General features: G+C 61.3%; 51 protein-coding genes and 4 pseudogenes (1 of these 55 running past the window's edge). 20 read left to right on the forward strand and 35 right to left on the reverse strand.

Annotated elements, in window-relative coordinates; genetic code table 11:
• From FFR93_RS35375 to FFR93_RS35395, 5 genes and pseudogenes are all read right to left on the reverse strand, one after another.
• A pseudogene (locus FFR93_RS35375) lies at positions 1 to 155 on the reverse strand (trehalose utilization protein ThuA); the annotation flags it as partial.
• 61 nt (positions 156 to 216) lie between these two features.
• Entirely contained in the window at positions 217 to 1,242 is a 1,026-nt protein-coding gene (locus tag FFR93_RS35380; protein WP_138396602.1) for an ABC transporter ATP-binding protein, read from the reverse strand.
• Between the two features lie 11 nt (positions 1,243 to 1,253).
• Positions 1,254 to 2,084 (reverse strand): carbohydrate ABC transporter permease, encoded by an 831-nt coding sequence (locus FFR93_RS35385; RefSeq protein ID WP_138396603.1) that lies wholly within the window; start codon positions 2,082 to 2,084, stop codon positions 1,254 to 1,256.
• Positions 2,084 to 3,070, reverse strand: coding sequence for a sugar ABC transporter permease (locus FFR93_RS35390; protein WP_138396604.1), 987 nt, complete (start codon positions 3,068 to 3,070; stop codon positions 2,084 to 2,086). The genes FFR93_RS35385 and FFR93_RS35390 overlap by 1 nt, the downstream gene beginning before the upstream one ends.
• A gap of 70 nt (positions 3,071 to 3,140) precedes the next feature.
• The gene (locus FFR93_RS35395; RefSeq protein WP_138396605.1) at positions 3,141 to 4,403 is read right to left on the reverse strand and encodes an ABC transporter substrate-binding protein; all 1,263 of its coding nucleotides are present in this window, start codon (positions 4,401 to 4,403) and stop codon (positions 3,141 to 3,143) included.
• Between the two features lie 268 nt (positions 4,404 to 4,671).
• On the opposite strand from FFR93_RS35395, the gene FFR93_RS35400 reads away from it, so the two are divergent.
• Positions 4,672 to 5,685 carry a substrate-binding domain-containing protein gene (locus FFR93_RS35400; protein ID WP_064709538.1) on the forward strand — a complete coding sequence of 338 codons (1,014 nt, stop codon included), beginning with the start codon at positions 4,672 to 4,674 and terminating at the stop codon, positions 5,683 to 5,685.
• A 116-nt stretch (positions 5,686 to 5,801) separates the two neighbouring features.
• Here the strand turns inward: FFR93_RS35400 and repC are convergent, their stop codons facing one another.
• From repC to FFR93_RS35430, 6 genes and pseudogenes are all read right to left on the reverse strand, one after another.
• Positions 5,802 to 7,106 carry a plasmid replication protein RepC gene (gene repC, locus FFR93_RS35405; RefSeq protein ID WP_138396606.1) on the reverse strand — a complete coding sequence of 435 codons (1,305 nt, stop codon included), beginning with the start codon at positions 7,104 to 7,106 and terminating at the stop codon, positions 5,802 to 5,804.
• Positions 7,107 to 7,259: 153 nt separating this feature from the next.
• Positions 7,260 to 8,261: a plasmid partitioning protein RepB gene (gene repB / locus FFR93_RS35410; RefSeq protein ID WP_138396607.1), complete on the reverse strand. Its 1,002-nt coding sequence runs from the start codon at positions 8,259 to 8,261 to the stop codon at positions 7,260 to 7,262.
• Position 8,262: 1 nt separating this feature from the next.
• Positions 8,263 to 9,456, reverse strand: coding sequence for a plasmid partitioning protein RepA (gene repA, locus FFR93_RS35415; RefSeq protein WP_064709541.1), 1,194 nt, complete (start codon positions 9,454 to 9,456; stop codon positions 8,263 to 8,265).
• 584 nt (positions 9,457 to 10,040) lie between these two features.
• Positions 10,041 to 10,424: pseudogene (locus FFR93_RS35420) on the reverse strand (type II toxin-antitoxin system VapC family toxin).
• A pseudogene (locus tag FFR93_RS35425) lies at positions 10,406 to 10,674 on the reverse strand (AbrB/MazE/SpoVT family DNA-binding domain-containing protein). Before FFR93_RS35425 ends, FFR93_RS35420 begins: the two co-directional pseudogenes overlap by 19 nt.
• A 66-nt stretch (positions 10,675 to 10,740) precedes the next feature.
• On the reverse strand, positions 10,741 to 11,493 hold the full coding sequence (locus FFR93_RS35430) for an NAD(P)H-binding protein (RefSeq protein WP_064713191.1): 753 nt from the start codon (positions 11,491 to 11,493) through the stop codon (positions 10,741 to 10,743).
• Between the two features lie 339 nt (positions 11,494 to 11,832).
• Between FFR93_RS35430 and FFR93_RS35435 the strand changes: the two genes are divergently transcribed.
• From FFR93_RS35435 to FFR93_RS35465, 7 genes are all read left to right on the forward strand, one after another.
• Positions 11,833 to 15,468 (forward strand): PAS domain-containing protein, encoded by a 3,636-nt coding sequence (locus tag FFR93_RS35435; protein WP_138396608.1) that lies wholly within the window; start codon positions 11,833 to 11,835, stop codon positions 15,466 to 15,468.
• Complete coding sequence (locus tag FFR93_RS35440) at positions 15,465 to 16,106, forward strand: response regulator (protein WP_138396609.1); 642 nt, start codon at positions 15,465 to 15,467, stop codon at positions 16,104 to 16,106. Before FFR93_RS35435 ends, FFR93_RS35440 begins: the two co-directional genes overlap by 4 nt.
• 2 nt (positions 16,107 to 16,108) lie before the next feature.
• Positions 16,109 to 16,486: a response regulator gene (locus tag FFR93_RS35445; RefSeq protein WP_064709546.1), complete on the forward strand. Its 378-nt coding sequence runs from the start codon at positions 16,109 to 16,111 to the stop codon at positions 16,484 to 16,486.
• 1 nt (position 16,487) lies between these two features.
• On the forward strand, positions 16,488 to 17,180 hold the full coding sequence (locus tag FFR93_RS35450; RefSeq protein WP_064713188.1) for a response regulator transcription factor: 693 nt from the start codon (positions 16,488 to 16,490) through the stop codon (positions 17,178 to 17,180).
• A gap of 187 nt (positions 17,181 to 17,367) precedes the next feature.
• Positions 17,368 to 17,721, forward strand: coding sequence for a metalloregulator ArsR/SmtB family transcription factor (locus tag FFR93_RS35455; protein ID WP_064713187.1), 354 nt, complete (start codon positions 17,368 to 17,370; stop codon positions 17,719 to 17,721).
• Between the two features lie 198 nt (positions 17,722 to 17,919).
• Positions 17,920 to 18,585 carry a nitroreductase gene (locus FFR93_RS35460; protein ID WP_138396669.1) on the forward strand — a complete coding sequence of 222 codons (666 nt, stop codon included), beginning with the start codon at positions 17,920 to 17,922 and terminating at the stop codon, positions 18,583 to 18,585.
• Between the two features lie 84 nt (positions 18,586 to 18,669).
• A complete protein-coding gene (locus FFR93_RS35465; protein ID WP_064685588.1) occupies positions 18,670 to 19,242 on the forward strand; it encodes an NADPH-dependent FMN reductase in 573 nt (190 codons plus the stop codon).
• A 262-nt stretch (positions 19,243 to 19,504) separates the two neighbouring features.
• Here FFR93_RS35465 and FFR93_RS35470 read toward each other — a convergent pair whose 3' ends face one another.
• The 12 genes from FFR93_RS35470 to FFR93_RS35525 form a co-directional block, all read right to left on the reverse strand.
• The gene (locus FFR93_RS35470) at positions 19,505 to 20,446 is read right to left on the reverse strand and encodes an ABC transporter ATP-binding protein (RefSeq protein WP_138396610.1); all 942 of its coding nucleotides are present in this window, start codon (positions 20,444 to 20,446) and stop codon (positions 19,505 to 19,507) included.
• A 22-nt stretch (positions 20,447 to 20,468) separates the two neighbouring features.
• Complete coding sequence (locus tag FFR93_RS35475; protein WP_064713186.1) at positions 20,469 to 21,104, reverse strand: ABC transporter permease; 636 nt, start codon at positions 21,102 to 21,104, stop codon at positions 20,469 to 20,471.
• Positions 21,101 to 21,733 carry an ABC transporter permease gene (locus FFR93_RS35480; protein ID WP_064709551.1) on the reverse strand — a complete coding sequence of 211 codons (633 nt, stop codon included), beginning with the start codon at positions 21,731 to 21,733 and terminating at the stop codon, positions 21,101 to 21,103. Before FFR93_RS35480 ends, FFR93_RS35475 begins: the two co-directional genes overlap by 4 nt.
• A 16-nt stretch (positions 21,734 to 21,749) precedes the next feature.
• Positions 21,750 to 22,568, reverse strand: coding sequence for a PhnD/SsuA/transferrin family substrate-binding protein (locus FFR93_RS35485; protein ID WP_138396611.1), 819 nt, complete (start codon positions 22,566 to 22,568; stop codon positions 21,750 to 21,752).
• A 5-nt stretch (positions 22,569 to 22,573) separates the two neighbouring features.
• Positions 22,574 to 23,578, reverse strand: a complete 1,005-nt coding sequence (locus FFR93_RS35490) for an ornithine cyclodeaminase family protein (RefSeq protein ID WP_138396612.1) — start codon at positions 23,576 to 23,578, stop codon at positions 22,574 to 22,576.
• A 120-nt stretch (positions 23,579 to 23,698) separates the two neighbouring features.
• Positions 23,699 to 24,631: a glycine betaine ABC transporter substrate-binding protein gene (locus FFR93_RS35495; protein WP_171049312.1), complete on the reverse strand. Its 933-nt coding sequence runs from the start codon at positions 24,629 to 24,631 to the stop codon at positions 23,699 to 23,701.
• A gap of 70 nt (positions 24,632 to 24,701) precedes the next feature.
• Positions 24,702 to 26,207 carry a histidine ammonia-lyase gene (gene hutH, locus FFR93_RS35500; protein ID WP_138396614.1) on the reverse strand — a complete coding sequence of 502 codons (1,506 nt, stop codon included), beginning with the start codon at positions 26,205 to 26,207 and terminating at the stop codon, positions 24,702 to 24,704.
• Positions 26,204 to 26,971, reverse strand: a complete 768-nt coding sequence (gene hutC, locus FFR93_RS35505) for a histidine utilization repressor (protein WP_064709555.1) — start codon at positions 26,969 to 26,971, stop codon at positions 26,204 to 26,206. The genes hutH and hutC overlap by 4 nt, the downstream gene beginning before the upstream one ends.
• Positions 26,968 to 27,819, reverse strand: coding sequence for a MaoC family dehydratase (locus FFR93_RS35510; protein ID WP_138396615.1), 852 nt, complete (start codon positions 27,817 to 27,819; stop codon positions 26,968 to 26,970). Before FFR93_RS35510 ends, hutC begins: the two co-directional genes overlap by 4 nt.
• Entirely contained in the window at positions 27,816 to 28,622 is an 807-nt protein-coding gene (locus tag FFR93_RS35515; RefSeq protein WP_138396616.1) for an SDR family oxidoreductase, read from the reverse strand. Before FFR93_RS35515 ends, FFR93_RS35510 begins: the two co-directional genes overlap by 4 nt.
• Positions 28,619 to 30,169: a CoA-transferase gene (locus FFR93_RS35520; protein ID WP_138396617.1), complete on the reverse strand. Its 1,551-nt coding sequence runs from the start codon at positions 30,167 to 30,169 to the stop codon at positions 28,619 to 28,621. Before FFR93_RS35520 ends, FFR93_RS35515 begins: the two co-directional genes overlap by 4 nt.
• A gap of 99 nt (positions 30,170 to 30,268) precedes the next feature.
• Positions 30,269 to 31,294: a putative sulfate exporter family transporter gene (locus FFR93_RS35525; RefSeq protein WP_138396618.1), complete on the reverse strand. Its 1,026-nt coding sequence runs from the start codon at positions 31,292 to 31,294 to the stop codon at positions 30,269 to 30,271.
• Positions 31,295 to 31,392: 98 nt separating this feature from the next.
• Here FFR93_RS35525 and FFR93_RS35530 point away from each other — a divergent pair, with 98 nt between their 5' ends.
• A complete protein-coding gene (locus tag FFR93_RS35530; RefSeq protein ID WP_138396619.1) occupies positions 31,393 to 32,316 on the forward strand; it encodes a LysR family transcriptional regulator in 924 nt (307 codons plus the stop codon).
• A 24-nt stretch (positions 32,317 to 32,340) separates the two neighbouring features.
• Here the strand turns inward: FFR93_RS35530 and FFR93_RS35535 are convergent, their stop codons facing one another.
• Both FFR93_RS35535 and FFR93_RS35540 read right to left on the reverse strand, forming a co-directional pair.
• Entirely contained in the window at positions 32,341 to 32,646 is a 306-nt protein-coding gene (locus FFR93_RS35535; RefSeq protein WP_138396620.1) for a hypothetical protein, read from the reverse strand.
• Positions 32,647 to 32,687: 41 nt separating this feature from the next.
• Complete coding sequence (locus FFR93_RS35540; RefSeq protein ID WP_138396621.1) at positions 32,688 to 33,875, reverse strand: galactarate dehydratase; 1,188 nt, start codon at positions 33,873 to 33,875, stop codon at positions 32,688 to 32,690.
• A gap of 355 nt (positions 33,876 to 34,230) precedes the next feature.
• Between FFR93_RS35540 and FFR93_RS35545 the strand changes: the two genes are divergently transcribed.
• From FFR93_RS35545 to FFR93_RS35585, 9 genes and pseudogenes are all read left to right on the forward strand, one after another.
• Positions 34,231 to 34,944 carry a FadR/GntR family transcriptional regulator gene (locus FFR93_RS35545; protein ID WP_138396622.1) on the forward strand — a complete coding sequence of 238 codons (714 nt, stop codon included), beginning with the start codon at positions 34,231 to 34,233 and terminating at the stop codon, positions 34,942 to 34,944.
• A gap of 21 nt (positions 34,945 to 34,965) precedes the next feature.
• Positions 34,966 to 35,103: pseudogene (locus FFR93_RS35550) on the forward strand (NAD(P)-dependent oxidoreductase); the annotation flags it as partial.
• A gap of 35 nt (positions 35,104 to 35,138) precedes the next feature.
• Positions 35,139 to 36,014 (forward strand): SMP-30/gluconolactonase/LRE family protein, encoded by an 876-nt coding sequence (locus tag FFR93_RS35555; RefSeq protein WP_138396623.1) that lies wholly within the window; start codon positions 35,139 to 35,141, stop codon positions 36,012 to 36,014.
• Between the two features lie 33 nt (positions 36,015 to 36,047).
• Positions 36,048 to 36,992, forward strand: a complete 945-nt coding sequence (locus tag FFR93_RS35560; RefSeq protein WP_138396624.1) for a dihydrodipicolinate synthase family protein — start codon at positions 36,048 to 36,050, stop codon at positions 36,990 to 36,992.
• 46 nt (positions 36,993 to 37,038) lie between these two features.
• Positions 37,039 to 38,625 (forward strand): ABC transporter substrate-binding protein, encoded by a 1,587-nt coding sequence (locus tag FFR93_RS35565; RefSeq protein ID WP_138396625.1) that lies wholly within the window; start codon positions 37,039 to 37,041, stop codon positions 38,623 to 38,625.
• 5 nt (positions 38,626 to 38,630) lie between these two features.
• On the forward strand, positions 38,631 to 39,728 hold the full coding sequence (locus tag FFR93_RS35570; RefSeq protein WP_138396626.1) for an ABC transporter permease: 1,098 nt from the start codon (positions 38,631 to 38,633) through the stop codon (positions 39,726 to 39,728).
• A 4-nt stretch (positions 39,729 to 39,732) separates the two neighbouring features.
• Positions 39,733 to 40,668, forward strand: coding sequence for an ABC transporter permease (locus tag FFR93_RS35575; protein WP_138396627.1), 936 nt, complete (start codon positions 39,733 to 39,735; stop codon positions 40,666 to 40,668).
• Positions 40,665 to 41,519 carry an ABC transporter ATP-binding protein gene (locus FFR93_RS35580; protein WP_138396628.1) on the forward strand — a complete coding sequence of 285 codons (855 nt, stop codon included), beginning with the start codon at positions 40,665 to 40,667 and terminating at the stop codon, positions 41,517 to 41,519. Before FFR93_RS35575 ends, FFR93_RS35580 begins: the two co-directional genes overlap by 4 nt.
• A complete protein-coding gene (locus FFR93_RS35585) occupies positions 41,516 to 42,259 on the forward strand; it encodes an ABC transporter ATP-binding protein (protein ID WP_138396629.1) in 744 nt (247 codons plus the stop codon). The genes FFR93_RS35580 and FFR93_RS35585 overlap by 4 nt, the downstream gene beginning before the upstream one ends.
• Before the next feature lie 80 nt (positions 42,260 to 42,339).
• Here the strand turns inward: FFR93_RS35585 and FFR93_RS35590 are convergent, their stop codons facing one another.
• From FFR93_RS35590 to FFR93_RS35630, 9 genes are all read right to left on the reverse strand, one after another.
• Complete coding sequence (locus tag FFR93_RS35590; protein ID WP_171049313.1) at positions 42,340 to 43,965, reverse strand: GMC family oxidoreductase; 1,626 nt, start codon at positions 43,963 to 43,965, stop codon at positions 42,340 to 42,342.
• Positions 43,962 to 45,491, reverse strand: a complete 1,530-nt coding sequence (locus tag FFR93_RS35595) for an FGGY-family carbohydrate kinase (protein ID WP_138396630.1) — start codon at positions 45,489 to 45,491, stop codon at positions 43,962 to 43,964. The genes FFR93_RS35590 and FFR93_RS35595 overlap by 4 nt, the downstream gene beginning before the upstream one ends.
• Before the next feature lie 34 nt (positions 45,492 to 45,525).
• Positions 45,526 to 46,368 carry a class I fructose-bisphosphate aldolase gene (locus tag FFR93_RS35600; protein WP_138396631.1) on the reverse strand — a complete coding sequence of 281 codons (843 nt, stop codon included), beginning with the start codon at positions 46,366 to 46,368 and terminating at the stop codon, positions 45,526 to 45,528.
• Positions 46,341 to 48,089, reverse strand: coding sequence for a glycerol-3-phosphate dehydrogenase/oxidase (locus FFR93_RS35605; RefSeq protein WP_138396632.1), 1,749 nt, complete (start codon positions 48,087 to 48,089; stop codon positions 46,341 to 46,343). The genes FFR93_RS35600 and FFR93_RS35605 overlap by 28 nt, the downstream gene beginning before the upstream one ends.
• Positions 48,090 to 48,100: 11 nt before the next feature.
• Positions 48,101 to 49,096: an aldo/keto reductase gene (locus FFR93_RS35610; protein ID WP_138396633.1), complete on the reverse strand. Its 996-nt coding sequence runs from the start codon at positions 49,094 to 49,096 to the stop codon at positions 48,101 to 48,103.
• Positions 49,093 to 50,097 carry a sugar-binding transcriptional regulator gene (locus FFR93_RS35615; RefSeq protein WP_138396634.1) on the reverse strand — a complete coding sequence of 335 codons (1,005 nt, stop codon included), beginning with the start codon at positions 50,095 to 50,097 and terminating at the stop codon, positions 49,093 to 49,095. The genes FFR93_RS35610 and FFR93_RS35615 overlap by 4 nt, the downstream gene beginning before the upstream one ends.
• Before the next feature lies 1 nt (position 50,098).
• Positions 50,099 to 51,091: an ABC transporter permease gene (locus FFR93_RS35620; RefSeq protein ID WP_138396635.1), complete on the reverse strand. Its 993-nt coding sequence runs from the start codon at positions 51,089 to 51,091 to the stop codon at positions 50,099 to 50,101.
• 28 nt (positions 51,092 to 51,119) lie between these two features.
• The gene (locus tag FFR93_RS35625; RefSeq protein WP_138396671.1) at positions 51,120 to 52,658 is read right to left on the reverse strand and encodes a sugar ABC transporter ATP-binding protein; all 1,539 of its coding nucleotides are present in this window, start codon (positions 52,656 to 52,658) and stop codon (positions 51,120 to 51,122) included.
• A gap of 68 nt (positions 52,659 to 52,726) precedes the next feature.
• A complete protein-coding gene (locus FFR93_RS35630) occupies positions 52,727 to 53,752 on the reverse strand; it encodes a substrate-binding domain-containing protein (protein ID WP_138396636.1) in 1,026 nt (341 codons plus the stop codon).
• 261 nt (positions 53,753 to 54,013) lie between these two features.
• Between FFR93_RS35630 and FFR93_RS35635 the strand changes: the two genes are divergently transcribed.
• Complete coding sequence (locus tag FFR93_RS35635) at positions 54,014 to 54,931, forward strand: DMT family transporter (protein ID WP_138396637.1); 918 nt, start codon at positions 54,014 to 54,016, stop codon at positions 54,929 to 54,931.
• Positions 54,932 to 54,934: 3 nt separating this feature from the next.
• On the opposite strand, the gene FFR93_RS35640 is transcribed toward FFR93_RS35635, so the two are convergent.
• Positions 54,935 to 56,185 carry a DUF763 domain-containing protein gene (locus FFR93_RS35640; RefSeq protein WP_138396638.1) on the reverse strand — a complete coding sequence of 417 codons (1,251 nt, stop codon included), beginning with the start codon at positions 56,183 to 56,185 and terminating at the stop codon, positions 54,935 to 54,937.
• A 102-nt stretch (positions 56,186 to 56,287) separates the two neighbouring features.
• Here FFR93_RS35640 and FFR93_RS35645 point away from each other — a divergent pair, with 102 nt between their 5' ends.
• On the forward strand, positions 56,288 to 57,671 hold the 5' portion of the coding sequence (locus FFR93_RS35645; RefSeq protein ID WP_138396639.1) for a phospholipase D-like domain-containing protein. It continues 137 nt past the right edge of the window; 1,384 of the gene's 1,521 nt are visible here — the first part of the coding sequence; it begins with the start codon at positions 56,288 to 56,290; its stop codon lies beyond the right edge, outside the window.

Genomic DNA, 57,671 nt, shown 5'->3' on the forward strand with positions numbered 1-57,671 from the left:
GGCTCCTGCAGCGTCGCCGTCGTCGCCGAGATGCCGGGATCCTTATTCAGCGCATTCGCGATCGTCGTATGCATGCCCTCGGGATAGATGCCCCGGACGATCGCATTGGTATTCTCGTGAATATTCTCTCCCCACACAACGGTGCGTATGGTCATGTCGTTTTCTCCTTATATTAGAAGCGGATCGAGCCTGGGAAAGACATCGATGCTTGGAAGATCAAGCAGCCCGCATGGATTCACGTTCGAGCGCCCGGCCGGACCGGTCGAAACGGTGGATGTGGCCGGCAAGTGGCGCCAGGCCAAGTGTCTGGCCCGGCTCATGACGGGAGACACCGGCTTCCCGCACGACAAGCGGCTCATCGGCCCCGATATCCAAGTAAACGAAGCTATCGGAGCCGAGGATTTCCGAATGGATGACCGTGCCGCTCCAAACCGGCGACTCGGCTGTGATGCAAACATGCTCCGCACGTACACCGATCGTATGGCTGTCATAGGGCTGTGCCAGCCCGCCAGACAGAAAGTTCATTTTTGGCGAACCGATGAAGCCGGCGACGAAGACCGAATTCGGGCTTTCGTAAAGCTCCAGCGGGGTGCCGATCTGTTCGACGACGCCGTCCCTCAACACGCAGATCCGGTCGGCCAGCGTCATTGCCTCGACCTGATCATGCGTCACATAGATCATCGTCGTGCCGTGCATGCTGCGATGAAGCTTGGCGATCTCAAGCCGCGTCGCGACGCGAAGCGCCGCATCGAGATTGGACAGCGGCTCGTCGAAAAGAAAGACCTTGGGATCGCGTACGATCGCCCGGCCGATGGCGACGCGCTGACGCTGTCCGCCGGAAAGCTGTCGCGGCAGGCGGTCCAGGTAGGATGAGAGCTGCAGCATGCCGGCGGCCTGTTCGACGCGTTGGCGGCATTCGTCTCTGTTGCTCCCGGAAAGTTTCATGCCGAAAGCCATGTTGTCGAACACCGTCATATGCGGGTAGAGCGCGTAGGACTGGAACACCATGGCGATCCCTCGCTTAGAGGGCGCGTGCCGGTTCACGGTCTCGTTGTCGAAGGAAAGGGTTCCCGAGCTAATGTCCTCGAGGCCGGAGATCAGCCGCAGCAGCGTGGACTTGCCGCATCCCGAAGGCCCGACGAACACCATGAACTCGCCTCGGCGGATGTCCATCGTTACGCCCTTGATCACCTCGAAGGCGCCGAAGCTCTTGCGGATATTTTCCAATCGGATTTCTGCCATGTCCTACTCCTTCAACCCTTCACGCCGCCGGCGGTCAGCCCCGAGATGATCCGGCGCTGGAATATCAAAACAAGCACGACAACCGGCACGGTGACGATCACCGAAGCCGCCATGATGTTGCCCCAGGGGATTTCGAATTCGCTGTTGCCCGAAAGCAGGGCGATGGCGACCGGCACAGTTCGCTGCGTATCGGAGGATGTGAACGTCAGCGCAAAAAGAAACTCGTTCCAGGCGGTGATGAAGGCGAGCAGTCCGGTCGTCACCAGCGCCGGCCACATCAACGGCATGAACACCTGGGTGACAATTACCCATGGCGATGCACCATCGACGATCGCCGCCTCCTCGATTTCGATCGGCAACTCCCGCATGAAGGTCGTCAACACCCAGACCGTGAACGGCAGCGTGAAGATCATGTAGGAAAAGATCAGCGCGAAGGGCGTGTTGAAGATGCCGATCCAGCGAATGAGTTCGAACAGTCCCGCAAGCACGGCAATCTGGGGAAACATCGAGACCGAGAGGATGGTCAGCATCAACAACGCCCGTCCGCGGAAGTGCACCCGGGCCAAAGCGAACGAAGCGGTAATCGAAAGCAACAGCGAAGCTGAGACCACGACGCAGGCGATCATCGCGGAATTCGCAAGACTGCGGACGAAGCCGCCCTGGCCCATCACGGAAGCATAGTTGCGGAAAGAGATCGAGGTCGGCCAGTAATCGACTTTGAAAAGGGCCGTCCCAGTCTTCAGGCTCGTGAGGATCGCGTAATAGAACGGAAATACCGCAATGATGACGATGATCGTGACGAGCAGGTAGAAGAGCGTATTCCTGGTGAGCGAAAGCAGCATCAGCGTTCCTCCCCGCCGAGCCTGACGCGGCCGAGCCAGATATAAAGGATGGTGACGGAAGCGATGATGAGGAAAAGCACCGTCGACGCGGTAGCGCCATAGGCGAACTTGTCGAAGTCGAACAGGTTCTCGCGCGCCATGACCGACATGGTCTTCGTCTGCGCATTGTTGGGCGTCAGTACATAGATCAGGTCGAAGATGCGCATCGCATCCAGCATCCGGAAGATCACGGCAACCATGATGGCAGGCCGGATCAGCGGCAGCGTCAGACGCCAGAAGACCTTGATCGGATTGACGCCATCAATTTTGGCCGCTTCGTAGATGTCTCCTGGAACCATCTGCAGCCCGGCAAGGATCAGAAGCGCCATGAAGGGTGTCGTTTTCCAGACGTCAACGATCAGCACGGCGATCATCGCCGTTTCCGGATTGGCGGTCCAGGCGATCTTCTCGCTGATCAGGCCCAAGCCGAGCAGAACATCGTTGAGAATGCCGAACTGGTCGTTGAGCATCCAGGCCCACATCTTGGCCGATACGATGGTCGGGATCGCCCAAGGGATAAGGATTGCGGCCCGAACGATTCCCCGCCCGACGAACTGCGCGTTCAGCACCAGCGCGACGATCAAGCCGAGCATGGTTTCGATCGCGACCGAAAGGAGAGTGAATTTAGCCGTGTTCCAGACGGCATTCCACCAGACAGGGTCGGCGAGCAGCCCGCGATAGACGGTCTTTCCGCTCTTCAGTGTCACCCACGACAGATAATTGGCGAAGCCGACGAATTGCGCATTGCCAAGGTCGTTGAGTGACGCATTGGTAAAGCTGAAATAAATCGTTCTGAAGAGCGGCCAGCCGGCGACGATTGCCAGGATCAACAGTGTCGGCGCGAGGAACACCCAGGCCGATCGGATGCGCTCAGATCGCAGTTCCGTAGAGGCTCTGAGGTTGGAAACCCTGGGTTCAACTGCTTGTGGAACTACGATTTCAGTCATGAAAAGCCTATCCCCTGTTCAGCCGCGCGGAGACTGGACCGACGACCTGAAGGGCCGCCGGTCCCGATACTCACCAGGCGTCACCCTTGAGGGTCGTCAGGTCGGCTTCGAGAAGCTCGAGGTTTTCGGCGGCTGAGCCGCTGCCGGACAGTGTGTTATGCACTGCCGTCCAGAACTTCGAGGATACTTCGTTGTACTTTACCTTGGCTGTCGCCGAAGGACGCGGCACCGCGTCCTGGAAGATGGGCTTCCAGTTGGGCATGAAGGGTTGTGCGGCGGCAACATCCTTGTCGTCATAAAGGTCGGTCAGTGTCGGCAGATTGGACAGCTCAATGGCACGGGCCTTTTGAACGTCCTTCGACGTCAGGAATTTTACGAGGGCGATCGCTGCTTCCTGCTTTTCGGAATATTTCGAAACCGCCAGGTTCCAGCCGCCGAGTGTCGAGGACGGCTTGTCGCCGGCGGCCGCAACCGGCAGCGTCATCACGTCGAACCTGCCCTTCACGGCGCTGTCGGCGCCATTGCCGAGGGAATAGGCATAGGGCCAGTTGCGCATGAAGACAGCGTTGCCGGTCTGCCAGACACCACGCGATTCTTCTTCCTGATAGGCGAGCACGCCGGGCGGCGAGATCGTGCCGATCCATCCCTTGGCGCGTTCAAGCGCTGCCGCTGCCTTCTCGTTGTTGATCGAGATCATTCCGTCGGGCTCGACGATCTGGCCGCCGCCCGACGACTTCACCCATTCCAGCGCGTTGCAGGTAAGCCCTTCGTAGGAATTGCCCTGGAAGACGTAGCCCCAGACATCCTTCTGTCCGGTCTGCCGTTCCTTATCCTGGATCTCCTTGGCGGTTGCGGCCATCTCGTCCCAGGTCTTCGGCGGCTGCTTGCCATATTTCTCAAGCAGGTCCTTTCGGTAAAACAGCGCCGGCGCATCGGTAAACAACGGCAGCGCCACGAGGCGGCCACCGACAGTCTGCGAGGCTATGATGGACGGGAAAAACTGGTCGACCACGTCCTTGGTGGACTCCTTGAGATCGATGAACTGGTCGGCGAGCTGTGGCGCCCAGATGACGTCGGTCTGATAGACGTCGATGTCCTTGTTTCCGGCCGCAAGCCACAAGCGATATTGGGAGAACTGCTCGCTGCTTGACGATGGCATGGTGACGAGCTTGACCTGATTGCCGGTGTTCTTCTCAAAAATTGCGAGCTGCTTGTTCAGGAATTCGACGTTTTTCCCCGTGGTATTGGCGGCAAACGAAATTTCAGCGGCATGGACCTGGCCGGCGGCGATAGCGACGCCGAGCGCGGATATAGCCAGAGCAAACTTATTCATAATCTCCTCCCAGAAATTGAAATCGATTTGGCAAACGGACCATTACAGAAGCCATTTGCGGCGTCAAGACACCAAATCAGCTCTTTAGAGTTGCAGGTGATTGACGGGAAATGATCCTGGCACCACGCTTAAGGCGTGATTTTCAGCTCTGTAGCTCAAATTTAAAAGTAAAAAATTTAAAACGTTTTCAATTTGCATCGAATTGGCACTTGCCCGTTGCGTATCGCCAACGCATCGTCCATTGATTTCCCGGACAAAGAAGACACCGATGAAACTTCGTGAATTTGCAAAGCAGCTAGGGCTTTCTCCGACAACGGTCAGCCGTGCACTCAGCGGCTATCCGGAGGTGAGCGAAGCCACGCGCGCACGGGTTGCTAGCGAAGCAATGCGGCTCGGCTATCGTCCCGATATCAATGCCGTGCGCCTAAAGACCGGACGAGCCGGAGCGATAGGCGTTATGATGGGACGTTCGGGAGAAATTCATTTCGCTGAATTCGTGTCTGGGATGGCGCAGCGCCTGGAAACGGCCGATACGGATATTCTCATCACACCTATTACCGCACACAATGATGACGACGAGATCCAGGCCTATCGACGCCTGGTCGAAAGCCGCCGGGTGGATGCAGTGATCATTCATTCGCCACGCCCCAGGGACCCACGGATCGAGATGCTGAACAGCCTCGGCGTGCCTTTCCTGGTCCACGGCCGCTCCGAGACCGAGCACGTTCATGCCTGGCTCGACATCGACAATGAAGGTGCCGTGCGCCGAGCCACCGAACACCTGCTCGATCTCGGGCACCGCCGCGTTGCCATGATCAATGGCCTGCGGGGCAAGACCTATTCGATCCATCGCGAGCAGGGATTTCGCATAGCCCATCAGGAGCGTGGGCTCACCGCCGATCCCAACCTGATGGTCTGCGATAAATTCTCCGACGAGAGCGGCTTTCGCCATGCCCGCTCTTTTCTCGAGAGTACGAATGCACCAACCGCCATCGTTGCCGGTTCCACCATGACAGCGCTTGGTGTCTACCGCGCCGTTCGTTCGCTTGGGATGACGGTGGGACAGGACGTTTCCGTTATCGCCCACGACGACGTCTTCCCTTATCTGACGGCCGAAAATATGGTGCCGTCGCTCTCGACCACGCGATCCTCCATGCGTGCGGCGGGAACGCGCTGCGCTGAGCTAACGCTCCAGCTTATCGCTGGGCGGGCCGCAGACGAGATCCACGAATTGTGGCCGGTCGAGCTGATCCTGCGGGAAAGCACCACAGCGCCGCGCTGACCAAGTAGCCATTGACGCCTGTCGTAGCGACCACTTCCTGAGCCGAAGCCATTCGCCAAGCCGCCAGTTGGAACAAAATTTCCGGCTGCTGCAGCCACACCACTGCCGTCGACCCATCAGCCGGCATAGCGTCTTGGCCCACCATTGGCCCGCACAAGCGCCATCAGCATCGGGCCGATCGCGAACTCGCCCTTTTCGGTCCTGCGAGTCAAATCGCGGAGATAACCACCGGGCGAATTGATATGCCCTCCCCTTTCCAGAATGCAGGCGATGACTGTCGCAGCGTTCTCCGGTCCCATGCCCACACAAGCTTCCTCGTAGGCCGAAGGACTGATGCCGAGCATCGAGCGCACAATGACGGCGGCCGACATCAGGTCTCGCCAGCTGCCGATCGTTCCGCCCGGCCCATAGTCTACGATTCCAGGGCAAGCCTGGAGGACGAGGCCGAGCGGGAAGGATTTCAGGCTATTGCCGGCCGGCGAAGCGGTCCTGCCCGCAGCCTTGCTGCCCATTCCTGTAGACGTCCTCGCCTGCTCACGTCTTGCCTCGCCAAGCGGCCCGGCATTCGGGTCTTTGTCGAGCACTGCCTTCTCGCCCTGCTTCGTTTCGAAGCTTGGTTCAAGTTCAGATATGGAGTCGGGATTTGAATTCTGTTTGTGACGCTCAACTTGAGACTCATTGCCGTCGATTTTTTCTGTTTTAATATGTCTTTCCAGCAGGTTGACAGCTTCGTCGCGCAACAGCCCCATCTCATCGAGCAGTGCCGTCAGTTCCTCGACGCTTGCCACTCGCGGAATCCTGGCGACAAGTGCGCGAAACATCATCGTCATCTGCTCCCAGTCGCCGGGAACCGCTTCGTCGATGGCTGCCGAAATCAGCTTGGAGATATCCCGCCGGCAGATCGTCAGGCGCTCCCTGGTCGCCCTCAGTAGCTCTCGGTCGGCGACGGCTTGGGCTGCCAGGCTTTCGATTTCAACCGCACGTGCGAGCAGTGGAGAGACGCTGAAGCCGAAGGCTTCGCCAATCGCTCCTTCCCTGTCGCGGCGCGCATAGCGCTTTCCGTTCGGGCTGTCCTTGCGCAGGATCAGGCCGGCCTCGACCAGCACGGCAAGATGCCGCCTCAGCGTCGCCGGCGTCATTCCCCGGGCGCGAAGCGAAAGCTGCGCGTTCGAGGGAAAGACAATGAGGCCGTTTTCCTCGGAAATTTCGTCATTGGGGTAGAAGGTCAGAAGCGCATCGAGCACCGTCAGCGCTCGATCGGTTACGCCGAGTGCCGGCCGCGCCTCGCAAATTGCCCTGAACAATTTCCACTTGCTGCGTTTCATCCCCGGCTCGATTGTCTCGGCCCGTTGCTGGTTCGCCAGCATGCCGAGCGTCATCGGCCGCCGCCCAAAGGGCGTCGTCACATATCCACTCTCCATTGCCTTCACCTTCGTTCAGGCAAAAGAAAACCATCCACCAATTTGGTGCCTAAGACGCTTGACTGTGATTCGTGGAAATGCGATTCTCGATGTGCTTAAGATCTGAGAAGGGCTTCCACGACGGCGTCGTTGGGGGCCTTTTTCTTTTGCGCGCTACGCTCCTCTGTGCTTGTTGAACTCCTGAAACAGCCCCTGCAGCCGTTCCTGGACGAATTGATCGAAGCCGGGTGCGCTCTTGCTGTCGAAGACGAAGGTGGCACCAGAGGCCGTTTTCTTGACTGTCACCGGCACGCCGTCGACCTCGGATTTGACGATTGTCGGCTTCTGTGCCGCGGCCTTCTTCGTTGCCAGGACAAACGCCCGGTGAAACCGCTCATCGCTCGAAATTTTGCGCGTGTCGTCCGCGGACAACTCCGCAATGATCTTGTCGACATCCGCATTTTCCAGCTGCTCGCCAAATTCCAGCCATCGCCGCCTGCCGATCTCAGGTGCCGCGCCGATGGCGTTGATGAGCGTCAAGGGAACCTGCCGTATGACGATCAGCATCCTCGACAGCGCCGCCTTGTCGACGCTTAGCGCCGCCATGATGACGTCGCGGCCGAAGCCGCGTTCCCCGAGCCGCGACGCAAAGAGCGCGCGCTCGATATAGGAGAGATTGGTCCGGGCGCTGTTTTCCTGCCCCTGGCTGACGACAAGCTGGCCGTCAGTCAGATCGCGGACGACCGCGCGCACCTTGACGCCGATCTCTCTCGTCGCCGCCAGGCGGCGATGGCCATAGGCGACCTGATAGCGGCCTTTGGCTTCCGGATGCGGACGCACGAGGATCGGGACTTGCTGCCCATGCTCGCGGATCTGCTCGACCAGCTCGGCGAGTTCAGCCGCGTCGATCGCCAGGCGATCGCTGACGAAGGAAGCGTCGATCAGTCCGGGATCGAGCTCGACGATCATCTGGCCAGCAGCAAGCTGCCGTTCCAGTTCGCTGGCGCGTTCCATCTTTTCAGTGATGTTGCCGAGCGTCTTGGTGATGCCGCCAACCGGTCCGCCGCTGCGCTCCTGCGGCACGAAGCCGGCAATCGGACGAGTGTCGCGCGGCGCGACCGCTTCCACCCGTGCCGGGCTCGGTGCGGAAACTTCGATGAGGTTCTTGCGCGCCATCTTATCTCCTTCCCCAGGTGGAGCGAATATGCGCTTCGATCTCACCATTGACGAGGTTCAGCGACTCAAGCGCCCGATCATAGGTTCCACGTGTGAACTGCGACCGCTCGACTTCGTAGAGTGTCTGCTTGGTCACGCCGGCGTCGGCGACCGCCGTCGACTTCACCATCGCGTTGTGCAGCATGCGATTGCCGAAGATCGCCCGCATGAAGCCGGTCATCTGACTTTGCGGGCCGTCGTTCGGTTCGAACCGCGTTACAAGATAGCGCATCCAGTCGTAGCTGGTGCGCCCCCCGGCCTTCTCCACAACCGTCATCAATTCGCTTGTCATGGTCAGGAACTGCGACATCGACATGACATCTAGCATCTGCGGATGAACCGTGATTAGGACCGAAGTCGCCGCGCAGAGCGCCGACATCGTAAGGAAGCCAAGCTGCGGCGGGCAGTCGATGACCACTACGTCATAGAGGCTTTCGATGTCGGTCAAGACCTCGCCGATACGGGCGAAGAACATCGTCTCCGCCGTGCCCGAAGCCATCGCCTTCGGAGTCTCGTGCTCGAATTCCATCAGCTCGAGATTTCCGGGAATGAGATGCAGGTTCGGCGTGTAGGTGGCGCGCACGATGTCGGCTATGGGGCGCGGATCGTCATAGCGGATCGCGCCATAGATCGTTTCGCCTTCACCGACGTCGAACTCCGGCTGGTGGCCGAACAGCGCGGACAAGGACGCCTGGGGGTCGAGGTCGACGGCGAGCACACGATAGCCCCGGAGCGCCATGAATTGCGCGAGATGGGCCGCGGTCGTGGTCTTGCCCGAGCCGCCCTTGAAATTCATCACGGAGACGATCTGCAGCTTCTCGCCCGGCCTGCGGGCCGGCACATATTTCGGCGTGCCATTACGCTCGTCGAGGACGCGGCGGATCCGGTCCATGTCGGTTGCACTATAGAGTCGGCGTCCATTTGCCAGCGGATCCGGGCCATGGCCGTCTGCCGCCACCTGCCTGAGATAGCCTTCGCCGATGCCGATGAAAGCTGCGGCTTCCGCAGGCGAGAAGGTCCTGATCGTCTTCTGGGAAAGCGGGGGAAAGATTTTTGCCTGATGCTGCTGGAGTTGATAGGACAACTCCTTCGCATCTGTTGCCAGAAGCGACGGGAGATGCTCTTGATCGTCTTGGAGAGCAAGACTCGGCTGCATGATCGTTTTCCCAAGTAACTGCGCAATTTTGAACGAAAGCGCTTCAGTTGCGCAGTTACTATATGCCGCGATTCGTGACCGAATTACAAATGCTTAACTAAAACGCATGTCGCGGCGGGCAAAGCAGGGCCAGGAAACCGGCGGATTTGCGGATGCTTGGGCAAGTGATTCGCCGCCGCCCATGGCACTGCCGGGCAAGGCCTGCGGCATTGTTATGCACATGAAATTTATCGAATTTTTGCGATGCCACCAGCCGGACGGAACTGCTCGATCCGACTATTGTCCGTCGTCTTTCAGGTAGTTGTTGCCGTTGATCACCAGAAGCCCGTCGGAACCCCTCTCGGGTTGGAAAATGCTCAGGCTCTTCGTCTTGCGGTTTGCGTCAGCTGGGTCGAGGCGATAGCCGGAGAGCCTATAACGTCCGCTGCAGCAGGCCGCTCACCGGATGTCGTCGATACCTGCTACCCATGCGCTTTCCCCCCATCGCATAAACCGCCGAAGGGTTTGGAGCCATACAAGAGCTTTTCAGCCGGAGGTCCCATGAATGAGGCTCTGGCGCTCACATATCACCCGCTGCGTTACGACTAGAAGGCAGGCGCTATCAGCTTTAACGAGGGGAAATAGCTGCGATAGCGGTTGAGGTCTCGTGTCATGAGTGTTAGCTGTTGCACGGCAGCGTGAGCACCGATGAAGAAATCAGGAAGCACGCCGGTGCGGATGCCGCCTGCCTTGCGATACTGCGTGAAGACCTTGCCCGCAAGAAACAAAGCGGGTTTGGGCATCGCGACCATCTGGAGGCCAGCCTCTTCCACAGAAGCCTCCAGCGCCTCGATCCTTTCGTATCGAACCGAAAGTTCGGCTTAAATTACATCGTTGATTAGAAGGGGGCCCTCGATACTTGCCGTCTCGAGCTGGGCTATAGACCAGTCCGCCGATTCCGGGTGGTCGGTCACGAGGTCCAGGAGCACATTGGTATCGACGAGTGTCCCGTTTCTCCGCGCGCCAAAGCCATGATGGCGTCCGTATCGAGGCCCTTGCCGGCATGACCGCGCAGCTTCTCGAAACGGCTCGCCGGTCGTTTCTTGTCGGCGCGCGTCAGAACCACACGCCGTCGGCAGCACGATGAAAATCGACCTTGCTGCCAGGGACGATGCCGAGCATGTCCCGTACCGGCTTCGGAATCGTCACCTGCCCTTTCGCAGTAACGGTCGTGGTCATAGCGGACGCCTCGGTAATACCTTCCTGAAAGAAAGTATTACTGCATTCGGCAAAACTCAGTGGCAGCTAAGCCGCTATCGACTGGTAGAGCCAATCGGAGAGCTTCTGGCTCGCCAAGCGCGCTCCGGCACCCGGAAGCAACACGTCTCCGGTCAATTCGACGCCGAAATACGAAACGGAGGGATCGGTTATCACCTGCCGCTGGTCTTGGTTCGCGGCGAGATAGATCCGGGCGATTTCGTCGATGCCGAGCTGGTCGGGGCCGCCGATCTCGATGATCTCGCCTAGGGGATTTCCACCTGCCAGTTCAGTCAGGAATGCGGCCGCGTCGCGAGCTGCAACCGGCCTCATCAAAGCCGGAGGCAAACGAACGACGTTGCCTTCGGCACCGATGTCGATCACCCCATTTATGAATTCGTAGAACTGGGTCGAGCGCAGGATCGTGTAGGGCCGGCTTGAGGCCCGGATGAGATTTTCCTGCACCGCCTTCGCGCGGAAATAGTCGCTTTCGACGAGGCGCGGCGTGCCAACGACGGAGAGGGCGAGATAATGCCGGACGCAAGCATGGGCCGCGGCTGCAAGCAGGTTCTTGGTCGAGGCCTTGAAGAAGTCGAGCGCTGAATTGTCGCCGAACGAGGCGGCATTGGTCACATCGATGACGACATCTGCACCTGCCATTGCTGCTTCGAGGCCCCTGCCGTTAACCGTATCGACGCCGAGCGACAGAGATGCGGCCGTGACGTCGTGGCCCGAGCGCCGCAGATCCGCCACCAATTGCGATCCGACAAGGCCGCTTGCTCCCGCCACCATGATTTTCATGTCGACATCTCCGTTGCATCTCGTCTGCATGCCAGCGCGCACGTAGAATGACCAGAACGACCGGCCCCTTCCATCGTGCTTGAGGGTCGGACATCTGAGACGCAGGGGATAGCGGAGCCAATCCAAAGTCCAGGATGCCTAATCGGAAAGACAGACGACCCCGCGGGCTGCCGAAGAATCCGGCTACATTCCCGCGCAATGCATGGGTTTCCATGAGTTGCGGTTGTGGTGCGGCAGGATTACGGTTCGAATATGAGCGCGCCGGCCCCGAAATGGAAAGCAACTGCCGCAGGACATGCTGACGATGCACCGGTCTTGCCTGTCAGGCCGGAGCGATGGATGGAGCGTGCCTGGGCGCATCGCCCCCCATTCCTGCGTCTCGCACTTTTCTTCCTCGCCTATGTCATCGCCTGCGGCTTCGCTCAATCTCTGGCGATCGTACCCGGAACCGGGATTTCCATCTGGCCGGCGAGCGGGCTCTTCATCGCCACGCTTATTCTCAGTTCCGGATACGGCTGGCCGTGGTGGGTTCTTTCCGGCTGCCTGGCGGAGATGTTCAGCAACGTCCTGTGGTTTCACAGTCCACCGCTCGCCGCCTTCCTGATCTATGTCGGCAACGCTCTGGAAGCGGTGGTTGGAGCCTGGCTGGTGAACCGCGTCCTGAAACGGCCCGTGCGGCTGGAAAGCCTCCAGGAAGTGCTCTCTTTCGTCGCACTGGGGGCCGGGATTGCTCCGATGGTCAGCGCGACCATTGGAAGCGCAACGCTCGCTTGGTTCAGCATCCTGTCGCAATCCTTCGTGACGGCATGGCCTCTATGGTGGATCGGCGATGCTACCGGCGTCCTCATCGTGGCGCCCCTGGCGCTGGTCGTGCTTCACAACTGGCAGGGCAGACCGCAGCTCTCGACTACGCAATGGATGGAAGCTTGCGTCCTCGGCCTTATCTTCCTCGCCGTCGCCGCTCTTTCGCTCAGCGGCTACCTTCCTTTCGCCTATATCATCATGCCGCCGCTTCTGTGGGCCGCAGTCCGCTTCCAGTTCAAAGGCGCGGCGGTCTCACTCGTGCTGCTGGCCCTAGTTACTGCGGTCTTCACGATAGCGGGCGCCGGTCAGTTCGCCGGCGATCCGGAATCCCAGAAACACAAGCAGATCATGCTGCAGCTTTTTCTGGCCATCTCTGCGCTTTCGGCACTCATCGTCGCCGCCATATCCCGTCAGCATCAACTGGCGACGCTTTCGTTGCAGCAAAGCGTGGAAGCATTGCGCGAACGGGAGCGAGAGCTCTCGCAACTTGTTGATATGGTGCCGAGCCATGTCTGGCGGTTGACACCCGAGGGCGAGCCGACCTTCTTCAACAAGCGCATGGTCGATTTCCTCGGCCTCGACGTGGCGGATTCCGACCAACCGGAGATGAGCCGGCTGGAAGCTGTCCTCCAGGCCATCGTTCATCCCGATGACGCAGCCGAATTCAGGACAGCGCTCGGCCATTGCCTCGTCACCGGCGAGACCTTCGCGATGCGCTATCGGCTGCGCCGTGCCGACGGCGCCTATCGATGGATGTCGAGCCGCGCCGAGCCGTTGCGGGATCAAGCCGGGATCATCGTCCAATGGTACGGACTTTGCCACGATATCGACGATCAGGTCCATGCCGAAGAGGCCTTGCGCCGAAACGAACAGCAGCTGCAGCAGATGATCGACGCCGTTCCTGTCCGCATCTGGAGCGTGGAGCCGACGGGCGGGTCAATCTACTTCAACAAACGCTATCAGGATCACTTCCGCGCCGTGATCGCCGATTTCGACGCCGTTGGCGAGGCGCGTATCGACCAACTGCTGCAGCAGCTCATCCATCCCGATGAGGTGCCCGACGTGCAGCGTACGCTGCACAAATGCTTCGAAAGCGGCAGCGGCACTGCGATGCGGTTTCGCTGGCTTGAAAAGGATGGCGTGTATCGCTGGGCCGAATGCAGGGTGGAGCCGCGGCGCGACGACGACGGAAAGGTCGTACAATGGTACGGCGTTTCCCTCGACATCGATGACGAGGTGCGGGCGCTGGAGACATTACGTGATCGCGAGCGCGAACTCTCACAGCTCGTGGACATGGTCCCGGTCCAGATCAGACGCCTGACGCCGAAAGGCGAACCCGTCTTCTTCAACAAGCGCCTGATCGACTTTTTCGGTGTCGACGTCGGCGAGATGGACAGGCCGGGCATGAGCCGTCTCTCGTCGGTCATTCACACTCTCGTCCATCCCGACGATGCACCGAGGCTGCTTGATACCGTCCACCATTCCCTCGCCAGCGGCGATCCCTTCTCGATAAAATACCGTATGCGCCGGTTCGACGGAGCCTATCGCTGGGTCGACGGGCGTGCCGAGCCGCTGCGGGATCAAAACGGCGAGATCGTGCAATGGTATGTGATATCGGTCGATATCGACGATGAAATGCGCGCGCAGGAAGCACTGCGCAACCGGGAGCGGGAACTCTCCCAGCTGGTTGACATGGTTCCGAGCCTGCTCTGGCGGCTCAATCCGGAAGGCGCTCCGACCTTTTTCAACAAACGCCTGATCGACTTTCTCGGTGTCGACGTCGCTGAAATGGAGAAACCCGGCATGAGCCGGCTGGCGGCTCTCATCGAAGTCGCCGTCCATCCGGACGATGCGCAGAGCCTCGCTAAAGCGCTCAACCATTCCCTCGTCACCGGCGAACGCTTCTCGCAGCAATATCGCCTGCGGCGCGCCGATGGCGTCTACCGCTGGGTGAAAGGCAGCGCCGAGCCGCTACGTGACGAAAACGGGCGGATCGTCCAGTGGTACGGCCTCTCTCATGATATCGACGACCAACTGCGCGTCGAGGAGGCGCTGCGAGAAAGAGAACGTTCGCTCTGGCAGATCGTCGAAACCTTGCCGGTCATGATCGATTGCGCGGCTCCGGATGGAGAGCCTGTCTATCGCAATCCGCAGCTTCGCGATTTTCTCGGATACGAACTCGAGGACCTTGATGGGACCGGCAAGTCACGATTGGCCGGGACGCTCGACGCCGGCGTTCATCCGGACGACCTTGCCGACGTCAAGGAGAAATATGCCCATTCGCTCGCCACCGGCGAATCCTATGCGCGCAGGCACCGCCTGCGGCGGTTCGACGGCGACTATCGCTGGGTGGAAACGCGGGCAGCGCCGATGCGCGACGGCGAGGGCGCGATCGTGCAGTGGAACGTCATATATCTCGATATTGACGGCGAGGTTCAGGCGCAGGAAGAGCTACGCCGTACACAGGAAGGACTTTCCCGGGCGAGCCAGGCAGCAAGCCTCGCGGAGCTTTCCGCCTCCATCGCGCACGAGGTGAACCAGCCTCTTGCGGCCGTGGTGGCGAATTCCCATGCCTGCCAGCGCTGGCTGATGGCCGATCCGCCGAACATGGAGCGGGCGCAGAGAACGGTCGAGCGCATCATCCGGGACGCGAATTCGGCGGCCGAAGTCGTCAGCCGTATTCGCGCCCTGTTCAAACAATCCGCGGACAGGAGGGCTCAAACCACCCTCTCCGGCATCATCGATGAAGTGCGCAGCCTGATGGCCGACGAAGCCTGGCGGCGGCGCGTCCGCATTGACGTCGACGTTGACGACAGCTTGCCGTTCGTGGCGATCGACCGCATCCAGATCCAGCAGGTTCTGATCAATCTCATCCGCAACGGCATCGAGGCCTTGGACGCCACGACAAGCGACAGGGTGGTCGAGATACGCTCGCACCAAGTCGGCAATGCCGTCCAGACAGAGGTCCGCGATCTGGGGCGAGGCATCGAGTTCCCTGAAAAAATGTTCGAGCCTTTCTTCAGCACAAAAGAAAACGGCATGGGCATGGGGCTGGCGATCTGCCGCTCAATCGTCGAGCTGCATGGTGGACGATTGTGGACGGAGAAGAACCAACCGCGCGGAGCGACGTTGATCTTTACATTGCCCGTCGAAACGAAGGCAGCGTCATGACGACCGGTGACCATATCGTCTTCATCGTGGATGACGATGAACGCATCCGGGAGGCTCTCGGCGAGCTGCTGGATTCGCACGGCATTCGCGCCATCGCCTTCGAGTCGGCCTGCGACTATGTGAAAGCCGACAAGCCGGATGTTCCCGCCTGCCTTATCCTCGATGTCGAGCTGCCAGATATCAACGGCCTCGACCTGCAGAGACAGATCGCTGATGGCGATCATCCGCCGATCGTCTTCATCACCGGCCATGGTGACATCCCCTCCTCCGTGCGCGCCATCAAGCGGGGCGCGGTGGATTTTCTCACCAAGCCGTTCAGCGACGAGGATCTCATGGCGGCAATTCAGACGGCAATCGCCCAGGATCGCGAAAAGAGAGCCGGGCGCGCCGAACTCGGCATACTGAGGCAACACTATCTCGACTTGACACCGCGCGAACGCGAGGTGTTGCCGCTCGTCGTCAGCGGCCTCCTCAACAAGCAGGCGGCGGCAGAACTGGGGATCAGCGAAGTCACGCTGCAGATCCACAGAAGAAACGTGATGCAAAAGATGGCGGCGGCATCGCTCGCCGATCTCGTGCGCATCGCGGAGAAACTGGAAATACCGATAACCCACTCGCGCCGGGTGGGAGGGAATTGAACATGAACAAGAAAAAACATGTCGTGGCAATTGTCGATGACGATCCAAGACTCCTTGAATCAATGAGCGACCTTCTGGAATCGGCGGGCTATGTCTCCCGCAGCTTCTCGTCGGCGGGCTCGCTGCTCGTCAACGGGCTGTCGGACCTTGATCTGCTTATCACCGACATCGGAATGCCCGGCATAGACGGCTTCGAACTTCGCGATCTCGTCAGGAAATCACGTCCGGAGCTGCCGGTTTTCCTGATCACGGGCCGCCACGAGATCGCGGATCAGGGCCGTGCTCAAGGCGCCGGAGGATTCTTCCGCAAACCATTCGATGCCCAGGCCCTGATCGCGGCCATCGCCAATGCCTTACAGAAATCGAGAGATGGAGGGTGACATGAGAGTTGACCAGCCGTTCGTTCGTAGATCGGCGCCTTTATCAGTGCAGCGCGGAGGTGAAGAGGATCAGCCGCTCGTCATGATCGTGGACGACGACGCATCCATTCGCGAGGCGCTGTCCGAGCTGATCCTGTCGGCAGGTTTCCAGCCCGTCAGCTTTGCCTCGACCCGCGAATTGCTGGACGCGGATATATTGGACAGACCCGGCTGCTTGATCCTCGATGTGCGCATGCCGGGGGTAAGCGGCCTCCACTTGCAGAGCCATCTGACTGAAAACGGCATTGCCAAACCGATCATCTTCCTGACCGGCCATGGCGACATCCCCATGACCGTCCAGGCGATGAAAGCCGGCGCCGTGGATTTCCTCACCAAGCCGGCGCGGGACCAGACGCTGCTTGATGCCGTGACGGCAGCCATCGCCATCGACGGCGAACGTCGGGCGGAAGCGGCGATCGCCAATCGCAATATCGAACGGCTGGAGACGCTGACGCAGCGCGAGCGCGAGGTTCTGCATGAGGTGGCACGCGGGCGGCTCAACAAGCAGATCGCCTTCGATCTCGGCATCAGCGAAGTGACGGTCAAGCTGCATCGCAGCAATGTCATGCACAAGATGGAGGCCGCCTCGATCGGCGAACTGATCCGGGCCTGGGAAACACTGCCGGCGCAGATGCGCCAGGCGGGGGCGCGTTAGCTTCAATCATTTCAAGGAACGAAAGACGCCGGCTGTCCATTTGATGCACGGCGTATCCGATTCACGCCAAAAAAGACGATGCGGCGCCAGCAATGGCTTTCGGCCCCGCACGCTTGCGTTATCTCTAAATTAAAGTTCGGGGATATGACATCGTACCCGGCTTTGGTTCCCCAAAGGAGATCTCGCCTTGAACAATCAGTCGTCAGTCGCGCCTTCCCCTAAAACCGATGCTTTCGACAACGAAGCAAACTTCCTTTCGGCCATGGGGAATTCCAAACGGCTTCACATTCTGCATCTGTTGGCCGAAGGAGAAATGTCCGTGACCGTCCTGGCTGACGAAGTGGGGCTGAGCCAATCTTCGACTTCTCAGCATCTGGCAATTCTTCGAGACCAGGAACTCGTGCAGACACGAAGGGCTGGGCAGACAATCTACTATTCACTTCAATCTGACGCGGTCACGGCAATGCTCGATACGCTCGCGGACATCTTCGGATCACATCGTCGTAGGGCGGCAGAACGTGCCCGAGCCGTGGGCACCTAACGCAAACGGCGGAACGCTGATCGCCCGGCTCATGATTGGTCTCCAATTCTGCTGATATGCCCCCTCGGACGCGTCGATCGCTGATGTACGTTTGATGTACGCCGCCTAGACCACGGTGTGATTACGCCTCCATTGCGAATGGAGATAATGAACCACATCAGGAACGGAACGAACGGCCCCGGCGGCATGGAGGCGATCATGGACGTATATGAGGCAGTCACAAGCCGACGCTCGGTGCGCGGATTCAAAGACCAGCCTGTGGCGATGGAGGTACTTGAGCGCGTGCTGGCTGCCGCGGCATGGTCACCGTCAGGATCGAACATCCAGCCTTGGAATACTTACGTGATGACCGGCGCGCCGCTGGCCGAACTCAAGACATCAGCCGTCGAGCGCGTGGCCCATGGCGACGCCTGGGACAAGCGGCAGTATGAGATGTACCCGGCGGCGCTGAAATCCCCTTACGGGGAGCGCCGGTCAGCCTTCGGCACGGAGCGCTACAGCGCGCTCGGCATTGCGCGCGAGGACTGGGAGGCGCGCCAGCGCGCAGCGATCGCCAACTGGAACTGTTTCGGCGCGCCCGCCGCCCTGTTCTGCTACATTGACCGTGACCTGGGCCTGCCCCAATGGGCCGACGTCGGCATGTATCTGCAGACCGTCATGCTGCTGCTCCGGGCCGAAGGGCTGCACAGTTGCCCGCAGATGGCGTGGTCGCAGGTTCGCGAGACGGTCGCGGAGGTCCTGTCACCCCCGGACGGGCTGATCCTCTTCTGCGGTATGTCGATCGGCTATGAGGACCCTTCGGTAGGTTATGCCCGTACGGGCCGCGCCCCGCTCGCCGAGACGGTCACGTTCGTCGGCGAATAGTTGTTTGCGCTCAAAGGACACGAGACCCGTCCGATAATTCTGCGTATGATACGTCCTTTATCATGCGGGATACTGGAGAAAGCCATGACCACGCATAAAGTAGGCTATCTTATCGGCAGCCTCGCCAGGGACTCGATCAACCGCAAGCTCGCCAAGGCGTTGGTGCGGCTCGCCCCGCCGGAACTTGAAATGTCCGAGATATCCTTCAAGGACCTGCCGCTCTACAGTTACGACTACGACGCCGACTACCCTCCGGCCGGCAAGGCATTCAAGGCCGCAATCGCGGCCGTCGACGCTGTGCTGTTCGTCACTCCCGAATACAATCGGTCCATACCCGGCGGGCTGAAAAACGCGATCGACTGGGCGAGCCGCCCCTACGGCACCAACTCGTTCACACGCAAGCCGTCGGCGGTCATCGGCACGTCGCCGGGCGCGATAGGCACAGCCGTCGCCCAGCAGAATTTGCGCAGCGTCCTCAGTTTCTGCAACTCTCCCCAGATGAATGCTCCGGAGGCCTACATACAATTCACTCCGGGGCTGATCACCGATGACGGCGAGGTCACGAACGACAGCACTGCCGATTTCCTGCGCACGTTCATGCGGGACTTCCATGCCTTTGTCGCGAGGGTTCGCTCAGTGCTGCCGAAAGATGCCTAGAAAAGACAATGGCGCAGGTCCCTCACGTGACAGCAGTGCGCCGGGAAAGCTTCAGACGGCGCAGAGAACGAACGAGCGGAGTTGACGTCGATCCAGCCTGCCTTACACGATCCCATCGTGTCAAACCCGTCGACAGCATGAGACAGGCGATCGGCAAATCCATTCGGCACGCGTGGGTAGATTGGCGTATTAGCCCTTCGGCAAGGGCAGGTGGCCTTGTTCACGTCGAGCAAAACCGCTGCGGACTTTTGCCGGAATTGTACTATAGCCGATTGGCGCGCAACAAGGTGGCTCGCGACAGATATCCCGCAAGCGTCCCATCGGCTGACCTGACATGAAGGCCCGGCATCTCGCCGGAGAGGATAAGCGCCAAGGCATCGTGAACCGTGGCGTCAGCGGCGATCTCGGCCTCGCCGTTGAACGGTTCCGGCGCGGTCATGATCGTCGATACGGCAATCAAGCTCAGCCTCTTTATGGCTCGGTCGGGGCCGAGGAAGTTCTCGACGAATTCGTTGACGGGACGCGCAAGAATTTCCTGCGGGCTATCATATTGAAGAAGGCGGCCATCCCGCATGATCGCGATGCGATCGCCCATCTTGATGGCCTCGTCGAGGTCATGCGTGACGATGACGACGGTCTTCTTCACCTTCCTCAGAATATCGCGGAATTCGTCCTGAAGCCTAACGCGGGTGATCGGGTCGATCGCGCCGAACGGTTCGTCCATCAGCATGATTGCGGGGTCTGCTGCGAGCGCACGCGCAAAACCGACGCGCTGACGCTGCCCGCCCGACAATTCGTGCGGCAGGCGCTGCCGCATGATGGCCGGATCAAGACCGACGAGATCCAGGAGCTCGTCGACGCGGCGATCGCTGCGCGCCTTTTCCCAACCGAGAAGCCGCGGGACGGTCGCGACATTGCGTGCGATCGACATATGCGGAAACAGACCGACCTGCTGGATGACATAGCCGATGCTGCGGCGGAGCTCCTTCTGATCGACCCGGGCTATATCTCTTCCGTCGACCAGCACGCGTCCCGTTGTCGGCGTCTCCAACTGATTGATCATCCGCATGGTCGTGGTCTTGCCGCAGCCGGAAGGACCAATCAGGGCAACTGTCGTGCCGGTCTCGATCAACAAATCGAGATTGTCGACCGCATACGGGCCGCTTCCGTCGTATTTCTTGGTAACATGATCGAGATGAATCATCCTGATATCCGCTTTCGGCCGCTCAGCGCCGTTGAGTGAAGAGGCGCTCCAGGGCGCCGAAGGCCAATTCCGCAAAGATTGCGAGCAGGGCTATCGGCACCGCTCCGACGAGAAGGCGCGGCATGTTCATGATCGCAATGCCGGCATTGATGAAATCGCCAAGCCCGCCGCCGCCGATGAAGGAGGCCAGCGCCGCCCCACCGATGACCTGGATGGCGCTCGTCCTGACGCCCGACAGAATCGCCGGAACAGCCAGGGGAAGTTCGATCTCCCACAGCATCTGTCCGGCGCTCATGCCCATTCCATCCGCCGCATCGATCACCGAGGCGTCGATCTCGCGGATGCCGATGATCGTGTTCAACAATAGCGGCGGCACGGCCAGGACGATGAGGGCGATCACCGACGGCAGCAATCCGATGCCGAGAAAAGGCATCGTCGCCGACAGGATCGCAAGGCTTGGGATGGAGCGCAGGGCGCCGGCGATATTGACCACCACAAAGGAGGCGCGCGGAGACCGTGCGACGACAAATCCGAGCGGTACCGCGATGACGAAGGCGATGCCGAGCGATAGGACGCACATCAGAAGATGGCGATTGAAAGCGTTGAAGAAGGTACCGGAATTGTTGAAGATCCAGCTGAATGCATCGATGACGATCATGCTACCTTCCCTCCGCTGCGCCGACGCAGCAGCTTTTCGAAGGAGGCAAAACAATAGTCGGCAAAGAGCGCCAGAAATGACGTCAGCAGCCCGCCTGCGATGATCTTTTCAGGAAAGCGCTGGTCGATGCCTTCGAAAATGATGACGCCGAGTCCGCCGGCATTGATATAGGCGGCAACGGTCGCAATGCCGATGACCGTCACCATGGCGATGCGAAGCCCGCCGACAATATAGGGCATTGCCAGCGGCAGTTCGACTTCCCAGATCCGCCGTGCGGTGCCGTAGCCCATGCCATCGGCAGCTTCCAATATGTCACGCGGAATAGCTTGAAATCCCATGCCGATATTGCGGATCAGGATCATCAGCGAGTAGGCGGCAAGACCGGTTATGGCGGGTGCGGCACCGATGCCCATGATGGGAATGAGAAGCGCAAACAGCGCCAGGCTCGGCACCGCGAACAGGATACCGGTGAATATGACGATCGCGGCAAAGCTCCGCGGTCGCCTCGCCGCCCATATCCCGACGATCAGCGAGATCACCAGGGCAATGCCGACCGAGGAAAAAACGAGATAGAGGTGCTCCAACAGCGCTTCGAATAGCCGGTCGAGATGTTTAGGGACCCATTTCATCGTCGAGACCTCCTGTCTACCATGAGATCCCCAATCTGCGATCGGCGTCGTCGGCTCTCTGCGGCAGAATATCGTAAGCCGAGGGAACGACCGTTGAGAATCGCCTGAGGCCGAGCCGCGCCAAAACCGCCGCTCCCTCAGGCGTTTCATGCAATGTCACGAGGCTTTGCTGCAACGCTGCGGCGATGTCCGACGGCAATGTCTGCGCGGCAACCATCAGCGGCGCAGGAAGCGGATCGGTCGTCGCCAGAATACGGAGACCATCGATCGCATCGGGTTCGTGCATCCGCAGCAATTGGAAGGCGCAAGCGTCGATCGCGCCGGCATCGATCCTGCCGTCCTTGAGGGCGGCGACGATGCCTGACGGGTTGAGCAGCGGTCCGACCGTCATGCTCTGCTTCATTTTCCCGGCAAACCGGTCGGCAAGAAAGGAACGCGCCGCGTGGTAGCCCGATTGAGAATCGCGCACAGTCCAGCCCCAGCGTACCGCTGCGAGATCCTCCACAGCGTTCACCGGCCCGGTGGAGGCGACGAGAATGTGGCTGGCATAGAGCGGCTGGTCCAAAGACCATGCCTCGCTCGAGACGGGTGCGGCAAGCGCCGTCGGTCGCGCAGCCTCGGGCATGTGCGAAAACGGATAGCCGCACATGAAGACCGCTCCCATGTCCGGCCTCGCCCATAGCTCCGACAGCGGTGCCGGTGCTGCGTGAGCGATGATCTCGAGTTCAATGCCGGACTGCAGACTGACCTGCGCAAACAGCGCGTCCCACAGGCCGCGAATGCGCGGACTGAGATTATACATTCTCGAACAGGCGATTGGCTTGAACATCACCATGGCAATTATGCGAACCGCAGCCGTTGGCCGATGTTCATCTCTCTTGCCTTGTCGACCATGGTGGCGCCGAGCGCCACATCGGTGGTGCTGAGGCCGCGGTGCCAGAACAGGATCGTCTCCTCATCGCTTTCACGGCCGGGCTTTCCGCCGCAGATGATCTGGCCGATTTCGGCATGCAGGGTCTCGGCTGTCACCTTGCCCTCATCGACGTGACGGCGAAGCGCTCCAAAAGGCTTGCCGGGGCCGCATTGTCCCCAATCGTCGACGACGACCTTGTCCATGATGTCGGTGAGATCGAATTCGAGCGCGCTCATCGTGCCATAGGGCACGACGAAGGCTCCCTTCTTCACCCATTCGGTCTTGAACAGCGGCGCCGGTTCCGGCAGACGGCTGGCCTCGACCATGATGTCGGCCTCCTTGAGGCAATCCTCCCAATTGTCGGTGACGACGATCTTCTTGCCGAGATCCGCCTCAAGACGCTTGGCGAAGGCATTGCGGCTTTCCGGGCGGCGCGAATGCACGCGGATTTCCTCGAAGTCGAAGAGATGGTCGAGAAGCCGGACATTCCAGTAAGAGGTTCCGCGCGCTCCGACATGGCCGAGCACCTTGCTGTCCTTGCGAGCGAGATATTTTGCGCCAAGAGCTGTGACGGCGCCGGTGCGCATGTCGGTGATGGCGGTCGCGTCGATGATGGCCTTCGGCACGCCCGTATTCGGGTCGAACAGGTTGAGGACCGCAAGCTCCGAAGGCAGGTCCACCTTGTAGTTGTCGACGAAATCGCCGACGACTTTGACGCCAGCATAATTCAGCGCTTTGACATAGCCACGAAGCACATTGAAATGGCCTTTGTCGGAGCTCTCCGGCACAAGATGAACCCTCGGCTCGATGACGGTTTCACCCCTGCCCTGCGCATCCAGCGCCTTCGCCACCGCATCGAGAATCTCGTCATTCGTCAGCGCCAGCGCCCTGGCATCGAGGGCGTTGAGATAATCGATCCAGATTTCCTGCATTTGTCGCTTCTCCACATTCCTGCCCGCCTGCTGACCGGACGGATTTTCGAACAGAACCCTCAAAAGGATCGCCGCGCCAGAGGGCGGCCGGATTGATATCCGGCCGCGGAAGCATGACGGTTATTTCGGCAAGAGGCCGTTTTCCTTGAGGAAACCGACCGCCACGTCCTTGGCTTCCTCGTGATCGGTCTCGACCTTGGCATTGAGGACCCGCATCTTTTCGTTGTCGAGATGGGAGCCGACCGCTTCCAACAGTTCGGCAACCTTCGGGTTGGCCTTCAGCACGTCCTGGCGGACAACGGGGGCTACGTAGTAGGGCGGAAACAGACCCTTGTCGTCTGCCAGCGGCACGAGATTCTTCGAACCGATCTGCCAATCGGTCGCTGCACCATTGGCAACATCGATGTCCTTTTGTTCCAGCGCGTCGTAACGAAGACCAAGCTTCGCGAACTGCTTGAACTCCTTGAATTCGGCGTCGTAGACGCGCTTCAGGCCGGGCAGGCCATCGGCGCGATCCGGAAACTCGGCACCGCCGCCGAAGACCAGGGTCTTGGAAACCTTGGCGAGATCCGACAGGCTCTTCAGATTGTTGGCCTGCGCGGTTTCCTGCCGGACAACGATGACATAGCCGTTGTTGATGCCGCTCGGCTTCAGCCATGTGAGGTTGAACTGCTTGGCGTAGAAGTCCTTGACCTGGGTGTAGACCTTGTCGGCATCGGTCGACATCTCGCCCTTGACGACGGACGCAAGCGCCGTGCCGGTATATTCCGGATAGAGATCGATCTCGCCGGCCACCAATGCCTGGTGCGCAATCAGCGTGCCGCCGAGGTTGATCTTGCGCTCGACGGTGAAGCCAGCATTTTCCAGAACGGCTGAATACATTTCAGCGAGAATGAACTGCTCGGTGAAATTCTTGCTGCCGACCTTGATGGTCTCTGCGGATGCAGACTGGAACATGGCGGCTGCCATGATACCGGCTGCAAATAAGCCCTTTGTCCAATTTCTCATGATCATTCCCTCTTGTTGACTTTTCAATGAACGAACCGGCGGCATTCCCCAGAATAACCGTCGGCATGACCGGTCGGCGCCCTGCCCTTCTTGGTGGGGCAGTTGCGAACCGGGCTTATTGCGGGCCAAGCCCAATCAATGCGGCGATCGTCGCAAAATCCGGCCCCTGCGCGCGATCCTCTTCAAGTGCCGGGACATGGCTGCGGACGAATGCATAGGCCTCAGCCGATCCCTTGCCCAATTCGCCTGAGACACCGCGCAGCTCGACGGCCTGTGCCGAGGCAATCAGTTCGATGGCAACGAGATAACGCAGGCGCTCGACGATCGCTTGCGTCTTTGCCAAAACGCTCGGCGCCATCGAAGCTTGATCTTCGACGCCATCGGCGACCGGAAAGGGCGAGAGCGAAACCGGCATGGCGAGATGGCGGATTTCGGCTTCCATGGCCGAGACAGTCTTTTGCACGGTGGCAAAACCGGTCCGGCTCTGGCCCATCGGGGTCAGGAAGCGTGGAAGGTCGGACATGCCAGGCGACATGATCTTCATGATCCGATAGGCGGTGCCTGCCGCACAATGCGCCATCGCCTGCCCCAGCCTTTCCCAGGCGAGCACAAAAGCGGTCATGTCGAAATTGCCGTGCGCAAGAATGACGCCTTCGGAGGCGATGACGACAGGATTGTCGCTGGAGCTGACGAGATCTATCTCCGTCGCCTGCCTTGCCTCGTCGATCGCATGCCTCATCGCGCCCCAGACCTGCGGCGTGCAGCGGTAGCTCAAAGGATCCTGGAGACGTCTTGCGGCATCGGCCGCAACCAAGGAGCTTCCCGAAAGCAAGTCCATCAGCTGAGCGGCGACGCGGCGCTGCCCGAAGGCCGGTCTCGCAGCCAGAGCGCGGTCGTCGAAGACGCTGACATTGGCCCGGAACGCTTCGAAATTGACGGCAATCGCCTTTAGAGACCAATCGAAGAGCCGCCCGATATCCTCAAGCGCCAGGCAGGCGAGGCCGATGGAGAGACTGTTGGCTACGACAAGCGCATGCCCGTCCTTCGGCGCCAATTCGAGAGATTTCAGGCCGGCTCTCTCCAGGGCGACGGCGGCCGGCAGCACTTCGCCGCCAAGCTCGATCTCGCCGAAGCCGAGAAGCGCCCGGCTCATATGGGCAAGCGGAGCCAAATCCGCCGCGCCGATCGAGCCCAATGACGGGACGACAGGATGGACACCTGCATTAATGGCGGCGATCAAACCACGGAACACGTTCAGCGAAATGCCGGAACCGCCCGCCGCCATCCCGGCAGCCCTGACGGCCATCATCGCCCGCACGGATTCCTGGGCAAGCGGCTTTCCGACGCCGACTGCGCGGGCTTGCGGCACACGCATCTGAAACGCCACCAGATCTTCCGTCGCAAGTCGTGTATCGACCCCCGCTCCCAGTCCCGTCGTCAGGCCATAAACCGGCAGATCCTTTTCCGTATAGCGATCGATGACAGCGCGCGCCGCCGTAATCCGGGCCTCGACCTCGTCGGAGATTTCGATCCTGGCGTGACGACGGGCAATTGCTGCGATGTCCTCGATCGTCGGCGGCGACGCGGTGAAGGTGATCGACGGAGAATGGGTGGCGCTCACTGTTTCTCTCCGAGAATGGCGACGGGCTTCGAGGGACCCTTGGTGGACCGAGCTTCCAGCCGATACTGCGCGCCGGGATAGTATAACAGCGCACAGGTCACGACGGCCTCGCCCGACCAGGTCCTTCGAAAGACGCGCAGGCAAGGGTGATCATTCTTCAGGCCAAGATATTTGCGGATCGTCGTGTCCGGTTTGACGGCCTGGACGATATGTTCGAACGCCGTTATCGGCGCCACCTTCGTCAGATATTCATTCGGCGTCATGCTGCTGAAATCGGTCGACAGATAGTCGGGCGCGACCAGCGGATTGACGTAGCGCTCCTCGACCTGAATGGGGTGGTCGTTTTCCATGTGCACGATCAGCGAATGCATCACCTTAGCGCCGAGGGTCAGTTCGAGCGCGTCGGCAACGTTGGCATCCGCCTTCATCAAACCGGCCTTGACGACCGTAGCCTTATGCGTGTGACCCCGCTCCAGTATTTCGTCGGCTATGTTGCGGATTTGAAGCAGATCGACATCGAGGTGTTTTGGCGACACGAAGGTTCCGATGCCGGCGGATCGCTTGAGGACACCCTCGAACATCAACTCCCGCAGCGCCCGGTTCGCCGTCATGCGGCTGACGCCGAATGCCGCCACCAGCTCGCTTTCGGAGGATACCCGGTCTCCCGGCTGCAGCTTGCCCTCGGCAATCTCGGCCAGGATCTGCTCCTTGATCCTGATATATTGGCGCGCCTCGCCGGCGGCCGTCTTGACCGCTTTCGTCATGACAGCCTCGCTATGCCGTTGTCGAGGATGGTCACGCCCCGGGAAGCAACGATCCCCCGGAAGCGAATTTCGGCGTCGTTGCGCCACATCTGCAGGGTGATCGTTTCTCCGGGAAAGATCGGCGCGCTGAACCGCGCCGCGATCGCGCTCAAACCGGTAGCCATGCCTGGATCGATGGCGGCGACGATGGCGTAGCCCGCATAGCCGAAGCTGCACAGCCCATGCAGGATCGGCCGATCGAAGCCGCTGCTGCCCGCTGCCCTTGGGTCGACATGCAGCGGATTGAGATCGCCGTTCAGGCGATAAAGCAGCGCGGCGTTACCGGGTATGTCGACGTTGAATTCGAAGTCAGGCCCTCTGTCCGGGACTTTGGACAGAGGTTCAGGCGCCAATCCCGCCGAACCGCATCCACCGTCGCCGCGGCAGGCGTTCGTCTGGACGATCGTCGCGATCGGCTCATCACCGTCCACGGTTGCGATAAGGCGCTCGAAGCTGACGAACATGCCTTTCTCAATGCCGCGATCGACCACCGACAAGACGCGCGACCGGGAGATCAGCGGCACATCGAGAGGGACCGGCCGGTGGATCATCAGGCGATGTTCGGAATGCACGAGACGCGCCCAGTCGACACCCGTCTGCTGCATCCACGGGCCCGGATGTGCCACGATATTGGCAAGCGTCGGCGCAGTGACTAGATCGCGTTCGTAGACGTAGTTTAACGCGTTTTCGTCGAGCGGGTTGGTGCCATAGCCGACCGACAGGGCGTAGAGGATGGCATCGCTTGCAGTGACCACATGCGTCGCTTGTGGCACCGGGAAATCGAGAATGGATTGGGCCGACAGCGTCACGATGCGGCTCCGCCGGATGCCACGGATTTGCGAACGCCACCGGACAGCCGGATGCCGCCGTCGACGGAGAGCAATTCCCCAGTGACGAAGTCTGCCCCCTGAACAAGCCAGACAATGGCGCCGGCAACGTCCTCCGGTGTCGCGACCCGACCGAGCGGCGCGGTTTCCGAAAATCGCTTGGCAATAGCGCCATAGGCATCCGGCCCGAGCGTGTCGCGCATCCAGCGGGTATCGATGATGCCGGGGCAAACCGCATTCACCCGGATATCGGGACCGCAGGTGCGCGCTAGCGCCATTGTCAGCGAATTGAGCGCGCCCTTGGAGGCCGTGTAGGCAAGCGAACTGCCGCCGCCGGTAAAGGCAACGTTGGATGAGACATTGACGATCGCGCCGCCCCCACTGTTACGCATGGCAGGCACCGCCGCCCGGCACATCTGATAGGCGCCGATGACATTGACACCGAAAACACTCTGAAAATCCTCTGCCGACAATGTCTCCAGATCGAAAGGATCCGATTTGACCGTCATTGCGGCATTGTTCACCAGGGCGTCGAGCCGCCCCCACCGATTAACGGCCGTCGCGACCATCCGGCGGCAGGCAGCATCGTCCGCAACGTCGGCCTGGACGATCTCGACCTCCGCGCCCAGGCTGCGGCAGATATCGCCGGTCTCATCCGCCTCTTTCTTGCTGCGGCTATAGTTGACCACCACTCGGGCACCGCCCTCGGCGAACTGCTTCACGCATGCAGCCCCGACGCCTGTTGCGGAGCCCGTGACGATGATGACGGCTCCATCGATTTTCATGGGGCAAAGTCCTTCATGGCGTGGGTGGAAAACAGGCGCGCGTCCATCTGTTTCAGTTGGCCCGACACAGCGACGCCCTTCGGCAGGCGGTCGAGAACATGGGCGGCGAGATCGATGCCGGGGGCAAACTCCGTCAGCGTCAGGCATCCGTCGATCACTTGAAAGACCGCCCGCTCGGTGACGACGAGCTGTGTCTGCCCTTCCGGGGCAAAGGCCGGGCTCGAACTGATCTGGTCGACATGGTCGACGATCTTGCAAACTCTGCCGTCCCGGATGATGTCGAGCCTGCCGTCGGCAACCGCAATTTCCGCGCCGCCGGCGGAAAATGCGCCGAGATAGACAACACGCCCCGCCGTCTGCGAGATATTGGTGAAGCCACCGACCCCAACTATGGAATTGTTGAAGCGGCTGACATTGATCGCACCGTACCTATCCACCTCGGCCATGCCGAGAAAGGCGATATCAAGGCCGCCGCCGTCGTAAAAGTCGAACTGTGATGCCTGTGGGATGATCGCGGTCGGATTGACGGCAGCGCCGAAGGACAACTCCTCGGCCGGCACGCCGCCGATGACGCCAGATTCGATCGTCACCGTATAATCGCAAAATCCCTCTTCGCTGGCGATACGGCCGATCCCGGCGGCAATGCCGATGCCGAGGTTGATCGTCGGGCGATGGAGCGGCGCCAGCTCCAGGAAGGCGCGGCGCTGAATAATCTTATCGGCCGACAGCGGCGCCGGCTGCAGACGGCTCACGGCCATCCGGACGCGCCCGGTATAGGCGATATTGTCCGTCTCGGCGAAACTGACGCCGTGCTGGGCCGGATTTTCGCAAACGACAACATAGTCGACCAGCGCCGCGGGGATGCGAACATCGCCCGGCGGCAGCGAGCCGCGCTCGGCAATCCGCTTGACCTGCACGATGACGACACCGCCGGAATTTCGGCCTGCCTGGGCCATGGCAAGCACGTCGAGCGGAAAGGCTTCGTCCTCGAGGGTGATGTTGCCGTCTTCGTCGGCCGTCGTACCGCGCAAAAGCACGCAGTCGAGCGGAATCGAGGGATATAGCAGCCATTCCTTGCCGCGCAAAGACACACGCTCGACAAGCGCGCGCGGCGTCGTCGCATTCATGCGGCCGCCGCCATGCAGCGGATCCATGAAAGAACCGAGCCCGATATGGGTGATCACCCCAGGCTGACCGGCGGCAATCGCACGATAGAGCTGGGCGATGACGCCTTGCGGCCAGCAATGCGCTTCGATCTTTTCCTCGATCGCCAGCCTGCCAAGGCGCGGCGTTCCCCGCCAGCCCCCGGCGATCACGCGGGCGACGAGGCCTTCATAGCCAAAATGCCCCATGCCGCGCGTCTGACGATCGCCTGTGCTGGCAGCAAACAAGAGCGTCAGATTGCGGGGTTTTCCAGAGGCGATGAAACGCTCCTCCACCGCAGCCGTGATGGCCTCGGGATGGCAGCATCCTCCGAAACCCGAAGCAGCGACAGTCATCCCGTCTTCGAGGAGATCCGCAGCTTGCTGTGAAGAGATGACCCGCATGACGACCTTGTTTCCACCCGACCTGTATATACAGGCTACCCGCTGATCGTTTCGAAGGCAACCGGAATCTTTGCCGGTATTTTGGGCAAATCGCCTCGATCAGCCGATGTCAAGCAGTGCCATCAAGCAAAGCCCAAGAGCCGCCAGAGCCAGCAGCGACAGCGCCGCCGCTGCAAGGACCCGGCCGCCGGTATGGGCGACGGATCTCACATCGACGGAGAGGCCTAACGCGGCCATCGCGGTGACGGTAAAAGCGGCGGAGACCGCCGACATCCCGGTCAGCAGCGGTGCCGGGATCGCGTCAAAGGAGCGAAGCGTCGCCATGGCTGCAAAACCGAGGATGAACCATGGCATAACATGGCGGAGATTGAATGCGGAGCCACCGGGACGCCGGCCATGAAGTGCGCCGAGCACAAGAATGACGGGTCCGAGCATCATCACGCGGATCAGCTTGACGAGCGTGCCTACCTGGGTGCTGACGGCTCCGGCAGAGGCCGTGGCTGCCAATACCTGCGGCACGGCATAGGCTGTCAGCCCTGCGAAGACGCCATATTGTACGGTGCTGAGGCCCAGGAGCAGATGCAGAAGCGGCAGCGCCAGCACCGCACCAACGCCGAGCAGCGCGGTAAAGGCTATCGAGGCAGCGATATCGTCGGGTTTGGCGCCGATGACAGGGGCTGCAGCGGCAATCGCAGAATTGCCGCAGATTGAGTTGCCGCACGCAACCAAGGTCGCTAGGCCGGTCGACAGCCCCAATAGACGCCCGAGCAGAAAGCTGCCGGCCAGGGACAGAGCAACCAGGACGGCAATTCCGCCGACAAGCGGCAGCCCGGCCTGCCGGATGGCAGCCGTACTGAGCGAGGCGCCCAGCAACACGACGGCAATCTCAAGCAGCGTTTTGGCGGCGAAGTGAATGCCTGGAGTGAAACTCTGCGGAAGACGGACCGAGGAGCGCACGGCAATGCCGATCAGAATGGCCAGCACGAGGCTCTCGATCCAGTGCGCGCCGAAAATCACCAGTTGCAACTGCTCGACCAACCGCGCAATGAGCGTGACTGCCGCGCAAAGGAAAAGTCCCGGTGGGACAGTAGGAAGCGACGGGGAACGCGAGACGGAAACGAACATCGGCAAGACCTTGTGGAATGCTCTACTGTCCCACACCCAATTGTCGACTTCTATTGAATAGATTAATATAGTTCATTCGACAAAATCGAACGATTGCTATGACCTTCGAACAGCTCTCCATTTTCGTCGCGGTTGCGGAACGCGAGCACCTGACCAACGCGGCCTCGGCGATCGGCCTCACGCCATCAGCCGTCAGTTCCGCCATCCGCAATCTCGAGGCCTCCTATGGCGTCGAGCTTTTTCACCGTGTCGGACGCCGCATAGAGCTGACATATGAAGGGCGGGTGTTTCTGGGGGAGGCAAGAGCCACACTCGCGCGCGCAAAAGCCGCAGCACTCGTCTTGTCCGATCTCGGCGGCCTGCAAAAGGGTGAGCTCGTTGTGTTTGCCAGTCAGACGATCGCAAGCTATTGGCTGCCAGCAATGCTGATGCGTTTCAAGAACCGCTATCCGGGCATCGACCTGAAGCTGATGATCGGCAATACGACCACGGCGGCAAAAGCGGTTCTCGATGGATTGGCGGAAGTCGGATTCGTCGAAGGCAGCGTTGATGAGCCGGCGCTGAATGTTCAGCCGCTTGCCGAGGACGAACTCCTTGTCGTCGTCAGTCCGCGCCACCCCTGGGCGCGTGGCAAACCGATCGCCCCGGCGGAGCTGGCTTCGGGCACGAAATGGGTAATGCGGGAAAAGGGGTCCGGAACCCGGTCGGCTTTCGAGGCGGCGATTTCCAAACTCGGCATCGGCCCCGGAGATCTGACTGTCGCACTCGAGCTGCCATCGAACGAAGCCGTCATATCGGCTGCAAGAGAAGGCCTCTGCGCAACGGTCGTTTCCGGCGCCGTGGCCGCGCCGCTCTTGATGCAGGGGCTGTTGGTAAAGGCGCGCTTTCCTTTGCCGTCCCGCCAGTTTGCAATCCTGCGGCACAAGCAAAGACACTCCAGCCGTGCCTCGTTGGCGCTGGAAACGATTTGCCGCGAGGACAAAGCTGCCGAAGTCCAATACCGGGATGACTGGACGCTTTAGACTAGATCGAGCGCAGTTCAGATTTCAGCGGAAGCGCAGAACCGCACCATCCCTTTGTTTCTGCATCTCCTGCGGCCGGTATTTGCGAATGGCGGCGGCCTCCATCAGCCAGCGGCCATGCCTGACCGGTTTCGCCGCGACCATCCGATCGCCGACGGTCGAAACATAATCGGGCGGATTATTGCCAGGGGAAGGTTCATGGCCGCCAACGCTTTCGTCGGCGATCAGTCGTCTGCGCTCAGACAGGCCCTTCGAACGTGCGAGATGTTGGAGAATGCCATGACCACGCATAACGTCGGTGTCGCCTGACAACCAGGAAATGGCTGCCACTATGCGGCAGCAGCCAGTCCCGACTTTTTTGAGCGGCGTCTCTAAGCGAAGGCGTAAGAACCATCCGGTCGCTTCGGCACACGCCGCTGCCAGTGGATATACCCTTCCTCCTCCATTGCCTTCTCGTCCATTTCGACGCCCCAGCCGGGCCGATCAGGGCGCAGCTCGAGATAGCCGTTCTTCGGCAGATAGGGATCGACGACGTAGCGCGTTTCCCCCTGCCGCTTTTCAACATCGAGGCCGCCGTAAACATAAGCCCGGCCCTTTGGCAGCCGGTATTCGAGGATGCGGAAATTCTGAGCCGCGGCCGAAAAATGCACATTGACCGCCGTTGCCAGCGGCCCCATCGGGTTGTGCGGAGCGACGCCGACGAAATAGGCTTCGGCAAGCGTGGCGATGCGGCGCATTTCGCTGATGCCGCCGACGACGCAGATGTCGGGCTGGATCAGGTCGGCGCCCTTGACCTGCAACAGCCGCAGGAATTCGTTCCTGTTATAAAGCGACTCGCCGGTGGCCAGCACACAGTTGAGCCCCTGTTTCAGATCGCCCCAGGCCTCGATATTCTCCGGACGCAGCGGCTCTTCGAAGAACAGCGGATCATAGGGCGCCAGGGCATTGCCGAGCTGTCTTGCGGCGATTGGTTCGAAGATCTTGGCATGAGCGTCGAAGGCGATCTCGTATTCGTCATTGACCGTCTCGCGAAGCGAGCGGAAATAGTCCGCTGAGGCTTTCACAACATTCCCCCAGCGATGGGCGTGCATGTCGATGCGCCAGGGGCTTAGCTTGAAGGCGGTGAAACCACATTCCTCGTTCAGGCGGTCGAACTCCTCGCGGGCGGCCGGCGCGTCGGGCGCGGTATAGACCCCGGCGTAGACCTTGATGCGGTCGCGCACCTCGCCACCCAGCAATTTGTAGACCGGGACATTCGCCGCCTTGGCCGCCAAATCCCACAGACAGTGGTCCACCGCCGAAATGGCGGCAAGACCGAGCGCGCCCGGCGGAAACCGGCTCTGCTGGATCAGCAGGTTGACGAGATAATCGACCCGTGTCGGGTCCTGGCCGGAGAGAAAGCCGTAGAGATAATCGAGCAGCGGCGGCAACGCCTTGTCGGGGCCGTGATTGTAGCATTCGCCCCAACCCGTCAGCCCGTCATCGGTGTCGAGCGCGACGATTACGCGGGGGCGGTCCTTGTCGCGGGTCATGAACACCCGCATGCGGTCGATCTTCATCTTTCTTTCCTTGTAGCGATTGAAATAGCTGCGGCGCGCCACGCGCGTCTACACGGAGAGTCGCAATTCATGCCGGCACAGCCTTTCCGGGTGGTACCGGTGAACTCCCGACCTGCCGTTTCGCCCCTCCGCGTTAAAACTGAGCCTAAACACGCTCTCAAATAATTACAAGAGTTGACAGATCATTACAGATTATCTAGCAATGAAGCATCAAACGAGCCGTCGCGGCCCCGCGGGAAACGGAGCTGAGGCAAGAAAGACAGCTTATCTGTCAGATGTTGTCCATGCGCCACATCCTGGCCGCGTGACAGCGCGGCGCCTGAATTGCCGCGTGGCGGGAGAGAAAAGGACGATAATGACATTCGCAGCAGATGCCGTTTCCAACAGAGGCGCAACTCGCTTCAGCGACATCATCTACGAGAAGATCGTAGCGATGATAGCGGACGGCAAATTTCCGGTGAACGAACGGCTGCCATCGGAGACGAAGCTCGCCACCGACTTCGGCGCCTCCAGACCCGTGGTGCGCGAGGCCCTGGAGCGGCTCAGAACCGATGGCCTTATCGTATCGCGCAAGGGATCGGGCTCCTATGTCCGGCAGCGGCCGGATTCGTCGATGCTGAAAATGGTTCCGGTCGGCTCGCTCGCCGACGTCCAGCGTTTTTTCGAATTCCGTGCCGGGCTGGAGGCCGAGGCTGCGGAACTGGCCGCACGGAACTGGCAGCCGTCCGACAAGGAGCGGATCACGGCAGCGCTGCTTGCGATTGAGCAATGTCTGAAGAACGGGGAGCTCGGCGCCGAGGAAGACCAGGCTTTGCATGATGCGATCGCGATGGCGACCGGCAACCAGTTCCATATCACGGTGCGCGAATGGTTCCGGCCGCATTTTGCCATCGGCCATTCGGTGACGCGAAGCCTCAGCCTGAAGCGCACGCCGGAGCAGATTCGCAGCGTCCAGGATGAACATGCGGTGATCGTGGAGGCCATCTTCGCGCGGCGGGAAACCGAAGCCCACGATGCGATGAAGAGACACATACTGAATGCGCGCGCCCGGATGTTCCAAGGCGTCTGAGCGATGGCGGGAGGAAGCACGATGAGACAGGTTGCTGTGATGGGTGCTGCCGGACGCGTCGGGACGCTGCTGCGCCCGTTCTTTCGCCAGCATATCGAGCATCTCCGTCTGATCGATATTCATGAGCCTGCGGATCTGGCCGAGAATGAAAGCTTCGTTGGCGAAGGGCTCGTCAAAAAGCCGGAGATCGTTTCGTGACGGCGCCCCGCATCCTTGAACCGAAGGTCCGCTCGGTGCTGCAGCAACCGCTGACGGTCGGCGAATCGCCTGTGTGGGACGAGCAGACCGGTGCTCTGTGGCACGTCGACATACTGGCGCCGGCGATCGTCCGGATCTCGGCAGGAGGCAAGATCGACCGCTTCGGCATGCCGGCGGCGGTCGGCTGCCTCGGGCTTTGCCGCGACGGCAGGATCGTCGTAGGCCTCCAGACCGGCGTCCATCTCTTCGATCCCGTTTCCGGTGATCTCGAATTTCTCTGCGATCCTGTCGGGCGCGACATCAATGGCCGGCTCAACGACGGCAAGGTGGGCCCGGACGGGCATTTCTGGGTCGGCTCGATCAGCGAGGCCAAGCCGCAGGTGAACGACGCGGCGCTCTATCGTGTCGGCGCCGATGGCAGCACGCGGACCGTTGCAACGGGACTGACGAGTTCCAACGGCCTTGCCTGGTCGCCGGACGGCCGGCGGATGTATCACTCAGACAGCCGGCAGTGCTTTCTGCGAGCCTTCGATTTCGATCCGAAGAAAAGCGAGATCGGCAAGGGACGTCGACTTCGCGGCTTCACCGAGGAACAAGGGCGGCCGGACGGAGCGACGACCGATCGCGACGGGTTCTACTGGAGCGCCGGCGTCTCCGCAGGCCGCCTCAATAGAATATCGCCCGACGGCGAAATCGTCGAAATCTACATTCTGCCGGTCGCAGCACCGACCATGCCGTGTTTCGGAGGGCCTGAATTCAGCACCCTTTACGTCACGAGCCTGTCAACCGACCGCACCGGACGTTTCGAGGCAGGCACGGTCATCGCCTTCGATGTCGATGCGGAGGGGCTGCCGCCCTTCCGTTTCGGCTGAATCAACTGGAAGAAAAGCGAACGGGGGAGAAAAATGAGCATCGCGATCATGCGCAAGGCGCTTAAGGGCGTGTCAGGCGTTCCCGTCACAGCCTATGACGCTGGGGGCGAAGTCGAGCCCCGGATTACCGGGAAGGTCTACGAGCGGGTGGCCGTGGCCGGCATTCACAACATCGTCGCAGCCGGAAATACCGGCGAATTTTATGCGCTGACGCCGCAGGAGATCCGGATCGTCCACGAGGCGGCGGTTTCAGGCGTCGACGGCCGCGCGCCGGTAACGGCGGCGATCGGCCGGTCGCTGCGCGAGGCGATCGAAATGGCCAGGAATGCGGCCGCGATTGGCGCCTCCGCCGTCATGTCGCATCAGCCCGTCGATCCCTTCGCAGCACCATCTGCCCAAATCGATTATTTCTGCGATCTCGCCGACGCTTCGCCCCTGCCCCTCGTCGCCTATGTCAGAGCCGAGGGTTTCACCGTTGCGGAGATCGTCCGCCTCGCCAACCACGATAATATTGCCGGCATCAAGTTCGCCACGACCGATCTGATGCTGCTGTCGCGGGCGATCCCCGCCGCCGATCCCAATGGCGCGCTCTTCGTCTGCGGCCTGGCGGAGAGCTGGGCGCCGACGTTCACCGCGGCCGGCGCACGCGGCTTCACCTCGGGCCTCGTCAACGTCGCCCCGAGGCTGTCGCTCGCCGTCCATGAAGCGCTTGACAAGGGCGATTTCGCCGCGGCGAGAGCCATCGTCAACAAGCTCGAACCCTTCGAGCGGATGCGTACCAAATTCCGCAACGGCGCGAACGTGACGGTCGTGAAAGAGGCGGTCACCTTTTCCGGCCTCGACGTGGGCCCGGTACGCGTGCCGGGATTGCCGCAGCTCGATGCGCATGACCGCGACGAGCTGCATCGGTTGCTTCGAGGCTGGGAGGCCGCGGGCGACATTCAAACGGACCGGCAGGACATCAAGGCAGCCGGCTAAGTTCGAAACATTCATTCCGCAAACAACAGGATTGGGAGGTCTTGAGGTGCTGAAACAGCTACTGACGACAATCGCAATGACAGGCGCGCTGATGGCGGCGCAGCCGAGCCTGGCGGCATCGCCGCCCAACATGCTGGTGATCGGGACGAACCTGACCGGCATCCGCACGCTGGATCCGGCCCAGAACAACGCCCGGACGGTTTCCGAGCTGATCTCCAACCTCTACGACAACCTCGTGCAACTGTCGCCTGATGACCTCAAGACGCTGAAGCCGATGCTTGCGACGAAATGGGAGGTCTCGCCTGATGGTAAGGTCATCACGCTGACCCTGCGCGACGACGCAGTCTTCCAGAGCGGCAACAAGGTCACCGCGGAGGATGCGGCCTGGTCGATCCAGCGCGTCATCAAGATGGGCCAGGTCGGCTCCACCGACGTCGCACTCTGGGGTTTCACATCAGATAACGTCGAAAAGCTCGTCCGCGCCAAGGACGAACACACGCTGGAGATCGAGCTGCCGCAAACGGTCAATACCGACCTGGTGCTCTATTCGCTGGCCGGTTCCTCGATCGGCATCGTCGACAAGAAGACGGTGCTGTCGCACGAGGCGAACGGCGATTTCGGCGGCGCCTGGCTCTCGGCCAATTCCGCCGGCAGCGGCCCGTTCAGTCTGGCGCAATGGCGGCCGAACGATGTGGCGATCTTCAATGCGCAGCCGAAATATTGGGGCGGCAAGCCGGCGATGGCCCGCGTCGTTGCCCGCCATATCCCGGAATCCGGCAATCTCCGGCTTCAGCTCGAAGCCGGCGACGTCGATGTCGGCCAATATGTGGCAAGCGGCGATCTCGATGCGCTCTCCACCAATAAGGATATGGTCATCGAGAATGTGCCGGGCCTCGGCTTTTACTATATCGCCCTCAACCAGAAAGACCCGGACCTGCAGAAGCCGAAGGTCCGCGAAGCCTTTCAGTACGCCTTCGACTGGAAGGCGATCTCCGGCAACATCATGCGCTATACCGGCTTCCCCTGGCAGTCGATGATCCCGCGCGGCATGATCGGCGCTCCCGGTGAGACGGCCGTCCGCTACGATTACGATCCCGCCAAGGCCAAGCAACTGCTGGCGGAGGCCGGCTACCCCAACGGCCTGAAGAAAGTCCTCAATCCCTCGGGGGCGCCAACCCTGCCCTTCGCCGAGGCGCTGCAGGCCAGCGCCCGCGCCGCCGGCATCGATCTTGATCTCGTGCCCGGCGAGTTCACGCCCGCCTTCCGCGAGCGCAAATTCGAAGTGCTGCTCGGCAATTCCGGCGCCCGCCTGCCCGATCCCTTCGCCGTCGCCACGCAATATGCCTTCAACCCCGACAATAGCGACGAGGCGCGCCTCGGCAGCTATTATCTCTGGCGGACCGGCATGAAGGTTGATGAGCTCAACACGCTGATCGACCAATCGATGAAGGAGCGCGACACGGAAAAGCGCACCGACATCTTCAAGAAGATGGACGGCATCTATACCGGCATGGCCTCCCCGCTCGTCATCTTCTTCCAGCGAACCGACCCCTATGTCATGCGCGCCAACGTGAAGGGCTATCACGGGCACACGACATGGTCGACGCGCTGGCATGACGTGACCAAGGAGTAGAGCGCGTGGCGAGCGCCGATCTCACATCGAAGCAGGAGGCGAGCCGCCGCTCGACCGCGGGCGGGTTCGCCGACGCGGCCCCGCACCCTCTGATCAGCCTGCTGCGGCGGCTGGCGGGGCGCGTGGTAGCTGTCGTCACGACGCTGCTCGGCCTGCTCTTCCTGACCTTCTCGATGGGTCGCCTGCTGCCCGCCGACCCGGTGCTCGCCATTACCGGGGCGGAGGTCAGCAAGGAGGTTTACGACCGCGTCTATAACGAGCTTGGGCTCGGGCAGCCCATCTGGATGCAATTCCTCTCCTATGTTGGCAAGATCGCCACAGGCGATCTCGGCATGTCGGCGACGACGGGCCAGCCAATCCTCACCGACCTGATGACGATCTTTCCGGCAACCATTGAGCTTGCGATCATCGCCATGATCATCGGTGCGATCGTCGGCATCCCACTCGGCATCACCGCCGCCGTCAGGCGCGGAACCGTGATCGACCACATCGCCCGGATCGTTGCCCTTGCCGGCCATTCCATCCCGATCTTCTGGACTGGGCTGATGGCGCTCTTCGTCTTCTATGCGAAGCTGAAGCTCGTCGGCGCCTCGGGTCGGATCGACGTCTTCTACGAAGGCCTTGTCACGCCGATTACCGGCTTCCTGCTGATCGATGCGGCGATCCAGGGGCAATGGGACGTGTTTCACAACGCGCTCGGCCACATCATCCTGCCGGCGGCGATCCTCGGCTATTACTCGGTCGCCTATATCAGCCGCATGTCGCGAAGCTTCATGCTGGAGCAGCTGAGCCAGGAATACATCATCACAGCGCGGGCAAAGGGCCTCGGCACCCGCAAGGTCGTCTGGCGGCATGCCTTCCGGAATATCCGCGTGCAGCTGCTGACTATCCTGGCGCTGACCTTCGGGGGCCTGCTCGAAGGCGCGGTGCTGATCGAGACGGTTTTCGGCTGGCCGGGACTTGGCCAATACCTCACCCGCGGGCTGCAGATGAACGACATGAATGTCGTGATGGGTTCGGTGCTGACGATCGGTGCCGTCTTCATGACGATCAACATCCTGTCCGACGTCCTCTATCGCATCCTTGATCCGAGAACACGGTGACGCCATGACGATCTCGACCGAAGACGCAAACAGCGCCCATGCCGGCGGCTTTCGCGGATGGCTGCTAGCGCCGGAGCCGCAGGGCTGGTTCCACTCGTCGGCGCAGCAGATCCATCAGGGCTGGCAGAAGTTCAGCCTGCACCCGCTCGGCCTTGCCGGCCTCGTCATCATCGTGCTGCTGATCGTGGTGGCAATCGCTGCTCCCTTGCTGACGACCTACGATCCGATCGTCCAGGATATGGCCGGACGGCTTGCGCCGCCCTCGGCCGAGCATTGGCTCGGCACCGACAATTTCGGCCGCGATGTCTTTGCCCGCGTCATCTACGGCGCGCGCACGACGCTCTACATCATCATGCTGGTTACGATCATCGTCGCGCCCCTCGGCCTGCTGATCGGCACCTTCTCCGGCTATTTCGGCGGCATCGTCGACGAAATCCTGATGCGCATCACCGATATCTTCCTCTCCTTCCCCGGGCTGGTGCTGGCGCTCGGTTTTGCCGCCGCCCTCGGTCCCGGCATCACCAACGCGATCATCGCCATTTCGCTGACCGCCTGGCCGCCGATCGCGCGGCTGGCGCGCGCCGAGACGCTCAGCCTGCGCAAGGCGGATTATATCGCCGCCGTGCGCCTGCAGGGCGCGACCTCAATCGCGATCATCACCCGCCACATCCTGCCGATGTGCATTCCCTCGGTCATCGTCCGCGTCACCCTCAACATGGCCGGCATCATCATCACCGCCGCTGGTCTCGGCTTCCTCGGCCTCGGCGCGCAGCCGCCATGGCCCGAATGGGGCTCGATGGCCGCAAGCGGGCGCGAATTCATGCTCGACAGCCCGTGGGTGATCGCCGCGCCGGGCATCGCCATCGCGCTGGTCAGCCTCGCCTTCAACCTTGTCGGCGACGCCCTCCGGGACGTCCTCGATCCCAGGGGGGCGGAATGACCGAGCTGATCGATATCCGCAACCTCGAAATCGCCTATGGCGGCGGCCACATGCGCGCGGTGCGCAGCGTGAGTTTTACGCTCGGGCAGGAAAAACTCGGGATCGTCGGCGAGTCCGGGTCGGGCAAGTCCACCGTCGGCCGCGCCATCATGAAGCTCCTGCCGCCAACGGCACATGTCAGCGCCGAGCGGATGCGCTTTGGCGACCTCGACCTCCTCAAGGCGGATGAGAAAACGATGATGACGATCCGCGGGAGACGCATCGGGCTCATCCTGCAGGATCCGAAATACTCGCTCAACCCCGTCATGCGGATCGGCGAACAGATCGCCGAAACCTATAGTCTTCACCATCCAAGGGAGAGCGCCAGGAAAGCCTACAGTCAGGCGCTCGAAATGCTCGAGGCCGTCAAGATCCGCGATCCCGAACGCGTCGCCCGCCTCTATCCGCACGAGATATCGGGCGGGATGGGCCAGCGCGTGATGATCGCCATGATGCTGATAGCCGAGCCCGAAGTGCTGATCGCCGACGAACCGACCTCGGCGCTCGACGTGACGGTGAGGCTCGAAATCCTGGCTCTGCTCGACGAGCTGGTCTTGCGCCGCAATCTCGGCCTGATTTTCATCAGCCACGACCTCAACCTCATCCGCAATTTCTGCGATCGCGTCCTCATCATGTATGCCGGCCGCGTCGTGGAAGTGCTCGAGGCGTGTGATCTCGACAAGGCGAAACACCCCTATACGCAGGGGCTTCTGGCATCTCTGCCGAAGATCGAGAAACCGCCCGTCCGGCTGCCGATCCTGAAGCGCGATCCGGCCTGGCTTGACGATTTTGCAGTGGAGCCGCCGCGATGATCACGATCGACAATCTCACCATCCGCTTCGGACACGGCCAGCGGCCGGTCGTCAGAGGTGTCAATCTCGCCATCGAGAGCGGCACGGCTTTCGGCCTGGTCGGCGAATCCGGCTGCGGCAAATCCACAGTGCTTCGGGCGCTCTCAGGCCTCAATGGCAATTATGACGGGCAGATCGCGCTCAACGGCGAAACGCTGGACCGAGAGCGCAGCCGACCGTTCTTCCGCCGGGTGCAGATGGTGTTCCAGGACCCTTATGGATCGCTCCATCCGCGCAAGACCATCCGCTCGCAACTGCAGGAGCCGCTGCGCAACCAGGGTCTGGACAGCAATTCCGTCGATGTGAATGCGGTTCTCAGATCCGTCGGCCTCGACCCGGCGCTGAGCTACCGATTTCCGCATCAGCTCTCCGGCGGCCAGCGGCAGCGCGTGGCCATCGCCCGCGCCTTGATGCTCAATCCCGACGTCTTGCTTCTCGACGAACCGACATCCGCTCTCGATGTGTCGGTCCAGGCCGAAATCCTCAATCTGCTGCAGGACCTGCGCAAGGAGCGCGGCCTCACCTATCTCCTCGTCAGCCACGACCTCGCCGTCGTCTCCCACATGTGCAGCCGTGTGGCGATCATGGAGGCGGGCGAAATCGTCGAACAGGTCGATATCGAGGCGCTGCGAAGAGGCGCGGTCGAACATCCCTATTCGCAACGCCTGCTGCGGGCGAGCCGGATGTATGGGAGGGCTTAGCCGGAGATCGGTGCGGCCGGCACGACCAGTTTCACATCGGTCTTTACCTCTTCCATCATGCGCCTGCTGCGATCAGCCATTTACGTCCTCGACAAAATGTGCTCGGCGCCCTTCTCGGCAATCATGATCACCGGCGAGTTGGTGTTCCCCGACACGATGGTCGGCATGATAGAGGCATCGACCACGCGCAGGTTCGCCAACCCGTGAACCCGCAATTGCGGATCGACAACCGCCATCGTGTCGCTGCCCATCTTGCAGGTACCGACCGGATGAAAGATCGTCGTGGCGATGTCGCCGACGCGACGGATTAGTTCCTCGTCACTCTGGTAGTCCGTGCCCGGCAGCGTCTCCTGCGGCCGGTATTTGCGAATGGCGGCGGCCTCCATCAGCCGGCGGGCATGCCTGACCGATTTCGCCGCGACCATCCGATCGCCAACGGTCGAAAGATAATTCGGGCGGATTTGCGGTGCCAGGGAAGGGTCGGCGCCGCCAACATGCACGGTTCCCCGGCTTTCCGGCCGCAGATTGCAGACGGAAACGGTGACGGCCGGATATTTGTGCAGCGGTTCGCCGAGCCGGTCGGTGCTCAACGGCTGCACGTGATATTCGAGATCGGCCGTAGCAACAGCCGGATCGCTCCTGGCAAAGATCCCGAGCTGGCTCGGCGCCATCGACAGCGGCCCAGACCGGCGCAGCATATACTCGAGCCCCATGCCCGCCCGCGCGAACAAGTTATGATAGAGCTGGTTCAGCGTCTTGGCGCCCTCGATGCGGAAGACCGTACGGATCTGCAGATGGTCCTGCAGATTTTCGCCGACACCCGGAAGTTCATGGGTGACCTCCAGTCCGGCAGCGGTCAACACCTCCGGACGGCCGACCCCGGAAAGCTCCAGGATTTTCGGGGAATTGATCGCGCCGGCGGACAGAATGACCTCGCGACCGGCGCGAGCCAGATAACTCTGCCCATTCAGCCGGAACCGCACGCCTGTCACGCTCCTGCCGTCGAATTCCAGCCGCTCGGTTTCGGCACCGGTCAGCACGCGCAGATTGGTGCGCTTCATCGCCGGGCGCAAAAACGCCTTGGTCGTATTCCAGCGCAGGCCGCCGCGCTGGTTGACCTCGAAATAGCCTGAGCCCTCGTTGTCGCCGCCGTTGAAATCGTCGATTTTTGGAATTCCGAGTTCCTCCGCCGCATCCCGAAAGGCGTCAAGGATTGGCCAAGAGAGCCGCTGTTTTTCCACCCGCCATTCGCCGCCGGCCCCGTGCATCCGCGATTTGCCACGATAATGATCCTCGGATTTCAGGAAATAGGGCAGCACGTTGTCCCAGCCCCAGCCGGTGTTACCCGCCTGCCGCCAGCCGTCGTAATCGGCTGCCTGGCCGCGCATGTAGATCATGCCATTGATCGACGAGCAGCCGCCCAGAAGCTTTCCCCGCGGATAAGGCAGCGACCTTCCGTTCAGTCCGTCTTCCGCCGCCGTCTTCATCATCCAGTCGGTCCGCGGGTTGCCCATGCAGTAGAGATAACCGATCGGCACATGCACCCAATGATACCGGTCGCTGCCGCCCGCCTCGAGCAGAAGGACGCGATTTTTCGGATCGAGCGACAACCGGTTGGCCAGAACGCATCCCGCCGATCCCGCGCCGACGACGATGAAGTCGTATTTTCCAGCATCGTTTACCGCATCATTCATATGCATATTCATGCCGCCACTCCCGCAACAGCTGGCTCGGCCGCCGTCAGGCGCCGCCAGAACGGCGTCATCGCTTCAGCTATGTCGCGATAGAGCTCATAACGGCGCGCATAATGCGCCTCGAGCGAGACGTTCGGCCGATAATGCCGCTCGGTGGCGACCATGGCCGCAGCGCCGGCGCCAAAGTCCGCGAAGAGCCCGACGCCGGTTCCGGCCGCAATCGCAGCCCCCAGCGCACCGGTTTCACGCGAGCGGGCAATGGTGACGGGAACGCCGAGCACATCGGCAAAGATCTGTGGCCAGATCAAGCTGCGTGATCCGCCGCCGGACAGAACCGCCTCGTTGAAGGCGGCGCCCGCCTTTCGGATCGTCTCGATGTGCTGGCGATGACCGAAGGCGACACCTTCGAGAAGCGCGCGAACGAGATGCCCCTTGGTGTGCCAGCCGGCGATACCGTAGAACCCGGCGCGGGCGTGGCCGTCCTGCTGAGCACCATAGAGATATGGATGGTAGATCGGGTCGGTTGCCGCGGGCTCGATCGCCGCAGCCAGCGCGCTGCAGGCATCGAAAGGTGACGTGCTTTTCACAGGCTCGCCTTCGAAGAACTCCCGCACCAGCCACTCGAGATTGGCGGCCGAGGTCGCACTGTTCTCCATCGCCATATAGCGGGTGCGATCGAAAGTCGAAGACATGAAGACCGGCCCGTCGAGGTCGGGGCCGTCGACAATGACCTGGTTGATGCTCCAGGTTCCGGCAATGATCGAGGCGCTGCCGGTGCGCGAAACGCCCGATCCGAGCGCCGAGGCGACGACGTCGAACAGGCCGCCGACCACGGGAGTTCCAGCGGCGAGCCCGGTCTCCAACGCCGCCTCTTCCGTCACCGTACCGGCAATGTCCGCGCTTTCGATGAGCGGCGGCAGGAGGTCCATGCAATCGGCCAGTCCGTAGGCCTCCATCAACGCCTTGTCGTAACGGCGCGTGGCAAGATCGAGGAGCCCGGCCCCCGACATGTCAGACACCTCGCTGACGCGGCAGCCGGTCAGGCGGTTGACGACAAAATCTTTCGAGAAGAATACCGTACCGATACGGTTGAACAGTTCCGGCCGGTAGCGCTTAAGCCAGCCAAGCAGCGTCGGCGTCTGGGATGGCCACGGACGCTGTCGGGCGATCGGATAAGTCCGGTCGCCAACACCGGCCTCTCGCCATTCGTCGGCCAGCCCGGCCGCCCGCGTGTCGAGCGATTGGATGCCGAGCAGTGGAGCGCCTTCCCGATCAAGCGCATAGAGACCGTTGCCATGTCCGGCGCAACCGATCGCAACGATTTCCTCCGGTTGAATCTCTGCCTTTCCGATGCAGGCGCGGATGACTTGCCGTGTATTCGTCCAAAGTTCCTCCAGCCCCCGCTCGACATGCCCCGGGTGCGGCATGCGGCTATGCCCCTCCTCGCACGCGGCCGCGATCTCGTTGCCCTGCCGGTCGAATATCACCGCTTTGATAACGGTGTTGCCGGCATCGAGCCCCAAAAGATAGTCTTTCATGCGGGAACCCCTCCCAAGGTTCGAAACGTGAAATTCAGCCTTGGTGGTAGAGCGCTGAGGCCTGTTCGCCGCTCGCGTCATCATGCACGATGGCCATCAGACCGCGCACCACCGCGCTCGGATTGGCATGCTGATAGATGTTGCGCCCGTAAACCATGCCCATTGCGCCCTGCCGCATCAAGGCCGCAGATTTGTCGAAGACCGCGCGCAGGTCTTCCCTGCCGCCGCCGCGCACCAGAACCGGGCAGCGCGCGGCCTCCACCACCCTGTGAAACTCTTCGGCATTATCGGTAGGATCGGCCTTGACGATATCGGCGCCCATTTCGCGGGCAAGCCGCGTCAGCGTGACGATCTTGTCGGTATCGCCGTCGACCATGTAGCCGCCCTTTTCGGTGACCGGCTGCATCACCAGCGGCTCGATCATCAGCGGCATGCCATATTTGTCGCAGTCGGCTCGCACGCGAGAGATGTTCTGCACGCACTGGCGGAACAGGTCCGGCTCGTCCGGCAGCATGAACAGGTTGACGACGACGCACGCCGCGTCCATCTCGATGGCGCCGATGAGCGGCTCAGCCTCGTTCTGCAGCACGGCCCACATGTCGCGGTGGCGGATCCGGTTGTAGGGATTGCCCATGTCGATGCGCATCACCAATGCTGGCTTGTCCTTGCCGGACACGTCCTGCAGCAGGTCCGCCTGGCCATAGTTCATCTGGATCGCGTCCGGCCTGGCGGAGACCAGCGCCTTGACGACGGCCTCGATGTCCTCGAGCCCGTTGAGGAAAGACGGCTCGTTGCAGACGCCGTGATCGACCGCCACGTCGAGGCAGCGGCCGCCGCCGAACAGCCGATTCATCCGGACTTTGCTGTTGTATCGCATTTCGTGCTCCTTGGTTCGTTCCTTGCGGAAAGCATGTCTTCGTCGACGCCATGGCGTTCGCTGAGAAGGGTGAGAAAACGGTCGCGCTCGCTGGCGCGCTGCTCCACGGTCCAGCGCTTTTCCTGAGCCAGCAGGTCGAGCACGGCATCCATCATGTCGAGCGAAAGCTCGCCGGAGACGGACAGCGTCGTGCGCCGCAACAGCAGATCGTCAAGATGCTCTACTGCTTCATTGCGGATCAGGAACTGCAGTTCCCGCTGGGAATATCCGGACTTCGGCATCACCACGTCCGGCCCGGCCGCAATGAACACAGCGATTTCTTCGGCCTCCGTACCGTAACGGTCAAAAAGCTCGGCGGCCCGTTCGCTGGAAATTCCGGTTCTTTGGGCCAGCGTCACCGACCACCGGGTCTTGTCGGATGGATACTGCCGGCCGCCGCCGATCGGGCGCTCTGAGGTCTCGATCCGGCGCTTTCTGCCGAGCCGCTCCAGTGTCATGTCGGCGGCGAGCTCGCCGAATGAGCGGAATGTCGTCCACTTGCCGCCGATCATGCAGAGCACAGGCGGATCACCCTCGGGCTGCTCCAGCACAGTGCAGAAGTGATCGCGCGGGATGCGTCCGGTAAAACTGTCGGTACTGGCCGGCAGCGGTCGTACGCCGGAAAACTGGAAAACGATCTGCTCCCGCCGGATGACAATGCCCTGCAGCACGAAGGCGAGCGATTGCAGAATATAATCACGCTCATCCGCCTCGCAGCGCACTGTTGCCGGATCATCGACGCGGATATCGGTGGAGCCGACGAGAACCTTGCCCAGATAGGGAAACAGAATGCAGATCCGCCCGTCCTCGTTCTCGTAATAGATCATGTGACCGGCAAGCGCGTCGCGCAGGTCCGCATTGTCGATGATCAGATGCGAACCCTTGGTGCCTCCGATCAGCGCCGCCGGCCGCGCGTCCGGTGAAAACAGGGTCTGATTGGCGATGTCGATCCAGCCGCCGGTGGCATTGACGATCAGCGCCGGTTCGAGGGCAAGGGATGCTCCGCCGATCCGGTCCGCGAGGCGGTACCCGCCGCCCTCCGCCCGTTGCAGTTCGGCGTAGTTCAGCGCCACCGACCCGGACTCTGTTGCAAGACCGTCCTGCAGAAGCTCGATGCCCAATCGCTCAGGATGGCTGACCCAGGCGTCGAAATAGGTGGCGGAACTTTTGATATCGGGGTTGAGCGCCGGCCACTTGCTAAGCGTCGTTCGCCGGCCGCGAAACTGGTGGCGCGGCATCAGTGCCCGCTTGCGCGTCAGGAAATCATAGATGCTGAGTCCGGCTTTGACGGCGACAGCGCCGCGGCGGCTCGGACGACGGCTGAGTCCCAGGAAGCGGACGATGCCGTTGCCGAGGCCGGAAAAAATATCGAACACGGGCACCGTCGTCGGCAGCGGCGCAATATAATGCGGCGCGTTGCGCAACAGCCGATCCCGCTCGACCAGCGATTCCTGCACCAGCTTGAATTCGCCGTTTTCAAGATAGCGCAGCCCACCATGGACCATGCGCGACAGCGCCGAACTGGCACCGGAGCAATAGTCGTGCTTCTCGACGAGCAGTACTTTCAGCCCCTGCAGCGCCAGCTCCCGAAAGACGCTGATGCCGTTTATGCCGCCGCCGATAACGCACACGTCCACCTTCGGGCTCTGGCGAAGCCCGTCCAATATCTCTTCACGCTTCATGATGGCGTCCGCTACCTATCCATATCAGTCAGTCTCGCCGCTATGCCCGCCTCGATAGCGGCAAGATCGACGGCGTCCAGCCGGATGGTGCCGGCCCGGGCATTGTCCAGCGCCTGTGCCGGGTTGCGCGCCCCGCAGAGTGCAAAGGTGATGCCGGGTTGCGCCAGTGTCCAGGCAATCACGATCTGCGCGATGCTGGCGCTGTGTTTTTCGGCAACCGGCCGGATGGCGTCGGCAAAGGCCGTCGCCTTCTGGCGGTTGCCGATCGAAAATCGTGGGCTGTCCTTGCGCTGATCATCACCGGAAAACACGCGGTCCGGACCGATAGTGCCGGCCAGCAATCCCAGCGCCAGCGACGAATAGCTCAGAGTCGCGATAGAGTTGGCCTTGGTCAGCGGCAAAAGCTCCGCCTCGATCTCGCGGTCGATCATGCTGAACCGCTCCTGGATCGCATCGAGGCCACCGGCCGCGATATAGGCAGCGAGCTCGTGGCGGCTGACATTGCTCGCCCCGATCGCCCGGATCTTGCCTGATGTGCGCAGATCCTCCAGCGCCCGCATCGTTTCCTCGATCGGCGTCGTCGGATCCTGCCAATGGGTGATATAAAGATCGATATAGTCGGTTCCAAGCCGCGTCAGGCTTTCCTCGACCTCGTGCAGGATGGCATCGCGGCCGAGATAACGGTGGACCGGCTTGCCGTCCTGGTCGAAGAAACGACGGCCCTTCTGCGTATGCCAGACAAGGCCGCATTTGGTCGCGACCACAGCCTTTTCGCGGCGTCCAGCGAGTGCCTTGCCGACAATCTCCTCGGCACGTCCAAGCCCGTAAGCCGGCGCCGTGTCGATCAGCGTCACCCCGGCGTCGAGCGACGCCCGGATCGCGGCGATGGATTGCTGTTCATCGGTACCACCCCACATCCAGCCGCCGATCGCCCAGGTGCCGAGGCCGACCGCCGAGGCGGAAACGCCGGATTTGCCGATTTCCCGTGTCAATTGCTGCCCGCTCATGCCCATTTTCCTTCGCCACTTGCCAGCGCCAACACCCGCGCACCCGTCGCTTCGTCGGTCACCAGCGTGTCCAGATGATTGCCGCGCAGGACGCTGAGGATCGGGCCGGCCTTGTTCGGTCCGCTCGCAACACCGATCTTGGTAGGGATCGAAGCGAATTCCGGCAGCGTCAGCGACACCAGCGAGCGGTTGAGGCTGTAGTCGCAGACTTGACCATGATCATCGAGCAGATGCGCCAGCAATTCGCAGGAAGCGCCGGACCGCTCGATCGCGGCGCGGTCGGTGCTGGAGGACGGATGCAGGTCGTAGTAGCTCGAATCGTCCGACAGGATCGAGCCTATGCCGACCATTGCCACCTTCGCCTCGCGCGCCCGTTTGAATACGTCTGCGACGGAACGCATGTTGATCAGCATCGCCCGCTGCTCGGCATCGTCGGCAAAGAGAGGCGCATGGATCTGATAGGAATGACCTCCGAGCCGGTCCGCCATCAGGGTCGAGACATGGTTGACGTCGGTATAGTGCTTCCCCTGCACGCAGCCCGTCGCCGGAATGACCTGGACATCAAAACGACGCGGCGGCTTCAGCCCGGCAACAACGGCACTCACGCCCTTACCACCGGTAATGCAGATCGTATCGCCGTCGGTGATCTCTTCCAGCAGCAATCGTGCTGCGGCTTCGCCGACGGCTTGAAGCGCCGTTTGCGGATTGTCCGATACTGTCGGCACCACCACGGCGCGGCCGATGCCGCCAAGCGCCTGCAGCTGTTCTTCCATATCGACCAGCGGCTCGACCGGCGATTTGATCTTGATCTCGACCAGACCGAGCTGGCGGCCGCGCTTGATCAGGCGGTTGACGGTGGCGTGCGAGATGCCGAGCTGATCGGCAATCTGGGACTGTGTCAGTCCCTCGAGAAAATGCAGGACCAGAGCCTGGTGCATTTGCCGGGCGACGACGATTTCCTCGCGCGGCGCGTTTGCGGGTTTGAGCTTGGCTATCGGCATATCAGGCAGCCTTCCGCTTGTGCAGGAAATGGTCGATCGAAACGGCGGTCAGCAGAATGCAGCCTTTGATCATGTCTTGCCAATAGACGGACACGTTGAGCAAGATCAACGAGCTTGTGACGACCGACAGCAGGGCGATGCCGAGGATTGCTCCCAAAATCGTTCCGGAGCCGCCGTTCAGCGACGCACCGCCAATCACCGCGGCTGCGATGATGTTGAGCTCCATGCCGACACCGAAGGTCGGCGTCGCGGCACCGAAGCGTGACATGTAGATCGTCCCGGCGACACCGGACAGCGTGGCACAGAGCACCGTCACCCAGAACTTCACCTGCCTGGTCTTTATACCGGAATAGAGCGCGGCCTTCTCGTTGCTGCCGGTGTAGAACACCTTGCGGAAGGCGGTTGCCCGGCGCAGCAGGAAATCGAACAGCATGACGACCGCAACAAAAATCAGGATCACATAGGGGACACCGTAGAACGTGCCCTGCCCGACCGCTTTGAACGAGGGCGGCAAGGTGAACAGCGACAGCGGCGTGCCCTTGGTAATGATCAGGCAGATGCCACGCACGATCACCATCGCCGCAAGCGAAGTAATGAAGTGATTGAGCCCCACGACCGTGACGAAAAAGCCCATGGCGCAGCCGATCAGGCCGCTGGCGATGATCCCGATCAAAGATGCGCTCCACGGATCGAGGCCCATCAGGAACAGGGAGCCCGACAGCACCATTGAGAAACAGACGACCGAACCGACCGACAGGTCGATGCCGCCGACGATCAACAGGATGGTCATGCCGACGACGACGATCCCCTCCACCGAGAACGACATCAGCATTGCCCGGAAGTTGCCGAGCGTCAGGAAATGCGGCGAGGCAAAGCTCATCGCGACGCAGAGCGCCAGGATGATAGCGATCAGTCCCGCCTCGCGCATCGTCCCCAGCCGCTTCCAGCCCGGTATGCGTGAATGATGTGCCGTTGCCAACGTAGCGTCCGCCATGACCTTGTCTCCTGCCCCTGCTTTTTCTCTACGCGGCATGCTCTGATGCCCCTGACTTACCGTGGCGGCCGACACCCGACGCGAGCCGCATGATCGCTTCTTCCGTCATCGTCTCGCCCTCCACCTCGCCGGCAACCGTGCCTTCGTGGATGACCAGCACCCGGTCGCACAGACCGAGAAGTTCCGGCAGTTCCGACGAGATGACGACGATGCCGATGCCGGAGCGCGCCAGATCGCGCAGCAGCCGGTGGATTTCTGACTTCGCGCCGACATCGATGCCGCGGGTCGGCTCGTCCATCAGAATGACCCTGGGGTTGACCGCCAACTGCTTGGCAATCGCCACCTTTTGCTGGTTTCCGCCCGACAGCGACGAAACCGGCATATCGATGCCGCCCATCCGCACGCCGAGCTGCCGGGCCAGGGTGCGGGCACGATCCGCTTCGGCCGCGGAATTTAACAGTCCAAGCGGTCCGGTCAGCGATTTCAGATCGAGAACCGCAATGTTGCGAGCAACGGAGAGATCCAGGAAAATGCCGGAGCCTTTCCGGTCTTCCGACAGGTAGACGATGCCCGCCTGTGCGGCCTGCGCATAGGAACGTGCTCGCAGCCGCTGTCCGTGCAGCTCCACCTCGCCGGCGATCACCGGCCGCAATCCGCAAATGCCTTCGGCTATCTCGGTGCGACCCGAGCCGATCAGCCCGCCGACACCAAGAATTTCACCCTTGCGCAGTTCGAAATTTACATCCTCGAAGCGGCTGCCGTCGCCGAGACCGCGGACGCTCAAAATGAGCTCGCCGGTCCGCTCCGCCGGCGCCTGCTTTTCCGGATAGAGCTGGGTAATCTCGCGTCCGACCATGCGGCGCACGACATCGTCCGGGGTCAGGCCCGCGACCTTCTCCGTCGAGACATAGCGGCCATCACGAAATACCGTGACGCGGTCGCACAGGCTGAAGATTTCGGCCATGCGGTGGCTGATATAGATGATCGAAATGCCCTGCGCCTTGAGGTCACGAACGATTCCGAAGAGGATCTGGGCTTCTGCTTCGGTCAATGCCGCCGTCGGTTCGTCGAAGATCAGAACGCGACAATCGAGCGTCAGTGCCTTGGCAATCTCGACAAGCTGCTGGCTGGATATCGGCAAGTCGCCGACTTTAAGTCGCACGTCGATCGGGGCGAGACGATTCATCACGATCTGCGCATTGCGCTCCAGACTGCCGTAATTCATGAGAGGCGAGCGGCGGCGGTTGGTGGCGGCCATGAACATGTTCTCGGCTACCGTCGCATCAGGGCAGAGCGCGATTTCCTGATGCACCAGCCCAATCCCAAGCGCCTGCGCCGCGGCAGGCGACGTCACCTTGACCGGCACGCCATCGACGAGAATGGCTCCCTCGCTCGGCTGCAGCACGCCGGCAATGATGTTCATCAGCGTCGATTTGCCCGCGCCGTTTTCGCCGCAAAGCGCATGAATCTCGCCTTTATCCAGGCTGAAGCTCACATCCGTCAACGCCTTCACCGCACCGAAGTGCTTGCTGACATTGCGGATTTCCAGAACCGGCACCGAAGCCATCATCCTCTCCTCCTCACGCTCACGGTAGCTGTCCGGAGTTTCCTGCCCCGGACAGCCGGCACAAAGACCTACTCCTCGATGCCTTTGGTGCCCCGCCGCTTCAGATACTTGTCCCAGTAGAAGTCATCGGCATTGCTAGCCGTGACGATCGACAATCCGTTATCGACGAAGGGAATACTCATCGGGTTGAAGCCGACGCGCTTGGCGTCATTCATCGGATCGATCAGCTCCGGATGCTTGGCAAGCCACAGGAGCATGAAGCCCATGTAACCCTGCATGCCCTGGTTCGGATTGATCGAGCCGAACACCTCGCCTGCCTTGATCATGTCGAGAATATTGGCGTTGACGTCGGCGCACATGACGAGGATCTTGCCGCCGCTTTCCTTGTTGGCCTGGGCAGCGCCGATTGCCGAATTCGCTTCCGGCATGAAGACGGCGCCAAGGTTCGGATGGGCCTGCACCAGGCTCATCAGGCCCTGGTAGGCCTTGTTCGGGTCCTGGTTGGACGCCGCGCGGCCGACCAGCTTCATGTCCGGATATTTTTCCTCCATGCGGGCGATGAAGGCGGCGATACGCTTGTCGTGATTGTCCTGGCCGGGATTTTCAAGAACGGCATATTCACCCTTGCCGCCCATCTTTTCGGCAATCGCGTCGGCCGCATAGGTGCCTTCGCGGGTATTGTCCGACGTGACGAACGAGATGCGCTTGGAAAGCGGTGCGTCGGCCGCGAAGGTGACGACCGCCGTGCCCTGGTCGATCGCCCGGTTGATCGGTTCGATGAACGGGTCCGAGTTCATCGGATGAACGAGGATGCCAGCCGGGTTCTGGGCCAGCGCCTGATCGAAGGTGGCGATCTGCTTGTTGACGTCATATTCCGGCGTGCCGGTATAGGCGGTTTCGCACCCGAGCTGCTGACCGGCCTGTTTGAACATTTCATAGACCGGGAACCAATATTCGACACCCGAAACCATGACATTCATGACGTATTTTTCACCCGGCTTGCAGCGGAACGGGTTTTCCGTCGCGCTGCCTCCGCCGGCGAAAAGTGTCGATGCGAGGACTGCCAATGCAGTCGTGGTTAGAAATTTGCGCAAGTTTCCTCCTCGAGGCCGAAGCCCCTCCCAAATATCCGGCGGCGCCCAAGCGGCTGCCGATGATCCATTGAAGACCGGAGTTCCTCCTCGAAGTCCGGTATGGAGAGCTAATCGCAACAGCAAACATATGTCAATATAATTCATGGCATGAAATATATTTCATCCTTTAAGGCTTCGCCTGGTGCGCTTGACATCGGCAGCGTTAAGACCGAAGCCGCACGTGGCCGCGCATGCGCGGCCGCTTTTTCGAGGATACGTGAGATGAAGACCACCACGGCCGCTGCCAATGCCGGAAACCTGATCGTGATGGGCGTTGTGCTGATGCTGCTCGGCGATCTCCTCTTTGCGCTCAACGATGCGATGGGCAAGTGGCTGATGGCGAGCTTCGCCGTCGGCCAGGTACTGGTGATCCGTTCGGTGGGGGCCTTCATTGTGCTCGGGCCGATGATCCTGCGGCAAGGGCCGATGGCCCTCTTCCGCGTCGAGCAGAAAGGGTTGCAGTTCATGCGGGTCGTCATGGCGACGGCCGATGTCGCGCTGTTCTACGCTGCCGTCGCCTATCTGCCGCTCGCCGACGTCATGACCTTCTACATGGCCGGGCCGATCTACATTGCGGCGCTCTCGCATTTCTTTCTCGGGGAAAAGATCGGCTGGCGCCGTTGGCTCGCCGTTCTGCTCGGCTTCGCCGGCGTCGTCATCGCGCTGCGTCCGTCGACGGCGATGCTCTCGCTTCCGTCGCTCTTTGGCCTCGCCGGCAGCTTTTCCTTTGCGCTGTCACTGGTGATGAGCCGCTACCTGCGCTCGACCAGCGACACGACGCTGGTAACCTGGCAGACGATCGCCGCACTCCTAACAGGCATCATACTCAGCATCGGCAACTGGCAGCCCGCAACATCCATCGATTGGGCCGGCATGCTGCTGCTCGGCATCGTCGCCACCTGCGCGCATCTGCTGATCACCCGCTCGCTCAAGCTCGCGCCGGCATCGCTGCTGGCGCCGCTGCAATATACGCTGCTGCTCTGGGCGATCTTACTGGGCTACATCTTCTTCAATGACATTCCCGATGCGCAAATCATCATCGGAGCCGCAATCATCGTCTTTGCCGGTCTCTTCATCTTCCATCGAAAGAATTTGAAGGAAACGATTCCGACCGAAGCCGTCCCGCCGGATGGGCATTGAGGATTAACTATCCGTGGCCGGCGGCGGCTCCCAGCCGAAGACGCTGCGGCCTCCGAGCTCGGCCGATTGGCGAAATTCGCCGGCGATGATCTCCTTGAGGTCGGGGCCGGTGACGTAGCGTTCCATCTGCCGAGATTGCTCGTCCAGGCGCTTCAGCGCCTGCAACTCCTCCTCACGTCCAAGCTTGCCCTTGCGCACGGCCGACTTCATCACGCCAATCGTCTCGTCATAGACCTTGAGCGGCACCGGGAAGGGATGGCGGTCCTTGCCGCCATGGGCGATCGAGAAGCGCGCCGGATCGGAAAAACGGCAGGGTGCGCCGTGTACGACCTCCGCCACCATCGCCAGCGCCTTCACCGTCCGGGCGCCGACGCCGGGAACGAGCAGCAATTCCTGGAAATCCGTCGGCCCGCGGTCGGCCGCGGCAGCCAGATTTCCGTGCAGGCGGCGCATGTTCACGTCGCTCTCCCGCACGTCGTGATGGGCGGGCATGATGAGATGCGGCAGCAGCGGCTGTTCGGCGGGTTCGGGCGCCGGCTCTTGGGCGCGCAGCAGTGCCGCGGCTTCTCGAACGATCCGGTCGGGGCCCAGCGTTGCCAGGAGGTCGAGCTGGCCACGCCGCGAGCGCTCGGCGCGTTTATCGGTGAGATTGACGATCTCACCCTGGCTCCTGCCTTCGATTGCCGCATGCGGCGAGTCGACGAAGCTTTCCAGCCCTTCGGAGAGCCAGTGATAGCGCCGGGCCTGCCGCCGGTCGCCGTTCATGCCCTGCTGCACCACCACCCAATGACCGTCATCGGCGACGATGAAGCCGTGGAGATAAAGGTCGAAGCCATCCTGAAGCGCGGCGCTGTCGACCTTGGCGATGAGGCGGCTCGTCGTCGCCAGCCCCTCCCCGTCGAGGCCGACGCGTTCGCCGATCGAAACTAGCTCCTGCGGGGTCTTGCGCGAATGCGTGCCTCGGCCGCCGCAGACATGCAGGCCGAGTTCGCCAGCGCGCGGCTTAAGCCCTCGCTTCAGCGCACCGAGAACGCTGGTCGTGATCCCGGAGGAATGCCAGTCCATGCCCATGACCGCGCCGAAGGACTGGAACCAGAAAGGGTGGGCGAGCCGGCGCAGGAATTCGTCGCGACCGTAGTGATGGATGATTGCCTCGGTGATCAGCGTTCCCAGCCGCGTCATCCGGTCGCCGAGCCAATGCGGCACGCGTCCCCCGTGAAGGGGAAGGTCGGCGCTGCCTGCTCGTTGTGACATTCTGTTTCCTTATATCGTGCACACAGGACGCCGGAGCGCTGATCGATCGGGAACCCTGTGAAATTCCAGGCGTTTGCTTTCAGTCAAACGGCCGAGGCAAACATGACCGCATTCGAAAGCATATCCAATCAACCGTACCTGACACGAACAAAAGCGCAACATCCAAGCGACGAAAAAGAGGGAAGCACGGCATTGCGGCTGCATGGACGCGCGGAAAAAGCCGCGTTCTTGATCAATGGCAACAAATATTTTGCAGAAGTCTCGCGGGCGTTGCGACAGGCCCGCCGCAGCGTGTGGATCGTTGGATGGGACTTCCACCCCAATATTTGGATGGAGCCTGAAAAGTCTGAAGAAACCTTGGCCGACCTGCTGCATGCGCTGGCAGCGGAAAACCCCGAGCTTGAAATACGCATCCTTATTTGGGCGCTCGGGCCGATTTATTCGGACAAATCGATTGATCTGCTTCGGAAGAAGAAATTCCCCAGGAATGCGAGGATCGATCTGCGTTTCGACCTACAGGGCGCGATCCGCGGCTGTCATCATCAAAAACTCGTCTGCATCGATGACGCGGTCGCCTTTATCGGCGGCATAGACCTGACGTCGCGGCGATGGGATACCAGGCGGCATCGCGCCAAGGACAGGCTGCGGCGCGACCCCGAGGGGACCCCCTACGATCCGCTGCACGACGTGCAGGCGATGGTGACGGGTGATGCCGCCCGGCTGATCGGTGACATTGCCAGGCGGCGCTGGGAAAACGCCACCGGCGAAAAGCATCTGCCGCTTGCCGCGAGCATGCCCTTCGCCTGGCCGGACGATCTTTCGGTCTCGCTGCGGGAGATCCCTGTCGCTTTCGCCCTGACTGAGCCAGCCACCACCTGGCGCCCCGGGATCGGCGACGGCATTGCCTCAACCCTTGACATCATCGCCCGCGCCCGGCGTCATCTCTATATCGAGGCCCAATATCTAGCCTCCTTCCGCGTCGCCGACGCCATCGCCGCTCGGTTGCAAGAGGAAGACGGACCGGAGGTCGTCGCCATCTGCACCCGCAGGTCTCACGGGCTGATCGAAAAGCTTGTCATGGGCAGCAATCGCGACCGTGTCATCCGCCGCCTCAAACGTGCCGATCGCGCTGACCGCCTGCGGGTCTACTATCCCGTCGTGCCCGGGCGAAAAAAGCCTGGGTCGCCATTGCAGGCGGACAACGAGGTCGAGGTGCTGATCCATTCCAAACTGATGATCGCCGACGACGAGCTGGTGCGCATCGGCTCTTCCAATCTCAACAATCGCTCGGAAGGGCTTGATTCAGAATGCGATCTGCTGTTCGAAGCTGAAAACGGCGAGCATCGCCACGCCATCGCCGACCTGCGCAATCGCTTGCTGGCAGAATATCTCGGAGTGGCTCCCGAGACCTTCGCCGCGGCCTATGCACAGAGCGGCTCAGTGATCGCAGCGGTCGACGCGCTGAATGACAGGCCGCGGGGTCTCA

Origin of the sequence: Rhizobium sp. MHM7A, assembly GCF_005862215.1 — a bacterium.
In the GTDB taxonomy this organism is placed as follows: domain Bacteria; phylum Pseudomonadota; class Alphaproteobacteria; order Rhizobiales; family Rhizobiaceae; genus Rhizobium; species Rhizobium bangladeshense.

Coding starts and splice junctions, on each gene's coding strand:
- FFR93_RS35640 (WP_138396638.1), bottom strand. CDS start 56,185: ATGTCACAACGAGCAGGCAGCGCCGACCTTCCCCTTCACGGGGGACGC.
- FFR93_RS35440 (WP_138396609.1), top strand. CDS start 15,465: ATGACGACCGGTGACCATATCGTCTTCATCGTGGATGACGATGAACGC.
- FFR93_RS35590 (WP_171049313.1), bottom strand. CDS start 43,965: ATGAATATGCATATGAATGATGCGGTAAACGATGCTGGAAAATACGAC.
- FFR93_RS35515 (WP_138396616.1), bottom strand. CDS start 28,622: ATGAAAATCGATGGAGCCGTCATCATCGTCACGGGCTCCGCAACAGGC.
- FFR93_RS35580 (WP_138396628.1), top strand. CDS start 40,665: ATGACCGAGCTGATCGATATCCGCAACCTCGAAATCGCCTATGGCGGC.
- FFR93_RS35450 (WP_064713188.1), top strand. CDS start 16,488: ATGAGAGTTGACCAGCCGTTCGTTCGTAGATCGGCGCCTTTATCAGTG.
- FFR93_RS35445 (WP_064709546.1), top strand. CDS start 16,109: ATGAACAAGAAAAAACATGTCGTGGCAATTGTCGATGACGATCCAAGA.
- FFR93_RS35520 (WP_138396617.1), bottom strand. CDS start 30,169: ATGCGGGTCATCTCTTCACAGCAAGCTGCGGATCTCCTCGAAGACGGG.
- repA (WP_064709541.1), bottom strand. CDS start 9,456: ATGCAGCCGAGTCTTGCTCTCCAAGACGATCAAGAGCATCTCCCGTCG.
- FFR93_RS35615 (WP_138396634.1), bottom strand. CDS start 50,097: ATGCCGATAGCCAAGCTCAAACCCGCAAACGCGCCGCGCGAGGAAATC.
- FFR93_RS35470 (WP_138396610.1), bottom strand. CDS start 20,446: ATGATTCATCTCGATCATGTTACCAAGAAATACGACGGAAGCGGCCCG.
- FFR93_RS35610 (WP_138396633.1), bottom strand. CDS start 49,096: ATGAGCGGGCAGCAATTGACACGGGAAATCGGCAAATCCGGCGTTTCC.
- FFR93_RS35400 (WP_064709538.1), top strand. CDS start 4,672: ATGAAACTTCGTGAATTTGCAAAGCAGCTAGGGCTTTCTCCGACAACG.
- FFR93_RS35490 (WP_138396612.1), bottom strand. CDS start 23,578: ATGCAGGAAATCTGGATCGATTATCTCAACGCCCTCGATGCCAGGGCG.
- FFR93_RS35390 (WP_138396604.1), bottom strand. CDS start 3,070: ATGACTGAAATCGTAGTTCCACAAGCAGTTGAACCCAGGGTTTCCAAC.
- FFR93_RS35595 (WP_138396630.1), bottom strand. CDS start 45,491: ATGAAAGACTATCTTTTGGGGCTCGATGCCGGCAACACCGTTATCAAA.
- FFR93_RS35495 (WP_171049312.1), bottom strand. CDS start 24,631: ATGCCGCCGGTTCGTTCATTGAAAAGTCAACAAGAGGGAATGATCATG.
- FFR93_RS35395 (WP_138396605.1), bottom strand. CDS start 4,403: ATGAATAAGTTTGCTCTGGCTATATCCGCGCTCGGCGTCGCTATCGCC.
- FFR93_RS35480 (WP_064709551.1), bottom strand. CDS start 21,733: ATGAAATGGGTCCCTAAACATCTCGACCGGCTATTCGAAGCGCTGTTG.
- FFR93_RS35530 (WP_138396619.1), top strand. CDS start 31,393: ATGACCTTCGAACAGCTCTCCATTTTCGTCGCGGTTGCGGAACGCGAG.
- FFR93_RS35560 (WP_138396624.1), top strand. CDS start 36,048: ATGAGCATCGCGATCATGCGCAAGGCGCTTAAGGGCGTGTCAGGCGTT.
- FFR93_RS35380 (WP_138396602.1), bottom strand. CDS start 1,242: ATGGCAGAAATCCGATTGGAAAATATCCGCAAGAGCTTCGGCGCCTTC.
- FFR93_RS35525 (WP_138396618.1), bottom strand. CDS start 31,294: ATGTTCGTTTCCGTCTCGCGTTCCCCGTCGCTTCCTACTGTCCCACCG.
- hutC (WP_064709555.1), bottom strand. CDS start 26,971: ATGACGAAAGCGGTCAAGACGGCCGCCGGCGAGGCGCGCCAATATATC.
- FFR93_RS35545 (WP_138396622.1), top strand. CDS start 34,231: ATGACATTCGCAGCAGATGCCGTTTCCAACAGAGGCGCAACTCGCTTC.
- FFR93_RS35585 (WP_138396629.1), top strand. CDS start 41,516: ATGATCACGATCGACAATCTCACCATCCGCTTCGGACACGGCCAGCGG.
- FFR93_RS35625 (WP_138396671.1), bottom strand. CDS start 52,658: ATGGCTTCGGTGCCGGTTCTGGAAATCCGCAATGTCAGCAAGCACTTC.
- FFR93_RS35385 (WP_138396603.1), bottom strand. CDS start 2,084: ATGCTGCTTTCGCTCACCAGGAATACGCTCTTCTACCTGCTCGTCACG.
- repC (WP_138396606.1), bottom strand. CDS start 7,106: ATGGAGAGTGGATATGTGACGACGCCCTTTGGGCGGCGGCCGATGACG.
- FFR93_RS35435 (WP_138396608.1), top strand. CDS start 11,833: ATGGAGCGTGCCTGGGCGCATCGCCCCCCATTCCTGCGTCTCGCACTT.
- FFR93_RS35605 (WP_138396632.1), bottom strand. CDS start 48,089: ATGAAGCGTGAAGAGATATTGGACGGGCTTCGCCAGAGCCCGAAGGTG.
- FFR93_RS35460 (WP_138396669.1), top strand. CDS start 17,920: ATGGACGTATATGAGGCAGTCACAAGCCGACGCTCGGTGCGCGGATTC.
- FFR93_RS35575 (WP_138396627.1), top strand. CDS start 39,733: ATGACGATCTCGACCGAAGACGCAAACAGCGCCCATGCCGGCGGCTTT.
- FFR93_RS35635 (WP_138396637.1), top strand. CDS start 54,014: ATGAAGACCACCACGGCCGCTGCCAATGCCGGAAACCTGATCGTGATG.
- FFR93_RS35430 (WP_064713191.1), bottom strand. CDS start 11,493: ATGAAAATCATGGTGGCGGGAGCAAGCGGCCTTGTCGGATCGCAATTG.
- FFR93_RS35485 (WP_138396611.1), bottom strand. CDS start 22,568: ATGGTGATGTTCAAGCCAATCGCCTGTTCGAGAATGTATAATCTCAGT.
- FFR93_RS35620 (WP_138396635.1), bottom strand. CDS start 51,091: ATGGCGGACGCTACGTTGGCAACGGCACATCATTCACGCATACCGGGC.
- FFR93_RS35540 (WP_138396621.1), bottom strand. CDS start 33,875: ATGAAGATCGACCGCATGCGGGTGTTCATGACCCGCGACAAGGACCGC.
- FFR93_RS35465 (WP_064685588.1), top strand. CDS start 18,670: ATGACCACGCATAAAGTAGGCTATCTTATCGGCAGCCTCGCCAGGGAC.
- repB (WP_138396607.1), bottom strand. CDS start 8,261: ATGGCGCGCAAGAACCTCATCGAAGTTTCCGCACCGAGCCCGGCACGG.
- FFR93_RS35600 (WP_138396631.1), bottom strand. CDS start 46,368: ATGCGATACAACAGCAAAGTCCGGATGAATCGGCTGTTCGGCGGCGGC.
- FFR93_RS35475 (WP_064713186.1), bottom strand. CDS start 21,104: ATGATCGTCATCGATGCATTCAGCTGGATCTTCAACAATTCCGGTACC.